56 protein-coding genes, 1 tRNA gene and 1 pseudogene (2 of these 58 only partly in view) are annotated in these 54277 nt (G+C 69.4%); 11 read left to right on the forward strand and 47 right to left on the reverse strand.

Annotated features, from left to right (window positions below; translation table 11 throughout):
- On the forward strand, positions 1-387 hold the 3' portion of the coding sequence (gene aat, locus BLW17_RS14730; protein ID WP_036736189.1) for a leucyl/phenylalanyl-tRNA--protein transferase. 270 nt of this gene lie to the left of the window's left edge; 387 of the gene's 657 nt are visible here — the last part of the coding sequence; its start codon lies beyond the left edge, outside the window; its stop codon occupies positions 385-387.
- A gap of 521 nt (positions 388-908) precedes the next feature.
- Here the strand turns inward: aat and BLW17_RS14735 are convergent.
- From BLW17_RS14735 to BLW17_RS14745, 3 genes are read right to left on the reverse strand one after another with little or no spacing between them, the layout of a single operon-like run.
- Complete coding sequence (locus BLW17_RS14735; protein ID WP_074826974.1) at positions 909-1514, reverse strand: DUF2155 domain-containing protein; 606 nt, start codon at positions 1512-1514, stop codon at positions 909-911.
- The gene (gene mlaD / locus BLW17_RS14740) at positions 1511-2029 is read right to left on the reverse strand and encodes an outer membrane lipid asymmetry maintenance protein MlaD (protein WP_052176614.1); all 519 of its coding nucleotides are present in this window, start codon (positions 2027-2029) and stop codon (positions 1511-1513) included. The genes BLW17_RS14735 and mlaD overlap by 4 nt, the downstream gene beginning before the upstream one ends.
- Positions 2030-2404 (reverse strand): NADH:ubiquinone oxidoreductase subunit NDUFA12, encoded by a 375-nt coding sequence (locus tag BLW17_RS14745; RefSeq protein WP_036705363.1) that lies wholly within the window; start codon positions 2402-2404, stop codon positions 2030-2032.
- A gap of 170 nt (positions 2405-2574) precedes the next feature.
- On the opposite strand from BLW17_RS14745, the gene BLW17_RS14750 reads away from it, so the two are divergent.
- The gene (locus BLW17_RS14750; RefSeq protein ID WP_036735728.1) at positions 2575-3747 is read left to right on the forward strand and encodes an NAD(P)/FAD-dependent oxidoreductase; all 1173 of its coding nucleotides are present in this window, start codon (positions 2575-2577) and stop codon (positions 3745-3747) included.
- 665 nt (positions 3748-4412) lie between these two features.
- On the opposite strand, the gene BLW17_RS14760 is transcribed toward BLW17_RS14750, so the two are convergent.
- Positions 4413-5744: an AAA family ATPase gene (locus tag BLW17_RS14760; protein WP_074826977.1), complete on the reverse strand. Its 1332-nt coding sequence runs from the start codon at positions 5742-5744 to the stop codon at positions 4413-4415.
- A gap of 89 nt (positions 5745-5833) precedes the next feature.
- On the opposite strand from BLW17_RS14760, the gene BLW17_RS14765 reads away from it, so the two are divergent.
- A complete protein-coding gene (locus BLW17_RS14765) occupies positions 5834-6421 on the forward strand; it encodes a (d)CMP kinase (protein ID WP_036735732.1) in 588 nt (195 codons plus the stop codon).
- Between the two features lie 111 nt (positions 6422-6532).
- On the opposite strand, the gene BLW17_RS14770 is transcribed toward BLW17_RS14765, so the two are convergent.
- On the reverse strand, positions 6533-6994 hold the full coding sequence (locus tag BLW17_RS14770) for a GatB/YqeY domain-containing protein (RefSeq protein WP_036735735.1): 462 nt from the start codon (positions 6992-6994) through the stop codon (positions 6533-6535).
- Positions 6995-7112: 118 nt separating this feature from the next.
- Here BLW17_RS14770 and carA point away from each other — a divergent pair, with 118 nt between their 5' ends.
- Together carA and BLW17_RS14780 are read left to right on the forward strand one after the other, a co-directional pair.
- Positions 7113-8261 (forward strand): glutamine-hydrolyzing carbamoyl-phosphate synthase small subunit, encoded by a 1149-nt coding sequence (gene carA, locus BLW17_RS14775; RefSeq protein WP_036735739.1) that lies wholly within the window; start codon positions 7113-7115, stop codon positions 8259-8261.
- Between the two features lie 84 nt (positions 8262-8345).
- The gene (locus BLW17_RS14780; protein WP_074826982.1) at positions 8346-10403 is read left to right on the forward strand and encodes a glycosyltransferase family 2 protein; all 2058 of its coding nucleotides are present in this window, start codon (positions 8346-8348) and stop codon (positions 10401-10403) included.
- Between the two features lie 87 nt (positions 10404-10490).
- Here BLW17_RS14780 and BLW17_RS18985 read toward each other — a convergent pair whose 3' ends face one another.
- Together BLW17_RS18985 and xseA are read right to left on the reverse strand one after the other, a co-directional pair.
- Entirely contained in the window at positions 10491-11018 is a 528-nt protein-coding gene (locus BLW17_RS18985; protein WP_414811507.1) for a hypothetical protein, read from the reverse strand.
- Positions 11019-11102: 84 nt separating this feature from the next.
- Positions 11103-12434: pseudogene (gene xseA, locus BLW17_RS14785) on the reverse strand (exodeoxyribonuclease VII large subunit); the annotation flags it as partial.
- Between the two features lie 434 nt (positions 12435-12868).
- Here xseA and purD point away from each other — a divergent pair.
- On the forward strand, positions 12869-14131 hold the full coding sequence (gene purD, locus BLW17_RS14790) for a phosphoribosylamine--glycine ligase (protein WP_036731654.1): 1263 nt from the start codon (positions 12869-12871) through the stop codon (positions 14129-14131).
- A 59-nt stretch (positions 14132-14190) separates the two neighbouring features.
- On the opposite strand, the gene BLW17_RS14795 is transcribed toward purD, so the two are convergent.
- Positions 14191-15210 (reverse strand): ribose-phosphate pyrophosphokinase, encoded by a 1020-nt coding sequence (locus tag BLW17_RS14795; RefSeq protein WP_036701343.1) that lies wholly within the window; start codon positions 15208-15210, stop codon positions 14191-14193.
- Positions 15211-15315: 105 nt separating this feature from the next.
- Here BLW17_RS14795 and BLW17_RS14800 point away from each other — a divergent pair, with 105 nt between their 5' ends.
- Positions 15316-15906: a 2-hydroxychromene-2-carboxylate isomerase gene (locus BLW17_RS14800; RefSeq protein WP_036711496.1), complete on the forward strand. Its 591-nt coding sequence runs from the start codon at positions 15316-15318 to the stop codon at positions 15904-15906.
- A gap of 40 nt (positions 15907-15946) precedes the next feature.
- A complete protein-coding gene (locus BLW17_RS14805) occupies positions 15947-16744 on the forward strand; it encodes an alpha/beta fold hydrolase (RefSeq protein WP_036731652.1) in 798 nt (265 codons plus the stop codon).
- 5 nt (positions 16745-16749) lie between these two features.
- Here the strand turns inward: BLW17_RS14805 and BLW17_RS14810 are convergent, their stop codons facing one another.
- The 7 genes from BLW17_RS14810 to BLW17_RS14840 all read right to left on the reverse strand — a co-directional run bounded on the left by BLW17_RS14810 (position 16750) and on the right by BLW17_RS14840 (position 23182).
- On the reverse strand, positions 16750-17100 hold the full coding sequence (locus BLW17_RS14810) for an H-type lectin domain-containing protein (protein WP_231572724.1): 351 nt from the start codon (positions 17098-17100) through the stop codon (positions 16750-16752).
- A gap of 117 nt (positions 17101-17217) precedes the next feature.
- Positions 17218-17667, reverse strand: a complete 450-nt coding sequence (locus tag BLW17_RS14815; RefSeq protein ID WP_036701337.1) for a F0F1 ATP synthase subunit epsilon — start codon at positions 17665-17667, stop codon at positions 17218-17220.
- Positions 17668-17676: 9 nt separating this feature from the next.
- Positions 17677-19098 (reverse strand): F0F1 ATP synthase subunit beta, encoded by a 1422-nt coding sequence (atpD, locus tag BLW17_RS14820; protein WP_036701335.1) that lies wholly within the window; start codon positions 19096-19098, stop codon positions 17677-17679.
- 21 nt (positions 19099-19119) lie between these two features.
- Complete coding sequence (locus BLW17_RS14825; protein WP_036701333.1) at positions 19120-19998, reverse strand: F0F1 ATP synthase subunit gamma; 879 nt, start codon at positions 19996-19998, stop codon at positions 19120-19122.
- 10 nt (positions 19999-20008) lie between these two features.
- Complete coding sequence (gene atpA / locus BLW17_RS14830; RefSeq protein WP_036701330.1) at positions 20009-21538, reverse strand: F0F1 ATP synthase subunit alpha; 1530 nt, start codon at positions 21536-21538, stop codon at positions 20009-20011.
- Positions 21538-22098, reverse strand: a complete 561-nt coding sequence (locus BLW17_RS14835) for a F0F1 ATP synthase subunit delta (protein ID WP_036731649.1) — start codon at positions 22096-22098, stop codon at positions 21538-21540. Before BLW17_RS14835 ends, atpA begins: the two co-directional genes overlap by 1 nt.
- Before the next feature lie 304 nt (positions 22099-22402).
- Entirely contained in the window at positions 22403-23182 is a 780-nt protein-coding gene (locus tag BLW17_RS14840) for a class I SAM-dependent methyltransferase (protein WP_036731647.1), read from the reverse strand.
- Between the two features lie 150 nt (positions 23183-23332).
- Between BLW17_RS14840 and gloB the strand changes: the two genes are divergently transcribed.
- The 3 genes from gloB to BLW17_RS14855 all read left to right on the forward strand — a co-directional run bounded on the left by gloB (position 23333) and on the right by BLW17_RS14855 (position 26962).
- Positions 23333-24070 (forward strand): hydroxyacylglutathione hydrolase, encoded by a 738-nt coding sequence (gene gloB, locus BLW17_RS14845; protein WP_036731646.1) that lies wholly within the window; start codon positions 23333-23335, stop codon positions 24068-24070.
- Between the two features lie 184 nt (positions 24071-24254).
- Positions 24255-26573 (forward strand): ATP-dependent Clp protease ATP-binding subunit ClpA, encoded by a 2319-nt coding sequence (gene clpA / locus BLW17_RS14850; protein ID WP_036731644.1) that lies wholly within the window; start codon positions 24255-24257, stop codon positions 26571-26573.
- 314 nt (positions 26574-26887) lie between these two features.
- A tRNA-Gln gene (locus BLW17_RS14855) sits at positions 26888-26962 on the forward strand.
- A 247-nt stretch (positions 26963-27209) separates the two neighbouring features.
- Here the strand turns inward: BLW17_RS14855 and BLW17_RS17905 are convergent.
- The 32 genes from BLW17_RS17905 to BLW17_RS15010 form a co-directional block, all read right to left on the reverse strand.
- Entirely contained in the window at positions 27210-27965 is a 756-nt protein-coding gene (locus BLW17_RS17905) for an alpha/beta hydrolase (protein WP_139306041.1), read from the reverse strand.
- A gap of 13 nt (positions 27966-27978) precedes the next feature.
- Entirely contained in the window at positions 27979-28704 is a 726-nt protein-coding gene (locus BLW17_RS17910; RefSeq protein ID WP_139306042.1) for a hypothetical protein, read from the reverse strand.
- Positions 28705-28714: 10 nt separating this feature from the next.
- Positions 28715-31558 (reverse strand): hypothetical protein, encoded by a 2844-nt coding sequence (locus BLW17_RS14865; protein WP_036731640.1) that lies wholly within the window; start codon positions 31556-31558, stop codon positions 28715-28717.
- Positions 31559-31565: 7 nt separating this feature from the next.
- Entirely contained in the window at positions 31566-34895 is a 3330-nt protein-coding gene (locus BLW17_RS18195; RefSeq protein ID WP_036731638.1) for a host specificity factor TipJ family phage tail protein, read from the reverse strand.
- Positions 34892-35299 carry an NlpC/P60 family protein gene (locus BLW17_RS14875; RefSeq protein WP_036701261.1) on the reverse strand — a complete coding sequence of 136 codons (408 nt, stop codon included), beginning with the start codon at positions 35297-35299 and terminating at the stop codon, positions 34892-34894. Before BLW17_RS14875 ends, BLW17_RS18195 begins: the two co-directional genes overlap by 4 nt.
- The gene (locus tag BLW17_RS14880) at positions 35296-35820 is read right to left on the reverse strand and encodes a hypothetical protein (protein ID WP_036731636.1); all 525 of its coding nucleotides are present in this window, start codon (positions 35818-35820) and stop codon (positions 35296-35298) included. Before BLW17_RS14880 ends, BLW17_RS14875 begins: the two co-directional genes overlap by 4 nt.
- A gap of 58 nt (positions 35821-35878) precedes the next feature.
- Positions 35879-36304 (reverse strand): hypothetical protein, encoded by a 426-nt coding sequence (locus BLW17_RS14885; RefSeq protein ID WP_036731634.1) that lies wholly within the window; start codon positions 36302-36304, stop codon positions 35879-35881.
- The gene (locus BLW17_RS14890) at positions 36301-39534 is read right to left on the reverse strand and encodes a phage tail tape measure C-terminal domain-containing protein (RefSeq protein ID WP_036731632.1); all 3234 of its coding nucleotides are present in this window, start codon (positions 39532-39534) and stop codon (positions 36301-36303) included. The genes BLW17_RS14885 and BLW17_RS14890 overlap by 4 nt, the downstream gene beginning before the upstream one ends.
- 2 nt (positions 39535-39536) lie before the next feature.
- Positions 39537-39833, reverse strand: coding sequence for a hypothetical protein (locus tag BLW17_RS14895; RefSeq protein WP_036731630.1), 297 nt, complete (start codon positions 39831-39833; stop codon positions 39537-39539).
- A 62-nt stretch (positions 39834-39895) separates the two neighbouring features.
- On the reverse strand, positions 39896-40255 hold the full coding sequence (locus BLW17_RS14900; protein ID WP_036731628.1) for a hypothetical protein: 360 nt from the start codon (positions 40253-40255) through the stop codon (positions 39896-39898).
- Positions 40255-40536 (reverse strand): hypothetical protein, encoded by a 282-nt coding sequence (locus BLW17_RS14905; RefSeq protein ID WP_036731626.1) that lies wholly within the window; start codon positions 40534-40536, stop codon positions 40255-40257. The genes BLW17_RS14900 and BLW17_RS14905 overlap by 1 nt, the downstream gene beginning before the upstream one ends.
- Positions 40536-41465: a phage tail tube protein gene (locus tag BLW17_RS14910; RefSeq protein WP_036731623.1), complete on the reverse strand. Its 930-nt coding sequence runs from the start codon at positions 41463-41465 to the stop codon at positions 40536-40538. Before BLW17_RS14910 ends, BLW17_RS14905 begins: the two co-directional genes overlap by 1 nt.
- Positions 41462-41914, reverse strand: coding sequence for a phage tail terminator protein (locus tag BLW17_RS14915; protein ID WP_074826985.1), 453 nt, complete (start codon positions 41912-41914; stop codon positions 41462-41464). Before BLW17_RS14915 ends, BLW17_RS14910 begins: the two co-directional genes overlap by 4 nt.
- On the reverse strand, positions 41904-42395 hold the full coding sequence (locus tag BLW17_RS14920; protein WP_052171715.1) for a phage virion morphogenesis protein: 492 nt from the start codon (positions 42393-42395) through the stop codon (positions 41904-41906). Before BLW17_RS14920 ends, BLW17_RS14915 begins: the two co-directional genes overlap by 11 nt.
- A complete protein-coding gene (locus tag BLW17_RS14925) occupies positions 42395-42823 on the reverse strand; it encodes a gp436 family protein (RefSeq protein WP_052176227.1) in 429 nt (142 codons plus the stop codon). Before BLW17_RS14925 ends, BLW17_RS14920 begins: the two co-directional genes overlap by 1 nt.
- Positions 42823-43281 carry a hypothetical protein gene (locus BLW17_RS14930; RefSeq protein WP_036731620.1) on the reverse strand — a complete coding sequence of 153 codons (459 nt, stop codon included), beginning with the start codon at positions 43279-43281 and terminating at the stop codon, positions 42823-42825. Before BLW17_RS14930 ends, BLW17_RS14925 begins: the two co-directional genes overlap by 1 nt.
- A gap of 11 nt (positions 43282-43292) precedes the next feature.
- Entirely contained in the window at positions 43293-44186 is an 894-nt protein-coding gene (locus BLW17_RS14935; protein ID WP_036731618.1) for a Mu-like prophage major head subunit gpT family protein, read from the reverse strand.
- A gap of 11 nt (positions 44187-44197) precedes the next feature.
- Positions 44198-44587, reverse strand: a complete 390-nt coding sequence (locus BLW17_RS14940) for a hypothetical protein (protein ID WP_036701235.1) — start codon at positions 44585-44587, stop codon at positions 44198-44200.
- Positions 44587-45609, reverse strand: a complete 1023-nt coding sequence (locus tag BLW17_RS14945; protein ID WP_036731616.1) for a phage protease — start codon at positions 45607-45609, stop codon at positions 44587-44589. The genes BLW17_RS14940 and BLW17_RS14945 overlap by 1 nt, the downstream gene beginning before the upstream one ends.
- 205 nt (positions 45610-45814) lie before the next feature.
- The gene (locus BLW17_RS14950) at positions 45815-47137 is read right to left on the reverse strand and encodes a phage head morphogenesis protein (protein ID WP_052176226.1); all 1323 of its coding nucleotides are present in this window, start codon (positions 47135-47137) and stop codon (positions 45815-45817) included.
- Positions 47134-48735: a DUF935 domain-containing protein gene (locus BLW17_RS14955; protein ID WP_036731614.1), complete on the reverse strand. Its 1602-nt coding sequence runs from the start codon at positions 48733-48735 to the stop codon at positions 47134-47136. The genes BLW17_RS14950 and BLW17_RS14955 overlap by 4 nt, the downstream gene beginning before the upstream one ends.
- Positions 48735-50141, reverse strand: a complete 1407-nt coding sequence (locus BLW17_RS14960; RefSeq protein ID WP_081969069.1) for a terminase large subunit domain-containing protein — start codon at positions 50139-50141, stop codon at positions 48735-48737. Before BLW17_RS14960 ends, BLW17_RS14955 begins: the two co-directional genes overlap by 1 nt.
- The gene (locus BLW17_RS14965) at positions 50138-50353 is read right to left on the reverse strand and encodes a hypothetical protein (RefSeq protein WP_036731612.1); all 216 of its coding nucleotides are present in this window, start codon (positions 50351-50353) and stop codon (positions 50138-50140) included. Before BLW17_RS14965 ends, BLW17_RS14960 begins: the two co-directional genes overlap by 4 nt.
- Positions 50353-50892: a phage protein Gp27 family protein gene (locus BLW17_RS14970; protein WP_036731610.1), complete on the reverse strand. Its 540-nt coding sequence runs from the start codon at positions 50890-50892 to the stop codon at positions 50353-50355. The genes BLW17_RS14965 and BLW17_RS14970 overlap by 1 nt, the downstream gene beginning before the upstream one ends.
- Positions 50892-51188, reverse strand: a complete 297-nt coding sequence (locus tag BLW17_RS14975) for a VpaChn25_0724 family phage protein (protein WP_036707342.1) — start codon at positions 51186-51188, stop codon at positions 50892-50894. Before BLW17_RS14975 ends, BLW17_RS14970 begins: the two co-directional genes overlap by 1 nt.
- Complete coding sequence (locus tag BLW17_RS14980; RefSeq protein WP_036701220.1) at positions 51185-51529, reverse strand: DUF2730 family protein; 345 nt, start codon at positions 51527-51529, stop codon at positions 51185-51187. The genes BLW17_RS14975 and BLW17_RS14980 overlap by 4 nt, the downstream gene beginning before the upstream one ends.
- Positions 51526-51873, reverse strand: coding sequence for a hypothetical protein (locus BLW17_RS14985; RefSeq protein ID WP_074826988.1), 348 nt, complete (start codon positions 51871-51873; stop codon positions 51526-51528). Before BLW17_RS14985 ends, BLW17_RS14980 begins: the two co-directional genes overlap by 4 nt.
- A 12-nt stretch (positions 51874-51885) precedes the next feature.
- Positions 51886-52716, reverse strand: coding sequence for an N-acetylmuramoyl-L-alanine amidase (locus BLW17_RS14990; protein ID WP_244507340.1), 831 nt, complete (start codon positions 52714-52716; stop codon positions 51886-51888).
- Between the two features lie 93 nt (positions 52717-52809).
- A complete protein-coding gene (locus tag BLW17_RS14995) occupies positions 52810-53211 on the reverse strand; it encodes a Mor transcription activator family protein (protein WP_036701214.1) in 402 nt (133 codons plus the stop codon).
- A complete protein-coding gene (locus BLW17_RS15000) occupies positions 53211-53648 on the reverse strand; it encodes a regulatory protein GemA (RefSeq protein ID WP_036701212.1) in 438 nt (145 codons plus the stop codon). Before BLW17_RS15000 ends, BLW17_RS14995 begins: the two co-directional genes overlap by 1 nt.
- Positions 53648-53833, reverse strand: a complete 186-nt coding sequence (locus BLW17_RS15005; RefSeq protein ID WP_036731606.1) for a hypothetical protein — start codon at positions 53831-53833, stop codon at positions 53648-53650. Before BLW17_RS15005 ends, BLW17_RS15000 begins: the two co-directional genes overlap by 1 nt.
- Positions 53833-54277 carry the 3' portion of a host-nuclease inhibitor Gam family protein gene (locus BLW17_RS15010; protein ID WP_036701206.1) on the reverse strand. The gene runs 83 nt beyond the window's last position, so the window shows 445 of its 528 coding nt (coding positions 84-528); the start codon falls outside the window, past its right edge — the gene reads right to left on this strand; the stop codon is at positions 53833-53835. Before BLW17_RS15010 ends, BLW17_RS15005 begins: the two co-directional genes overlap by 1 nt.

Here is a 54277-nt window from a genome sequence, read left to right on the forward strand (position 1 = left end):
CGGACCCTCTATGCCCAGCTCCACGCCACCGGCCATGCCCACGCGCTCGCCGTCCATTGCGACGGTGACTTGGCGGGCGGGCTCTTCGGGGTGTCGCTCGGGGCCGCGTTCTTCGGCGAGAGCATGTTCTCGGCCCGCACCGACGGCTCGAAGATGGCGCTGGTCTGGCTGTCGGATCACCTCGACCGCTGCGGCTTCCTGCTCTGCGATACGCAATATCTGACGCCGCATCTGGCCAGCATGGGCGGGGTCGAGATCACCCGCCGCGCCTATCGCGCCCGCCTTGCCGCGGCGCTGGCGCAAGAGGCCGATTTCCGCGCCCTCCGCCCCCGCCCTGCCGACGAGCTGGCCGACGATCTGCGCACGGCCGCTGCTGCGGAGGGGTGAGGGGGCCCGAGCGTATAGGCTGGGCGCGACCGAGCTGCTGACGGTGCTTCAGCCGCAGCCATTCAGCCGCAAACCGCGTGAACGCCCCCGATCTAAGGTGGTGGCGAACGGACCCCGAGGGTCCGTGCCTCCAACCCCCGCGCCGCCCGGATGCCCTCACTTACCGACCCATGCAGCCGGCAGCACCCTGCCCGCAGACGCGTGGACTGTGCGCTACGGGACCAACCGACCACCATCCGTGCATCCCGCGAAGCGCCCGACTTTCCTAAGCGCTCAAACCTGACCGCTCGCCACCTCCTTGAGAAGGCGAGCCGAACAGGTTGTGCGGACCGAGCAATGGGTTGGCGAGATGGACGGGTCGCGCGGACTCAGTGATCTGTGCGGAGATAGAGGCGACGCCGGCCGGTGGATGCAGCCGGCATCGGTTCGCCACCCCGCACGTTGGCGCAAAGCCTCGCGGCCCACCCGTGGCTCCCGTCTTCACCCAAGCCGCGACGGCACGCCCGCCGCAGCCCCGCCCCTCAGCCCCCGGCGCCGTCCGCGGGCGGAGGCGTCTCGCCCTCGCCCTCGCCGTCGCCGCCCTCACCCTCGCCACCGGTCCCCTCGATGGGCGGCGCGCCTTCGCCGTCCGGCCCGGCGCCCTCGCCGCCCTCGGGCACGGCGGTGTCGGGCACATAGGTCAGCTCGGGCCGCGCCAGGCCCGTGCCGTCGTTGCAGCTCACCACCCAGACGTCATAGCGCGCATCGTCCAGCGCCGAGAGCGCCGGGGACGAGGCGATCATCCACCCCGTGAACAGCGCCTTGCGGTTGGTCGTGTCGGTGACCGTCAGCTGGGCGAAGGCGTCCGATTCGGGGTCCGCCTCGGGATAGCGGCACTCGCCCAGCCGCACCTCGAGCCGGCCGAACTTCACCGCCTCGCCCACGTTCAGCGGCAGGTCGGTGCTCTGCCCCGACACCTTGTCGAGCCCCCGGAGCAGTGCCCCCTGCCCGCGCGCGACCTTGCCCTCGATGACCGGGGCCACGCTCTCGGCGCGGGTGCCGGGGGCGATGTCGGTGCTGGCGCGCGACTGCGCCAGCGCCGGGCCGGCGGCGAGGACCGCCGCGCCGAGGATCAGCGCCGTCCTCATGGCTGGGCCCCGGTCGGCGTCGCACCCGGCCGGGCACCGCCCGCCGCGTCGCCCTCACCCGAGCCCGAACCCGACTGCGAATCCACGAACTTCATCATCAGCGCGAGCAGGCTGACCGCCCCCTGCACGTCCTCGATCTCGTCGCCGGGCTTCAGCATCTCCTCGGCCCCGCCGGGGCGCAGCTCGATGTACGAGCCCCCGAGCAGCCCATCCGACTGGATCAGCGCCGCGCTGTCGGTGGGCAGCGCGATCGTCTCGGGCACCCGCAGCTCGGCCTCGGCATAGTAGGTCTGGGGGTTCAGCGTCACCGCCGCAACGCGCCCCACGCGCACGCCCGCCAGCCGCACTTCGGTGCCCCGCTCGACCCCGTCCACGTTCGGAAACGCCGCCCGCAGCGGATAGCTGCCGCCGCCGGTCCCGCCCAGGCCCCCGGTCGACCAGATCACGAACCCCGCCGCCACCGCGAGCACCGCGGCGCCGACGAGCGTCTCGGCGCGTTCGGCTGCCGCGCTCATCTATTCCGGCTGCCAGGCGTCATAGTCGCGCCGCTGCGCGGGCTCGGCGCGCACCAGCGACCCGGCCGGGCGATACGCCCCGGGCAACCCGGTCTGGTTGGCGCGGTGCGGCTGCTCCCACGCCTTGCGGGGCAGCGGCGCCTCGGTCGGCGGCTGGTCGAAGGTGAAATGCAGCCAGCCATGCCACTCGGGCGGCACCCGGCTCGCCTCGGCCTCGCCGTTGTAGATCACCCAGCGCCGCTTGCCGCCCTGGGTCTGGTAATAGACGTTGCCCTGCGCGTCCTCGCCGACGCGCAGCCCGTGCCGCGCGGTCCAGAGCTGCGTGCCCAGCGTCTGGCCGTTCCACCAGGTCAGCAGCCGATCGACGATCCACATTGCGGCGCCCTCTCTCGAAAATCCGCCCCCCGTATCGCCGATCCCCGCGCCGGGGTCCAGCATCCTGTCGCGTCCTGACGGCAGAGTGACGGCCGGGCCCCGCCCCCCCCTTGCACCCCGCCCGCGCGCCGGGTCTGTTGGCCCCGCACAGGCTGGGGGGAGAGGCTGCCATGACCGAGGTTCTGATCGCCGGCGGCGCCGTCATGGGCGCCTCCGTGGCCTTCTGGCTCACCCGGCTCGACCCCGGCCTCCGCGTCACCGTCATCGAGCCCGACCCGGGCTACGCCACCGCCTCGACCGCGCTCTCGGCGGCCGGCATCCGCTCGCAGTTCACCAACCCCGTCAACGTCGAGATCTCGCGCTTCGGGATCGAGTTCATCCGCGACTTCGCCCGCTGGACGGGCCCCGCCGGCGGCGTCCCCGACCTCGGGCTGCGCGAGAACGGCTATCTCTTCCTCGCCGAGACCGAGACCGGCGCGCTGCAGCTCGAGAACCTCGCCGCCATGCAGCGGGGGTTGGGCGCCGGAACCGAGGTGCTCTCGCCCGCCGAACTCAAGGTCCGCTTCCCGTGGCTCTCGACCGAGGGCGTCTCGGCCGGCAGCTTCGGGCCGCGCGACGAGGGGTTCTTCGACAACATGGGCCTGCTTTCGGGGATGAAGGCCGCCGCCCGCGCCGCCGGCGCCGTCTGGGTCCGCGACCGCGTCACGGCGCTCGAGCGTGACGGGGACCGCATCACCGCGGCGATCCTCGAGAGCGGCGGGCGCCGCCCGGCCGACGTGTTCGTGAACTGCGCCGGCCCCCGCTGCGCCGAGATGCTGCGCACCGTGGACCTGAACCTGCCGGTCGAGCCGCGCAAGCGCACCATCTTCGTCGTCGACGCCCCCGCCGCCCGCCACCCCGAGGCGCCGCTGGTCGTCGACCCCTCGGGCATCTGGATGCGCCCCGAGCACGGCCAGTGGCTCGCCGCGACCGTCCCCGCCACCGACGGCCCCTGCGCGCCGGACGACTTCACCCCCCAGTCCGAGCTGTGGGAGGACCACGTCTGGCCCGCCCTCTACACCCGCTGCGAGGGCTTCGAGGCGGCCCGCGTGATCCGCGAATGGGCCGGGCATTACGCCTATAACACCCTGGACCAGAACGCGATTCTGGGCCGGAACCCGCAGGCCCCGAACCTCTACCACGCCAACGGCTTCTCGGGTCACGGGCTGCAACAGGCCCCCGCGGTCGGCCGCGGCGTGGCCGAGCAGATCGTCCACGGCGACTGGGTCACGCTGGACCTGTCCGAGCTGGGGGTGCAGCGGGTGCTGGATGGCCAGCCGTTTGCCGAGGCGGCGATTGTGTGAAGTGACGGTCTATAAATATCGGAAGCCGAGAGCCGTTAGCGCAGCCCGCAAATCCTCTCTTAACCGAGAGAAACTAGGCACCTCACACAGGGTGTCAATATTTTGCGCCGCCCCAATGTCACCAAACGGCCACCGCGCCCGACCCACTCTCCGGGGCGAGACAACGTCGGCCAATACTGCCTGTATAGCGTCTTTAGGGTCAGCAATGTTTTCAACTGCACGCGGTAAAGAGGGAACCCCAGTCAAATTAGCCGCGTGCCCCAAGCCAAATACAGCACGTAAAGCCGCAGCATCTGCCAGTGTCCAGGATTCCGTTTCCCTATTCGGTGTTACAGTCACGCAACGCTCTGTTGGAAAACCACACTCAGCGAATAATTTTTGACAGAGCCCGCCAGTTCTTCTTTCTATGGTCCGAGACACTGCGCGCCCTCCGCAGTCCCCATGAACAAACACTATCTGAATGGCGTCTCGAGCTTGGCAGATGAGCCTAGCAGTTTCGTCAAAATTCCTTAAGCCTATCCCAAAGATTTCAACAGGAGTATCCGGGACAATCCCTTCACCTCGATCACTGGAAATGATTAAGTGCTGCAACAATCGCGGCAGCAGAGCAGCTAAGTAATCGGCATCGCTTTGACCCTCAGCAAATAAAGCCCAAGAAACATATATCAAGCCGAATCTCCACGCGCCCGCAGAAGTCGTTCTATTTCGAAACGTGTCAGGTGTTTTTGCGGCTCAATTAACTCTACTTGCGCTTGCGCACCCGCGCGCATTCGCGTGAACTTCTCCTTATTACCTTGGGAAACCATTGTTACCACATCCGCTGCAATAATCTCGGCATCGTCAAGTGCTGACATGAGCGCTGGCGAATGTGTGTTCAATAACACCTGAAAGTACCCAGAAGACACGTCCTTTGTAGCCTCGCGCAAACTCTCAACTAATGCCGGTATGCGGCCTTCATGGACGCCATTCTCAGGCTCCTCAAAACACAGCAATCCTGCCCGGTTAGGGTCTTCTAAGAAGGTGACCAACGCAAGAAGCCGGAGGGTCCCGTCGGAAATAACACGGGAACTAAATGTCGCACCGTCGGCCATCTCGATTTCGAAGGAGTATTCTTTCTTGTCAACCGATGTAACGCTCAACACCCGTCTGGTCGAAGGGATCAGACGAGCAAGCCCCCGAGAAATATCGACCAAGACTCCATCCGGACGGTCTGTGGTTGACGTATCATCTTTAATTCGCGCCAGAACAGCAGATATATTCGATGCATCGGGCAGCATCGACTTCGTTTGAAACCGATCACTTTCTCGGCGAGCGTTTCTCGCATTGATCACAAGGAAACTAATTCTCGAAAAAAAATCTTTGACGGCGAAGAGATGGGGGAACTCGGCGCTAGCTACGGTAGAGAGAGCTGTTTGAGATGCCTCTTTCGCCGGCAACACCCGCGGTTTTCCGCTCTTATTTGGTCCGTCCTGCCTGATTTTGAAAACTCTAGCGTCGCCCGTTCCCTCTGTAACCAGGAAATCTCTAATGTTTCCTCCGTACTTTATGAATTTAGCTTGGCCGCGAGCAAATGCTGACTGATCACGCGACTTTTTTATCGGCTTGCACTCTTCGCTGTCAATGAATAGTCCTTCCAATACTCCACTCGGGCCGCGCCGCATTGAAAGCACCAAGCTGTACCGCAGGCGCTGTGCCTTGACTGTATATTTTGTTCCAAATGGGTCGATGCCGCTCGGAGGAAGAAGAAGTTCGACAGCAAGTTCGATCCTCTCGTCCAGTTCAGCGCCACGTTTCCGGAAGAGCTCCTCAGGCTCTCCTCTCATCCCGAATATTGCAGACCTGATATCTTTCGTCGCCAAGCCTGCGATGAGCTGTATTGCATCAAAGAGGTTCGATTTGCCGCTGGCGTTAGGTCCAACGATGGCTGAGAGGGGCTCCAAGTCGATCGCGAACCTGCGAAAGGACTTGAAGCCGTCGATCTCAACCCGAGTGATCATTTGCTGTCCTTGTCACACGAGCGACGTTCTTGACTTTTAAAGCACTATAGGGATTGCGTCGTGGATATAAAGTGGTTCTAAACCACCCCATGCCCTTCACCATCGCCATAGACGGCCCCGCAGCCTCCGGCAAAGGCACCCTCGCGCGGGCCCTGGCCGAGCGCTTCGGCTTTGCCCATCTCGACACGGGCCTGCTCTACCGCGCCGTCGGCGCCCGCGGCGGCGATCCCGTCGCGGCGGCCCAAAGCCTCACCCCCGAGGACCTGGCCCGCCCCGACCTCCGCTCGGCCGAAGCCGGGCTGGCGGCCAGCCGCGTCGCCGCCATCCCCGAGGTGCGCGCCGCGCTCACCGACTTCCAGCGCCGCTTCGCGCGGGTCGAGCCCGGCGCGGTGCTCGACGGGCGCGACATCGGGACGGTGATCTGCCCCGATGCGGCGGTGAAGCTCTATGTCGTGGCCGACGACGCCACCCGCGCCGCGCGCCGCGCCGCCGAGCTGGGCGCCGACCCCGCCGAGATGCTGGCCCAGATCCGCGACCGCGACGCCCGCGACGCCGCCCGCGACACCGCGCCGATGCGCGCCGCGCCGGACGCCGTGGTGCTCGACACCACGCGGATGACGATCGAGGAGGCCGTCGCCGCCGCCGTCGCCCTCGTGACCTCGCGGCTCGGCGCCTGAGCGCTTCCCGATCCGGCCGGATCGTTCATACGGTTGATGCACGGCGTTCGCATGAACTGTGCACGAACATCGCATGAACGATGCACGAACCGTGACCGGGGGGGGCGGCCCTCAGCCCATCAGCCGGGACTTCACCACCGCCCCCGCGGCGGCAAAGTCCATCTGCCCGGCGTGCCGCTCGCGCAAGCTCGCCATGACCCGCCCCATGTCGCGCACCCCGGTCGCGCCGAGGTCGGCGATCACCGCGTCGATGGCCGCCGCGACCTCGGCCGGATCGAGCTGCCGCGGCAGGAATTCCTGAATGACGGCAATCTCTTGCGTCTCGCGCTCGGCGAGTTCCAGCCGGCCGCCCTCCTCATAGGCGCGGGCCGATTCCTGGCGCTGCTTGACCATCTTCGAGAGCAGCGCGACCACGTCCGCCTCGTCCAGCCCGGTCTGCCCCGGCTCGCCCCGGACCGCGATCTCGCGGTCCTTCAGCGCCGCCCCGATCAGCCGCAGCGTGGACAGCCGCAGCTGGTCGCGGCTGCGCATCGCATCCTTCGTCGCCTCTTGAATCCGCGTCCGAATTTCCATGTTTTCCTCGCTTTTCCGGCCTCACCCTCCCTTGTCCCGATCGCCGCCGCGGGGTCAACCCGGCTTGACCCCGGCCCCCGCTTCCCCTAGCAGTCGTCCGATTTTCCAGAGGGTGACGATGGGACAGAAACCGACCGCGTGTCTGGCGCTCGCCGACGGGACGATCTTCTACGGCCAGGGCTTCGGCGCCACCGGCGAGGTCGTGGCCGAGCTCGTCTTCAACACCGCGATGACGGGGTATCAGGAGATCATGACCGATCCCTCCTACGCCGCCCAGGTCGTCACCTTCACCTTCCCCCACATCGGCAACACCGGCATCACCCCCGAGGATGATGAGGCCCCCGATCCCGTCGCGGCCGGCATCGTCGTGAAGTGGGACCCGACCGAGCCCTCGAACTGGCGCGCGACGAGCGACCTCGCCGACTGGATGGCGCGGCGCGGCCGGATCGGCATCGGCGGCGTCGACACCCGCCGGCTGACCCGCGCGATCCGCCAGCAGGGCGCGCCGCACGTGGTGCTGGCGCATGACCCGGCCGGGAACTTCGACATCGCCGCGCTGGTCGCCCGCGCCCGAGCCTGGCCGGGGCTCGTCGGCATGGACCTCGCGCGCGAAGTCTCGTGCGCGCAGTCCTACCGCTGGGACGAGGGGCTGTGGCAGTGGGGGCAGGGTTTCGCCCCGATCGAGGACCAGCGGCCGTTCCGGGTCGTCGCCGTCGACTACGGCGCCAAGCGCAACATCCTGCGCTCGCTCGCCGGCAGCGGCGCCGAGGTCACGGTCCTGCCTGCGACCGCCACCGCGGACGAGATCCTCGCCCATGACCCCGAGGGCGTGTTCCTCTCGAACGGCCCCGGCGATCCAGCGGCCACCGGCGAATATGCCGTGCCGATGATCCAGGACCTGCTGGAGCGTGACCTGCCGATCTTCGGCATCTGCCTTGGCCACCAGATGCTGGCGCTCGCGCTCGGCGCGAAGACGGTCAAGATGGGCCACGGCCACCATGGCGCGAACCACCCGGTGCGCGATGTCGAGACCGGCAAGGTCGAGATCACCTCGATGAACCACGGGTTCGCCGTGGACGCCCAGACCCTGCCCGAGGGCGTGATCGAGACGCATGTGAGCCTCTTCGACGGCTCGAACTGCGGGTTGCGGGTCGCGGATCGGCCGGTGTTCTCGGTCCAGTATCACCCCGAGGCGAGCCCCGGCCCGCAGGACAGCGCCTATCTGTTCGAGCGGTTTGCCGAGGCGATGGCCGCGCGCCGCCGCTGATCAGCCGCGGCGCGCCGCGGGCGTTAACCACGGCTTAAGTCTTTCGCGCCATGTAGATCGGGCAACCGCCGCGCGAGGTGCCCGATGAACGTCACACCGATTCGCCGCCCCGTCCCCGCCCCGGACGAGGCCCCGGCGCCGGGGGTCGTCCCGTTCCGCCCGCGCGCCGCCCGCGCCGGCGACCGCCCTGCCCCCGTGCCGGACGGCCGCGATCCGCGGGCGCTCGGGCAGATCCTCATCGACGACGGCGCGGTCGAGCCCGGCAACCTGCTCAAGGCGCTGGTCATGCAACGCCGCGAATCGGCGCGGCTGGGCGAGGTGCTGCTGGCGCATGGCTGGGTCACCGATGTGGCGCTCGCCCGGGCGCTCTCGCGCCAGTGGCGGACGACGGTGATCGACCTCGTGGCGCTGCCGCCCGATGCACGGCTGATCGACCAGGCGGGGCCCGAGTGGTGCCTGTCGCAGGCGGTTGTGCCGTGGCGCCGCACCGGCGGGGTGACTTTCGTCGCGACCGCCCGCCCCGAGGCGTTCGCGGCGCTCCGGCCGCGGCTCGAGGCGCGGTTCGGCCCCGTCCGCATGCTGCTTTGCGCCGAGTCCGAGGCCACCCAGGCACTGGTCTCGCTGCGCCGCACAGCCCTGATCCGCGAGGCCGAATGCTGCGTCGCGCCCGAGCTGAGCTGCCGGACCCGCAACGAGGCCCGGCTAGGGGCGCTGCTGCTCACCCTGATGGCCGGCCTCGCGGCCGGGCTGTGGCTGGCGCCGACGGCGGTGCTGGTGGTGGTCAGCGGCCTCGCCATCCTGACGCTGGGCGCGACCACGATCCTCAAAGCGCTCGCGTTCCGCGCCACGCTGCGCGGGGAGGCCGCGGCACCACCCCGCCCGGATGCCGAGATGGAGGCGCGGCTGCCCGTCATCTCGGTCATGGTGCCGATGTTCCGCGAGGCCGACATCGCCGACCGGCTCGTGGCGCGGCTGTCGCGGCTCAGCTATCCGCGCGAGCTGACCGACATCCTGCTGGTCGTCGAAGAGACCGACCACGTGACCCGCGCCGCGCTGTCCGGGGTGCGGCTTCCGGCCTGGATGCGGGTCGTCACCGTCCCCGACGGCCCGATCCGCACCAAGCCGCGGGCGCTGAACTATGCGCTGCATTTCTGCCGCGGCAGCATCATCGGGGTCTGGGACGCCGAGGACCGGCCCGAGCCCGACCAGCTGCACCGCGTGGCACGGCACCTGCATTTCGCCGCCCCCGAGGTCGCCTGCGTGCAGGGCGCGCTCGATTTCTACAATCCGCGCACCAACTGGCTCGCGCGGTGCTTCACGCTGGAATATTCGGCCTGGTTCCGCGGCGTCCTGCCGGGGATGGCGCGGATGGGGCTGGTGGTGCCCTTGGGCGGGACCACCTTCTTCATCCGCCGCGCGGCGCTCGAGCACGCCGGGGGTTGGGACGGCTGGAACGTCACCGAGGACGCCGATCTGGGCGTGCGCCTCGCCCGGCTCGGCTACCGGACCGAGATCGTCGCGACCACCACCCACGAAGAGGCGAACTGCCGCGCCGTGCCGTGGGTCAAGCAGCGCTCGCGCTGGCTCAAGGGATTCGCGATGACCTGGGGGGTGCACATGCGCGCGCCCCGGCGGCTGTGGCGCGAGATCGGGCCGATGCGGATGCTGGGCTTTCACCTGCAGATGTTCGCCACCGTCCAGCAATTCCTGCTCGCCCCGGTGCTGTGGAGCTTCTGGCTGCTCACCCTGGGGTTCGGCCATCCGTTGTCGCCCATGGCCGGCGGCTGGCTCGGCTCGGCTGTGATCGGGCTCTTCCTGGTCTCGGAGGCGCTGAACGCGGTCGTCGCCGCCTGGTCGGTACGCCGCACCCACCCCGGGCTGATGATCTGGGCGCCGAGCCTCTACGCCTATTTCCCGCTCGCCTGCCTCGCGGCGTGGAAGGCGGCCTACGAAATCGTGGTGAAGCCCTTCTACTGGGACAAGACCACCCACGGGGTGTTCGATCATAGCGCTGACGTGATGGCCTCGGCAGAAGCGGCGATGCCCGAGAGCGCGCTGATCCCGGTGGCGGCCGACGGCGGAGGATGCGCCGCTGCGGCCGGGGCACCCGTGCCCGCTCCAGTGCACGGGAGCATCGGCTAGGGGCTTGCGACGGGTTGGCGGCGGCAGGCTATCCGTTTGGACCGGTTGCTTGAGCTCCGAAGATAGAAGTTTCCCTGAGCCTCTGCGTTAGAAGAACGAGCCCTGCGGGTCGCTGTCCGGGTCCTCGCCCTTCGGCCGTCGCCGCGCCCGAGGGCGGGGCGGTTTTTTCGTAGCTGTCTCGCCTGGAGGCTCAGACGGGGGCTGCGGGGCAGGATCGGTGACCAGCGGTTCAGCTTGAGCGCCTGCCCCAGTGTCGGCCGAGGTTCGATCGGTCCGCGCGACGTCACCCTCACCCCACGCCGGACCGCCGCCCGATGCCGGCCGCACGGGACCGCTCGGCGTGACGGGCAAGGCGCCATCGTGGAACTCGAGCGCCAGCGCGGCAGCGCGGGCCGCCGCGTCGGCCGACACGACGAGTCCATGAGGCCCGTGCACGATGACGAAACCCCGGCGCAGGGTTTCGGTGTGCCCCAGCGTCTGGCGCAGCCGGTCGAGACGCGCGAGCGCGGCGCGCCGCTCGGTGATGAGCGCGTCCCCAAGGACCGCCAGCCGCCGCTCGAGCGCCGTGTAGCCCGTGCGGTCCGCGGCGACCTTGCGGCGGGCGTCGGCCTGCATTCGCGTCCGGGCGGCGGTCAGGCGCTGAGCCAGCGCAGCCAGCCGCCGCTGCGGATCGTCCTGCCGACGGGCCAGGGCGCGGGGCAGGCGTGCGCTCAGCTCGTCGAGGCGCCGCGCCGGCGCCTCGGTCCGTCGCGCCAGCGCGGGGGCGAGGCGACCGTCCGCGGCGGCGAGGCGCCGGGCGGCGGCCACGCGGGCAAGCTGCACGGCGGCGGGGCGCGGCATGGGCAGTTCGGCCCGCAGCCGCGCGTGATGCTGCCGCGCCGCCCGGTCGAGATCGCTGCCGGCGCGGCCCAGGACCGTCCGCCGGTCGGCCATGAAGCTGCGCAGCGCGAAAAGCGGCAGGTCGAGCGCCTCGGCCTCGCGCCGCCGCGCCCGGACAAAGCCGCGCAGCACCGGCTCGAGCCGCGGCCCGGTCAGGTCGAGCCGCTGCCGCGCCGGATCGGTCATCGCCTGCGGGCGCCCGAGCAGCCGGCCCAGATCGGCGAGGCGCTGCGCCGGCCGCTCGATCCGCGCCCGGGCCGAGCGCCAGAGCCGGCTCTGGCTGTCGGCGATGCGCGCGCCCAGTTCGGCCAGCACCGGCACCGCCATTTCGGCGGCCGCGGTGGGCGTGGGGGCGCGCAGGTCGGCGGCATGGTCGATCAGCGTGGTGTCGGTTTCATGCCCGACCGCCGAGATCAGGGGAATGGTGCCCGCCGCCACGGCGCGCACCACGGCCTCTTCGTTGAAGCCCCACAGGTCCTCGACCGAGCCGCCGCCCCGCGCCACGATGATCAGGTCGGGCCGCGCGATCGCGCCCTCCACAGGCAGGGCGTTCAGCGCCGCGATGGCCTGCGCGACCTGCGGCGCGGACTGCGCGCCCTGCACCGCCACCGGCCAGATCAGCACGCGGCTGGGAAAGCGGTCGCGCAGCCGGTGCAGGATGTCGCGGATCACCGCTCCCGAGGGCGAGGTGACCACCGCGATCACCCCGGGCAGGAACGGGATCGGCCGCTTGCGGGCGGCTTCGAAGAGCCCCTCGGCGGCCAGCGCCCGCCGGCGCTGCTCGAGCATGGCCATGAGCGCGCCGAGGCCCGCGGGCTCGATCTGCTCGACCAGCAGCTGATAGCGCGACTGGCCCGGAAACGTCGTGAGGCGGCCCGTGGCGATGACCTCGAGCCCCTCTTCCGGGCGATGCGGCAGGCGGCAGGCGTTGTCGCGCCAGCACACCGCGGCCAGCACCGCGCGGTCGTCCTTGAGGTCGAAGTAGAGATGCCCCGAGGACGGGCGCGAGACCCGCCCGACCTCGCCCCGCACGCGCACGCGGCCGAACTCACCCTCTACCACCCGGCGGATCGCGCCGGAGAGTTCCGAGACGGAGAGGGTCGGGGCGTTGCCGGACGGGGCGTCGGCCGAGGGGTCGTCGAAAAGCTCCATGGGTTCGGGTGTCGCCCAGCCGGGGGCGGGGTTCAAGCGCGGATCGTGTGGGGCGCCGGGGGGTTTTGAGTGGTTTGGCTGACGACGGGGTTGGAAGGACATGCGGTGGCGGCTCGGCGGCGACAGGCGTGTGCCGCAGCCATAAGCGGCGTGTTCAGTGTCCTCATCAGCCTTGAGACCTGCTCCCCTTTCAGCAGGCGCGTGGGCAACGTCATTCACGATCAACGTGGCACACACGCGGCTTGGTGCCGATAGCGCGCGACCCACGCCATTGCCCGTCCCGCAACACGAGGAAGCCCCGACCGCCCACGCCAGCCCGCGCCCCTTGCCCGCCCCCCCGTCGCGGCCTAAAGCCCCAACCCAACAGCGGCGCGCGGGCGGTCGGGCGCTGAGGCCCGCCCCCGCCGGGGCGGAGAGAGGGCGAAGGGGCGGCGATGAACATCCTCATTCTCGGCGGCGGGGGCCGCGAACACGCGCTCGCCTGGGCGTTCCGGCAGAACCCGAAATGCGACCGGCTGATCGTCGCGCCGGGCAACGCCGGGATCGCCGCCATCGCCCGCTGCGCGGCGCTCGAGATCACCGACGGCGCCGCCGTGGTCGGGTTCTGCGAAGAGCAGGCCATCGACCTCGTGGTGATCGGCCCCGAGGCGCCGCTGGCCAGTGGCGTCGCCGACAGCCTCCGCGCCGCCGGGATCGCGGTGTTCGGCCCCTCGCGCGAGGCTGCGCGGCTCGAGGCGTCGAAGGCCTTCACCAAGGAAATCTGCGACGCCTGCGGCGCCCCGACCGCGGGCTGGGCGCGCTTCACCGACGCGGCCGCCGCCCGCGCCCATGTGGCCGCGCGCGGCGCGCCGATCGTCGTCAAGGCCGACGGGCTCGCGGGCGGCAAGGGCGTGACCGTGGCGATGACCGAGGCCGAGGCCCTGACCGCCATCGACGCCGCCTTCGGCGGGGCCTTCGGTGACGCCGGGACCGAGCTCGTCATCGAGGAGTTCATGGCGGGCGAGGAGGCGAGCTTCTTTGTCCTCTGCGACGGCGCGACCTGCCTGCCGATCGGCTCCGCGCAGGACCACAAGCGCGTGGGCGAGGGCGACACCGGGCCGAACACCGGCGGCATGGGGGCCTATTCCCCTGCCCCGGTCCTGACCGAGGCGCTGCAGGCGCGGGTGATGGCCGAGATCGTGAAGCCCACCATCGCCGAGATGGCGCGGCGCGGCACGCCCTTCCAGGGGGTGCTCTATGCGGGGCTGATGATCGAGGACGGCCGGGCGCGGCTCGTCGAATACAACGTCCGCTTCGGCGACCCCGAGTGCCAGGTGCTGATGATGCGGCTCGGGGCGCAGGCGCTCGACCTCGTGCACGCCTGCGCCGAGGGGCGGCTGGCCGAGATGACCGTGAACTGGGCCGACGACCACGCGCTGACCGTGGTGCTGGCGGCCGAGGGCTATCCCGGCGACACCCGCAAGGGCGGCGTCATCGGCGGGCTGGACGGTCTGCCCGAGACCGCGACGCAGATGCTGTTTCACGCCGGCACCGCCACGCAGGAGGGCCGGGTCGTGGCCAACGGCGGCCGGGTGCTGAACGCGACGGGCCGCGGCGCCACGCTGGCCGAGGCGCAGGCGCGCGCCTATGCGCTCGCCGATGCGGTGGACTGGCCCGAGGGGTTCTATCGCCGCGACATCGGCTGGCGGGCGCTCTGAGGGGCGGCCGCCGCACTTGATGACCGCGCCCGGCTTGCCCGGGACGCGGCGCGGACGGCTCAGACCGAGGTGTACATCCCCTCATAGACCGGCTGCAGCGTGTCGAGCTCAAACAGCGAGGACACCGAGGTGCCGTTCCAGATCGACATGATCGCCTGCGCAAACAGCGGCGCGGTCGGAACGATGCGAATGTTGCGGGCGGTCTTGACCGGCTCGGGCTGGCCGATCGAGTCGGTGATGACCAGCGACTTCATCACCGAGGTCTCGATCCGCTCGACCGCCGGACCCGACAGGACGCCGTGGGTGATGTAGGCGTGAACCTCGCGCGCGCCGTGGTCCACGAGCAGCTGCGCGGCCTTCACCAGCGTGCCGGCGGTGTCGCAGATGTCGTCGACGATGATGCAGGTCTTGCCCGTCACCTCACCGATCACGGTCATGTCGGCGATCTCCCCCGCCTTCTCGCGCCGCTTGTCCACGATCGCCATCGGCGCGTTGATCCGGGTGGCGATCTCGCGCGCCCGCGCCACCCCGCCCACGTCCGGCGAGACGACCATCAGGTCGTCCGACCGGCCCTTGAACTGGTGGAGGATATCGAGCGCAAACACCGGCGCCGCATAGAGATTGTCCACTGGGATGTCGAAGAACCCCTGGATCTGGGCGGCGTGCAGGTCGAGCGTCAGGATGCGGTCCACCCCCGCCTCGGTCAACAGGTTCGCCACCAGCTTGGCCGAGATCGGGGTGCGCGCCTTGGCCCGCCGGTCCTGCCGCGCATAGCCGAAATAGGGGATCACCGCGGTGATCCGGTTGGCCGACGACCGGCGCAGCGCGTCGGCCATGATCAGCAGCTCCATCAGGTTGTCGTTGGCCGGGTTCGAGGTCGGCTGGATGATGTACATGTCCTCGCCGCGGACGTTCTCGTAGACCTCGACGAAGATTTCCTGGTCGTTGAACCGCTCGACCCGCGCATCGACCAGCGCCACGTTCATCCCCCGGTGCATCGACATCCGCCTTGCGATGGCGGTGGCGAGCGGGCGGTTGGCGTTGCCGGCGATCAGCTTGGGTTCGGTCATGGCGGGCATGGGGTTTCCTCGGGCGCAGGACGTGAGGGGGCGGGAATCGCCCGATTGCGCCCCGATTAGCACCGCGCTAGCGTCTCGGCAAACCGGCGAGAGGGGGCCCGGCGCATGGCCGCGATCGACTATTACTTCAGCACCATCAGCCCCTGGGCCTATCTGGCCGGCGACCGGCTGGAACAGATCGCCGCGCGGCACGGGGCCAGCATCACCTATCGGCCGCTCGACATGATGCAGCTCTTCGACCGCACCGGGGGGCAGCGGCCGCAGGACCGCCACCCGGCGCGGCTCGCCTATCGCAACCAGGACCTGCCGCGGGTGGCGGCGCATCTGGGGATGCCGATCCGGCTGGACGTGCCGATGACCAACATGGCGCCCTCGTCCTACGCGGTGATTGCCGCGCAGGAGGGCGGCGCGGACGTGGGCACGCTGGTGCAGGGCCTCCTCGCCGCCCGCTTCGTCGAGGGGCGGGACGTGGCCGACGACGCGGTGATCCGCGACGTGCTGGCGGCGACCGGGCATGATCCGGCCATCGCCGACCGCGGGCTGTTCACCGGGGCCGAGATCTACGGCCGGAACCTCGAGCGGGCGGTGGCCGCGGGGGTGTTCGGCTCGCCCTTCTACATCGTCGCCGAGAGCGGCGAGATGTTCTGGGGGCAGGACCGGCTCGACTACCTCGACCGGCATCTGGCGACGCTGTGAGCTTCGGCTATCGCGTGACGGGCGCGCGCCGGGGGCGGGCATGACGGCGGGCCTGCGGCATTTCCCGGGCGACCCCGCGCGCCCGGCGCTGGCGTTGCACTGCATGATGGGCAGCGCGGCGTCCTGGGGCGCGGTGGTCGAGCGGCTGGGGGGCCGGATCGACGTGACCGCGCCGGACCTGCCCCTGCACGGTCGCGGCCCGGCGTGGCAGGCGGGCGGTGAGAGCTTTGCCGATGCGACGCTCAGACTGGCGCGACCGCTGGCCGAGACGCTTGCGGCGCGAGCGGGGGACGGGCGGATCGACCTGATCGGGCACAGCTTCGGCGCCGTGGCCGCGCTGCGGCTGGCGCTTCACGCGCCCGCGCGGGTGCGCAGCCTGACGCTGATCGAGCCGGTGCTGTTCGCCGCCCTGCCCGCCCCGGAGCGCGATCCTGGCGGGCTGCTGCCCCGGCTTGAGCAGATGGAGACCGCTGGGGACCGGGCGGGATCGACCGCGGCCTTCCTGCGCTACTGGAACGGGCCCGACCTGACCGGCCTGCCCGCCCCGGCGCAGGCCCAGATGGTGGCGCAGATGGCAGGGGTGCTCGACACCATGGGCGATCTTTACAACGACCGCGGCGGCATCCTCGCGCCCGGCGGGCTCGAGGCGCTGGCTGTGCCGGTGATGCTGATCCGCGGCGCGGCGTCGGCGCCGGTGATGGCGCCCATCCTCGAGGCGCTGGCGGCGCGGCTGCCGGACGTGGGCGTGGCGGTGGTGCCGGGCGCGGGGCACATGGTGCCGCTGACGCACCCGGCCGAGGTGGCGGGGCTGGTGGCGGTCAACCTCGACCGGGCCTGAGGCGGTCAGTCCGGCTCGAACTCGTCCACGTGCTCGGCCGGGCCGATTGCGAGCCAGCGGGCGCGGACCCGCGCCACGCGCGTCTCGCCCCAGGTGCGGAACACGATCTCGAACCCCTCGGGCGTGACGGCCTCGGCCGCGACGTCGGCGCGCTGGGTGGTGTTCACCGCGATGTCCCACATCGACAGGCCCACATGGATCACCGGCGGGCCGAGGAAGGGGTCGGCGAAGGTCACCCGCAGCCGCTCGACCCGCGGCCCGTTGTCCGTCCACATCGAGCCGCCGTCCTCGAAGGCCGAGAACAGCACCTCGTCGCCCTGCTGGACGCCCACGGCGGTATGGCTGAAGCGCAGCACGGGGTCGGCATCCGTCGTTGGGGCGGGTACGACGATCGTATGACAAAGGCCCCCACCCTGGCTACAGGGAGAGGGCCTTGATTTTCATTAAAGATGTCGGGCGGACCCGACGCGGGATCAGTCAGGGACGGTGGACTGGTTCGGGTCCAGCCCGATGTGCGTCCCCATCGCCTCCATGTCGCCCAGAAGCTTGGCGGCAGCGGCCACGACCTCGTCGCCAACCGTCTCGCGCCGGCTTTCCGCCGACTTGTGCGCGCGGCGGGCGTCGCGGACCATCTCGTTGTAGATGGCCTGGGTCATCTCGGCCCGCGGGTGGCCACGCTCGGCCAGCAGGCTGACGGACTCGCCGTTGATCTCGACGAAGCCGCCGGTGACGGCGAACTCGGTCGCCTGTCCCTGCGCGTCGATCACCGTGACCATGCCGGGGCGCAGCGTGACGATGGCGGGCGCATGGCCCGGCATCGCCGTCAGGTCGCCGTCGGTGCCCGGCAGGCGAACCTCGCGCACCGGAACGGAGACGAGGCTCCGCTCGGGCGAGACGAGGTCGAACTGCATCGTGTCGGCCATGGTGCCCCCTTACGCCGCGTCCGCGGCGAGACGCTGGGCCTTGGCCTTCACCTCTTCGATGCCGCCGACCATGTAGAAGGCCGCTTCCGGCAGGTGGTCGTACTCACCCGCCACGACCGCCTTGAAGGACGAGATGGTGTCCTCGAGCGGGACCTGCACCCCGTCCGAGCCGGTGAAGACCTTGGCCACGTCGAAGGGCTGCGACAGGAAGCGCTGGATCTTGCGCGCCCGGGCCACCGTCAGCTTGTCCTCTTCGGACAGTTCGTCCATCCCGAGGATGGCGATGATGTCCTGCAGCGACTTGTATTTCTGCAGGATGCCCTGCACGTCGCGGGCCACCGCATAGTGCTCTTCGCCGACCACGGCCGGGTCGAGGATCCGGCTGTTCGAGTCGAGCGGGTCCACGGCCGGGTAGATGCCGAGTTCCGAGATCGCCCGCGACAGCACCGTGGTGGCGTCGAGGTGGGCGAAGGTGGTGGCCGGCGCCGGGTCGGTGAGGTCGTCGGCCGGCACGTAGACGGCCTGGATCGAGGTGATCGAGCCGTTCTTGGTCGAGGTGATGCGTTCCTGCATCGCGCCCATGTCGGTCGCCAGCGTCGGCTGGTAGCCCACGGCCGACGGGATGCGGCCGAGAAGCGCCGACACTTCCGAACCCGCCTGGGTGAAGCGGAAGATGTTGTCGACGAAGAAAAGCACGTCGGTCCCGGTCGCGTCGCGGAACTGCTCGGCCAGCGTCAGGCCGGTCAGCGCCACGCGCATCCGCGCCCCCGGAGGCTCGTTCATCTGGCCGTAGACCAGCGCCACCTGCGATTCCGCGAGATTGTCTTCCTTGATGACGCCCGATTCCACCATCTCGTGGTAGAGGTCGTTGCCCTCGCGCGTCCGCTCACCCACGCCGGCGAACACGGAGTAGCCCGAGTGCACCTTGGCGATGTTGTTGATGAGCTCCATGATCAGCACGGTCTTGCCCACGCCGGCGCCGCCGAAGAGGCCGATCTTGCCGCCCTTCGAGTAGGGCGCGAGCAGGTCGATGACCTTGATGCCGGTGACGAGGATTTCCGAGCTGGTTGCCTGGGCGGCGAACTCGGGCGCCGGCTGGTGGATGGCGCGGGTCTCGGTCGCGGTGACCGGCCCGCGGTCGTCCACCGGCTCGCCCACGACGTTGAGGATGCGCCCCAGCGTCGCGTCGCCGACCGGGACCGAGATCGGCCCGCCGGTGTCGCGCACGTCGGCGCCGCGCACGAGACCTTCGGTCGCGTCCATGGCGATGGCGCGGACGGTGTTCTCGCCCAGGTGCTGGGCCACTTCCAGCACCAGCTTCTTGCCGTTGTTCTCGGTTTCCAGCGCGTTCAGAATCGCCGGCAGCGCGCCGTCGAACTGCACGTCCACGACGGCGCCGATGACCTGCGTGATCTTGCCCGTAGCTGCCATGTATCTACCCCTGCGTTACGGTCAGAGCGCCTCGGCGCCCGAAATGATTTCAATGAGTTCCTTGGTGATCGCGGCCTGACGCGAGCGGTTGTACTCGGTCGTGAGGCGGTCGATCATGTCGCCGGCGTTGCGCGTCGCGTTGTCCATCGCGGTCATCCGCGCGCCCTGCTCGGACGCGGCGTTTTCCAGCAGCGCGGCGAACACCTGGGTGGCGACGGACCGCGGCAGCAGGTCGGTCAGGATCGCCTCTTCGCCCGGCTCGTAGTCGTAAAGCGCGCTGGCGCCGCCGACGTCCGCACCCTCCTCGACCACCGCGGGGATGATCTGGCGGGCGGTCGGAACCTGGCTGATCACCGACTCGAAGCGGTTGTAGAACAGCGTCGCCACGTCGAAGTCGCCGGCGTCGAAGCGGTCGAGGATCTCGGCCGCGATCTCACGCGCGTTGGCGTAGCCGACCGACTTGACCTCGGACAGGTCGACATGGTGGACGAAGCGCCCGCCATGCTCGCGCTTGAGCTGCTCGCGGGCCTTCTTGCCCACGGTCATGATGGCGACCTGCTTGCCCTGGCCCAGCAGCTCTTCGGCGCGCTGGCGGGCCAGCTTGACGATCGAGCTGTTGAAGCCCCCGGCCAGACCCCGCTCGGAGGTCAGGACCACCAGAAGGTGGCGCTGGTCCGAGCCGGTCCCGGCGAGCAGCCGCGGCGCGCCCTCGGCGCCCGAGGCCGCCGAGGTCAGCCCCGCCATCACCGCGCTCATGCGGTCGGCATAGGGGCGCGCGGCCTCGGCCGCCTCTTGCGCGCGGCGCAGCTTGGCGGCGGCGACCATCTGCATCGCCTTGGTGATCTTGCGCGTGTTCTTGACGCTGCCGATCCGGTTCTTGAGAGCCTTGAGGCTGGGCATCCTCCCCTCCTCAGGCCGCGGTCTTGGCGTAGGCGTCCAGCACCGCTTTCAGCCGCGCCTCGGCCTCGCCCTTGAGCTTCGGGTCCTCGCGCGTCAGCCAGTCGAGCACGTCGGCGTGCTGGTTGCGCATGAACTGCAGAAGCCCGGCTTCCCACTTGCCGACCTCGCGCACCGGGACGTTGTCCAGGTAGCCCTTGGTACCGGCGTAGATGACCGCCACGATCTCGGCGTTGGTCAGCGGCGAGTACTGCGGCTGCTTCATCAGCTCGGTCAGGCGCGCGCCGCGGTTCAAGAGCTTCTGCGTCGCCGCGTCGAGGTCCGAGCCGAACTGCGCGAAGGCCGCCATCTCGCGATACTGCGCCAGCTCGAGCTTGACCGGGCCCGCGACGGATTTCATCGCGTTGGTCTGCGCGGCCGAGCCCACGCGGCTGACCGAGAGGCCGGTGTTCACCGCCGGGCGGATGCCCTGGAAGAACAGGTCGGTCTCGAGGAAGATCTGGCCGTCGGTGATCGAGATCACGTTGGTCGGGATGTAGGCCGACACGTCGCCCGCCTGCGTCTCGATGATCGGCAGCGCGGTCAGCGAGCCGCCGCCATGCTCTTCGTTCAGCTTGGCCGAACGCTCGAGCAGGCGCGAGTGCAGGTAGAACACGTCGCCCGGATAGGCCTCGCGCCCCGGCGGACGGCGCAGCAGCAGCGACATCTGGCGGTAGGCCACGGCCTGCTTGGACAGGTCGTCATAGATGATCAGCGCATCCATGCCGTTGTCGCGGAAGTATTCGCCCATCGCGGTGGCCGAATAGGGCGCGAGGTACTGCATCGGCGCGGGGTCCGAGGCGGTCGCGGCGACGACGGTGGTATAGGCCATCGCGCCGGTCTCTTCGAGCTTCTTGACCAGCTGCGCCACGGTCGAGCGCTTCTGCCCCACGGCGACGTAGATGCAGTAGAGGGTGCGGTGGCCCTCTTTGAAGTTGTAGTTCTGCTGGTTCAGGATCGTGTCGAGCGCGATCGCGGTCTTGCCGGTCTGGCGGTCGCCGATGATCAGCTCGCGCTGGCCGCGGCCGACGGGGATCATCGCGTCCACCGACTTGAGGCCGGTCGCCATCGGCTGGTGCACCGATTTGCGCGGCATGATGCCCGGCGCCTTGACGTCGGCGCGGCGCATCTCGGCGCCCTCGAGCGGGCCCTTGCCGTCGATCGGGTTGCCGAGCGCGTCCACGACGCGGCCGAGCAGCGGCTTGCCGGTCGGCACCTCCACGATCGAGCGGGTGCGCTTGACGGTGTCGCCTTCCTTGATCGAGCGGTCGTCGCCGAAGATCACGATCCCGACGTTGTCGGTTTCAAGGTTGAGAACCATGCCGCGGATGCCGCCGGGGAACTCGACCATCTCGCCGGCCTGAACCTTGTCCAGACCGTGGACGCGCGCGATGCCGTCGCCCACCGACAGCACCTGGCCGACTTCGGCCACCTCGGCATCCTGGCCGAAATTCTTGATCTGATCCTTGAGGATCGCCGAAATCTCGGCTGCCTGGATTCCCATTATCCGACCTCTTTCATGACATTCTGCAGGGAAGCGAGCTTCGAGCGGATCGAGCTGTCGATCATCTGCGAGCCCAGCTTGACAATCATTCCGCCGATCAGCCCCTCGTCGACGCGGGTGTCGAGCTTGACCGTCTTGCCCGACTTCGCGGCGAGCGTCTCGGTCAGGCGGCGCGCCTGTTCGGCGGTGAGCGGCGCGGCCGAGACGACCTCGGCGGTGACCTCGCCCCGCGCCTCGGCGATCAGCGCCGAGAGCCGCGAGACGAGCTGCGGCAGGGCGAAGAGGCGGCGGTTCTGGGCCATCAGGCGCAGCGTGTTGGCCAGCAACGGCGAGAGGCCCATGCGCGACGCCACGGCGCCGATCGCGGCCTCCTGCTCGCCGCGCGAGATCAGCGGCGAGTTGATCAGCGTGCGCAGGTCGGCACTGTCCTTGAGCGCGGCGCCGAGGCTCTCGACCTGCCCGGCGAGCGCATCGACGGCGCCCTCCTCGCGGACCAGGTCGAACACGGCTTGCGCGTAACGCCCGGCGATATTGGCGGAAATCGAAGCGTTGTTGGCCACGGACACCCCTTTGGCTTGCGCGAAGCCCCGCAGGCCGGGCCGGCGTGGGCCGGTCAGTCGCGGGGCGCGGACGGCGAAGGCTTTCGGCGCAAGGGCGACGGGCCTTCCTGAAATCTGCGGCGTCTCTAGCAGCAGTTCACCGGACTGTGCAACTGCCCCGCGGGCCGAAAACGGCGGCTTTGGTCGCTAACAGGCGGCTTGCCGCACGGCGCCCGGCACGGGGCGGCCGGGCGGTGGGGGCGGGCCGCCTGACGGAACGTCAACTTCGCCGCGATTCGGGCCGGGCGGGTCGTCCGAGGCGGGGTCAGGCCCCGCCCGGTGGCGCCGTCCGCCGCGCCCCGGCCGGGCGCGGGGCGCGGATGCCGTCGAGCACCTCGCGCGGGCTCGGCACCAACGCCGCCCGCCCCGGCCCGACCGGGGCCGCGACGTGCTTGCCGAACTCGGCCACCACCACCCCCGCGATCAGCAGGCGCGCGATCCGCGCCCCGGTCCGTTCCCACATCTGCGCGCCCCTGAGCCAGAAGCGCCGGTCCGAGGGCGGGATGTAGAGCGCCGCGCCGCAATCCTCGAGCACGAAGCCCGCCGCCCCCGCCTGCCGCTCGATCTGGCCGCGGGTGTAGCTGCGGCCGATCCCGAAGGGCGTGGCCTCGCTCTGCGCCCAGAGCCCGGCGCGGTTCGGCACCATCACCACCAGCCGCCCGCCGGGGCCGAGCGCGCGCCACGCCTCGGCCAGCAGCACGGCGGGGTCCTGCGCCGTCTCGAGCCCGTGCAGCATCACCAGCCGGTCCACGCTGCCGGTGTCGAGCGGCCAGGCCTCTTCGTCGCAGACCACGCTGCGGTTCGGCAGCCCCGGCGGCCACGCCATCACCCCCTGCCGGGCGGGCATCAGCGCGGTGACCCGGCGCGCCGACGCAAGGTAAGGGCGCAGCATCGGCGCAGCGAAGCCGTAGCCCGCTACGGTCATCCCCGCCGTGCCGCCCGGCGGCCAGCGCTCGGTCAGCCGGTCGCGCAGCACGCGCTGGACCACGCGGCCGAGGGCGCGCTGGTAGTAGAAACGGCGCAGGTCGGCGACATCGTTCTGCATGGCGCCAGTGGGCCGGCTGGCGGCGCCAAGGTCAAGCGCCTGCGGCGGCGCGGCGCGGCTGTGCCCCCCTGCCCTCACCCCTGCCCTCAACCGGTCGGGTTTGCAGACCACGCCCCGCGCGCCTAGCTTGAGGGAAAAGAGGAGCCTCCCATGGTCGAGCTGGTCACCGTTCGCTGCCTGTCGGACAACTACGCCTATCTGATCCACGGCGGCGGCCAGACTGCGCTGATCGACGCCCCCGAGGCGGCCCCGATCCTCGCCGAGTTGTCCCGGCGCGGCTGGGGGCTCGACGTGATCCTGCTCACCCACCACCACGACGACCACATCCAGGCGGTCCCCGACATCGTCGCCGCGACCGGGGCCGAGGTCTGGGGCAACGGCGCCGACCGGCACCGGCTGCCGCCGCTCGACCGGGCGCTGGCCCCGGGCGAGGCGGCCGAGGTCTGCGGCGAGGCGCTCGAGGTGATCGACGTGCCCGGCCACACCGTCGGCCACGTGGCCTTCCATCTGCCCGGTGCGGGGATGGCCTTCACCGCCGACAGCCTGATGGCGATGGGCTGCGGACGGATCTTCGAGGGCACGCCCGCGCAGATGTGGGACTCGCTCACCCGCCTCGCGGCGCTGCCGGACGAGACGCTGATCTGCTCGGGCCACGATTACGCCCGCGGCAACGGCGCCTTCGCGCTGGCGGTGGACCCGGAGAACACGGCCCTGCGGGCGCGGCTGGATGCCACGCTGGCGGGGCAGCGCGCGGCCTCGCCCGCGACGCTGGCCAAGGAAAAGGCCACCAACCCGTTCCTGCGCGCCGGCGCGCTTGCGCGACCGGGCGAGGATGCCGGGGCGGCCTTCGCCCGGCTCAGGGCCGAAAAGGACGGGTTCCGTGGCTGACCCGGGCCGGGTTGAAAACGGCGGGGTGTGATCACATCTGCACCATCAGCCGCATCTTCGGACCGCGGGGTCCAGAAACCCCTTGCGCCGCGCCGGAATGCACCAATTCTTAATCGTATCGTGACAGTCTGGTCAGGTGGGTGCCCAAGCGCCCAGACCGCCAGCCGACTGACAGGAGCAGGAAGTGCCGTCATTCTCGACCACGCTGGAACAGGCGATCCATGCCGCGCTGTCGCTGGCCAACCAACATCGGCATGAGCTGGCGACCCTCGAACATCTGCTGCTCGCGCTCACCGAAGAGCCCGATGCCGTCCGCGTCATGCGGGCCTGCAACGTGGACCTGGCCGAGCTGCGCCGGCTGCTGACCGACTTCATCGAGGACGATCTCTCGACGCTGATCACCGACGTGGAGGGCTCGGAAGCGGTGCCGACCGCGGCCTTCCAGAGGGTGATCCAGCGCGCCGCGATCCATGTGCAGAGCTCGGGCCGCAACGAGGTCACGGGCGCGAACGTGCTGGTGGCGATCTTCGCCGAGCGCGAATCGAATGCCGCGTTCTTCCTGCAGGAACTCGACATGAGCCGCTATGACGCGGTGAACTTCATCGCCCACGGGGTGGCCAAGAACCCCTCGTTCAGCGAGCCGCGCACCTTGCAGGGCGCGCAGTCCGAGTCGGCGAAGACCGAGGAAAAACCCTCGGGCAAGGACGATTCGGCGCTGGCGAAATACTGCGTGGACCTGAACGCCAAGGCGTCCGAGGGCGACGTAGACCCGCTGATCGGCCGCGCCGACGAGGTCGAGCGCTGCATCCAGGTGCTTTGCCGGCGGCGCAAGAACAACCCGCTGTTGGTGGGCGATCCCGGCGTCGGTAAGACCGCCATCGCCGAGGGGCTGGCGCTCAAGATCACGCGTGGCGAGACGCCGGACGTGCTGTCGGGGGCCACGATCTTCTCGCTCGACATGGGGGCGCTGCTGGCCGGCACCCGCTATCGCGGCGACTTCGAGGAGCGGCTGAAGGCCGTGGTGAAGGAGCTGGAAGAGCATCCCGACGCGATCCTATTCATCGACGAGATCCACACGGTGATCGGCGCGGGCGCGACCTCGGGCGGGGCGATGGACGCCTCGAACCTGCTCAAGCCGGCGCTCGCGGGCGGCAAGCTGCGCTGCATGGGCTCGACCACCTACAAGGAATATCGCCAGCACTTCGAGAAGGACCGGGCGCTGAGCCGGCGGTTCCAGAAGATCGACGTGAACGAGCCCTCGGTGCCGGACGCGATCAAGATCCTCATGGGGCTGAAGCCGAGCTTCGAGAAGCACCACGACCTGCGCTATACCTCCGAGGCGATCAAGTCGGCGGTGGAGTTGGCGAGCCGCTACATCAACGACCGCAAACTGCCCGACAGCGCCATCGACGTGATCGACGAGGCGGGGGCGGCCCAGCACGTCGTGGCCGAAAGCCGGCGCCGCAAGGTGATCTCGCCCAAGGAGATCGAGGCGGTCGTGGCCAAGATCGCGCGTATCCCGCCGAAGAACGTCTCGAAGGACGATGCCGAGGTTCTGCGCGATCTCGAGAAGACCCTCAAGCGGCTGGTGTTCGGGCAGGATTCGGCGATCGAGGCGCTGGCGTCCTCGATCAAGCTGGCGCGGGCGGGCCTGCGCGAGCCGGAGAAGCCGATCGGCAACTACCTGTTCGCGGGCCCGACCGGGGTCGGCAAGACCGAGGTCGCCAAGCAGCTCGCCGCGACGCTGGGGGTGGAACTGCTGCGCTTCGACATGAGCGAATACATGGAGAAGCACGCCGTCAGCCGCCTGATCGGCGCGCCGCCCGGCTATGTCGGCTTCGACCAGGGCGGGCTGCTGACCGACGGGGTGGACCAGCATCCGCACTCGGTGCTGCTGCTCGACGAGATCGAGAAGGCGCACCCGGATGTCTACAACATCCTGTTGCAGGTGATGGACCACGGCAAACTGACGGACCACAACGGCCGGCAGGTCGATTTCCGCAACGCGATCCTGATCATGACCTCGAACGCCGGGGCCGCCGACCAGGCCAAGGCCGCCATCGGCTTCGGCCGCGACCGCCGCGAGGGCGAGGACAAGGAGGCGATCGAGCGCACCTTCACGCCCGAGTTCCGCAACCGTCTGGATGCGGTGATCTCGTTCGCGCCGCTCTCGCGCGACGTGATCGTGCAGGTGGTCGAGAAGTTCATCCTGCAGCTCGAGGCGCAGCTGATGGATCGCAACGTCCACATCGAGCTGACCGACGAGGCGGCGAACTGGCTGGCCGAAAAGGGCTACGACGACCGCATGGGCGCCCGCCCGCTCGGCCGGGTGATCCAGGAGACGATCAAGAAGCCGCTCGCCGAAGAACTGCTGTTCGGCCGTCTGACCAAGGGCGGGGTCGTCAAGGTGCGGATCGAGGACGACAAGCCGGTGTTCGACATCGAGGGCCCCGGCTCGCCCCGCCTCGGCCGCGACCGGACGCCGTTGCTGACGGCGGAGTGAGGGGCGGATCGGGCTGATTAACGTGCTGCCGTGGTCTCTGTTGGCCACGGCGGTTTATTCCACCTTGCGATTCAGGTTAGGAAGCTGGTCAACGCCTCCAGCACAGGGCAGAAGTGGTCGCGGTGAACAACATACCATGCCTCCCGCGAAGATTTCTGGTTTTGTAGCCCGATTTTTCAAGTTCTGCGTGGTTGTACACCATTATGTCGGCGTACGAAGATAATTTGATCCTGACCAATGCGGCCTCTGGACCGAAGTTTTTCCAACCCGCCCCTTGCACCCCCCAGTCGCTGTCGCTAAACACCCCGCACTGCTGGGGCGTGGCCAAGTGGTAAGGCATCGGTTTTTGGTACCGTGTACCGTAGGTTCGAATCCTACCGCCCCAGCCAGTTTTATCCAAGTCGTTGATCGCGTTGTATAATGTGCCTGTTTAGGCCTGAGAATCAGGCTGTGGCACAGGGGTGTGAGACATCCGCCGGGGAGCCCTCTGCAGGAGAGCACCTTGGGACTGATCAATCACGTCTGTAGCGTGACAGCCGTTTTTGCAGAGTTTGACAGCCATTTTTGCAGCAGACGATTTTCCGTCCGGCCCTGCTGACCCCGGTCTTGAACGGGTGGGTGTCAGCGTCGGGGATCTCAGACCTCGGCGCAGATCGTCGACACCACGAAGTTCGCCCAGTCCATACCAGACTCATCGCTTAGCAGAGCTCGCAAGGGGCCGTTGTGGCGCCCGCCGGGCAACTCTCCAAAATGCATCGGCGAGTCCGCCGCCGAAATATGTGCACCGGCTCTTTTCAGCGCGCTGCGCGGGAATACTTCGTCGTCTCTGGAGGCGAGAAGCATGGACGGCGGGGCGCCGGGCAGGACCCTCCAAGGCTGAGGGGGGACTGCGGCCAGCGCGAAGGTCACGATCGGTTCAGGGGAGGGCAGGTCAAGCCCGTCCAAGCCATAGCAACTCCCCAGCGCGATCAAGCCTCCTGCCGACATGCCAATCAAGGCCAACGGGAGACCGGAAAGGCTTGGGCCGCGTCCATCGTGCCGCAAGAAGTCCAGCGCCGCGGTGAGGTCAAGGACCCCTCGATATAGAAGCGGCCCAAGCAGCTGTGGTCGAACTTCGGGATAGAAGGCTTGGGACCGCCCCGCTGCGTCGAGGATTGGTTTCCGCTGCTCGACCGGAAAAGCCTTCAGTGGCCTGCCGCGCAGGTGATAGTCGATAGACGCGAAGGCAATATCGCGTTCAGCGAACAGAGGTCCAAGCTTGGCTGCAAGCCGGTCCTTCCGCGACCCGTGGACGAAACCGCCTCCGTGCAGATAAGCGACGAGCGCGCGTTGCGCGTTGGGGCCTGCCAAGTAGTCGAGCGACACCCCGCGCTTATACTCAAGAGACAGCATTTTATTTTACTACCTACACACCCAGCGGGATGCCGTATTTGGACGACATCGCGGCAAGTACCGCCATGGTCGGTCGAGGATCGATATGCGCCGCCTTGGCGAGTACGACAATGTCGCCGAAAATCGCCGCTGCGCCGTCAGCCGCGCTGTTGTAGGCGAGCAGACCGGCAACGGGGTACGCCGCGTTGGTGTCAGTGGCTTGAACCGCGGAAACCCCCGCAGACGCCCCGTTGATCATCATGGCCATGGTGCGGGCGGCGGACGACCAGGACCACGCGAGAAGGCGCGTCGTGCCCACTGAAGGGCTCCCGAGCTGTGCTGTAAGAGCCGGCCCATAGTTATGGGCCAGCTTACATTCGAGCGCCGTTCCGACCGAGCGAACGCGGTGAGCGCCTACACCGAGGAGCTGACCATCGGCGGTGACCCTGACGGGGCAGATCAGGGTGTACTCAGCCGCCGCGAAGGGGGACGTGACGCCGAGCGAGGATACGGCAGCTGGCAGCACTACGCCCGGTTTGTTGTTCAGCTCCGCTCTGGCCGCGATTGTTCCTCCATGTCGCCAGGTGGCGCTTCCTACGCGCGCCCTGAACCAGGTGTTCGCCGGCGGATTAGTGGCAGGGTCGATGACTGTCATGACGGCGCCAGACGCCATCACGGCCTTCTCATATGCCGGGATGTTCAGTTTTGGGGCAGCCGGCACCGAAAGGCCGGACGAATTGGGGACTTGGATAATGAGCATGTGTGTCTCCTTAGGTGAGCCTAATTACCTGCTGGCACGCCCAGTCGTTCAGGGGGTGCCCGAGGGCGTTGGTATCGCCGCTTTCGGTGCGGATGTTAGTTCCACCCCCCGTCCCCGTGGTGGGGTCGCGGTTTAGGAACCCCTCGTTGGTGCCCTCGTAGGGTCCGACCCCGATCGCGATCCAGCCCGGCACGCCGGCCCCCGGGTCGCCTGTCAAGGTCACGGTAATCTGCCGATTACCAGTGATCTGCACCGACTGAATGGTCACCGGCTGCCCACCATCCTGATACCAGAGGAGGCCGCGGGTCGGCAGTGGTCGGAACCCTTGGACCACAGGTCCTTGGGCCGGGTCATAGGCATCAAACACCATCGGCCCGGCACCGCCGGCAAAGGTCAGGACGACCTGCGCCCCCGAACGGACGCCCCCAGTGCAATGGAGTGGTCGCCACGCCCCGTTGCTGTCGGTCCATCGCTTGGTCGCCCGCGCCATGTGGCCACCGATCACAGCGTAGCCGTCCGCGATCATATGCGTGCCGTCCTGCCGCGCGATGTAATAGTCGGGACCCGCGAGCGCGAACCGCTGCGGCTGCTCGAAGCCCAATCGGGTTTGAGCGCCGTTGATACCGAGGTTGCCTGGGTTTTTCGGGTGCCAGCTTTCCCCTGTGGTGCGGTGCGTGATCGGCGCGATCACGATCAGAGTCGGGACAGTCGCGCCCGCTCTGACCGAAACGTCTGCTGAGATATCGGACCAGAGCTGCATCATCAAATCATAATACTGCCGTTCGCCGTCGATCCCGCCGCTTACGCCCCCCGACTGGCCCTGTTGCCAATACATGACGACGCGGCTGATTGCGACTTCGTTGGTTGCCGCCCAAACGGCAAAGGACTCAAGACGAGCCAGCCACCAGGCATAAACGGGGGATCTGCCGTTCTTCACGAGCTGCAAAATGTTGTAGCCACCGCGAGCATGGTTCGTGAGAAACAACCCCTCGTCCGGACCAAGACCGTTGGCCGCCATCATAACCCCGACCTGGTGCATGGGTTGCTCACGCGTATAGGCGCCGGCCGGGGTCAGCAGGCGAGACGCGTCGTCCGCGTTCTCCGCTTCCCCCGGCAGCGGGGCAAACTTGCCGCCTGCGAACATCACAGTCCGCGCCGGTGCGATCTCGGTAACGTTGCTCACGCTGCCCTCGGCATTGGAGCCGGCCATGAGGGATTGCCCCATCCCGGCGAGGATAGCGATGCGCGGGTAGCGCCGTGGCTCGTAACTGTTAAGCCCGAGGTCCGGACCGACAGAACGCACGACGTCCACACCGCCCACCGTTTCGATGAACCGAAGGCGCGGGCCAAACCAGTGGGGGGCGCGCTCACCCGCGCCGTCGGTGATCTGACGGATCGTGCCGGCATAGCTGATCATGGCGATGTGCGAAACGCCGGCAACCATCTGCGTGGTGGGGAAACAACCGAGCGGGGCGGCACCGAACGTCCCTACCCCTGCTATGTCGATCGCCGCAAGCTGCGCGCCGCTGCCGGTTGTAATCGCCGCCACAAGTGGGTGATCAATCGGCTCGAACCCCTCTTGCAACAGCCTCGGCTCAAGGTTGGCAACGGCTGCCTCCAGTTCGGGCACCGTAGCCAGGTCATACCCTCCTGCCTGCGCCCGCCCGGTGTCGGTCAGACCGAACAACAGATCGTTGTCAGCGCTGGTGATACCGAAGGTGTAGCCGCTGTCGTCATAGGTCCGCTGAATGCCCGAAGTGCGGATGTCGAGCCGCTCGTCTTCCGCTGCGCGGAGACGCGCTTCGGCTGAAACTACCTCGGTGATCTCGCTACGCCCCACACCGACAACCCGCCAGTCGCCCGCAGCCGACAGCCGCAAGAGGACAGCGATCCCCGCCTTCAGGTCTCCCGCAGAGAGACTGGCGCTGTCGGCAGACAGGATGGACCGGATCGGCCCAGTCCCGAGCCTCAGCGTCACCGGGCCGGTGCTCTCGGCAGCAGGGACCAGGATCACCTTGGTCTCACCCGGCACCTCCGGGAAGCCCAACTCGGCGGTGATCGCGGTGGCGGACCCGCCGACGGCCGACAGCGCATGGACCCCCACGGCGCGGTCGCCAGCCAGCCGCAGTTGCGCTTCGGCCTGGTCACCTTCCATTCGTGCCTGCGCCTCCGCACGCATCTCCACCGAGGAAATTCCGCCCGCGATGATCCGCCATGTCGAACCCCGCCGGCGCAGGAAATAGCTTCGCCCGGCGAGCAGCGCCCCGACCTGCAGCTCTGCCCCGGCGGCGTCCCGCACCGGGACCGGCGTGGCGCCGTCGAGGCTGAGCTGCACCGGACCGTCAGAGGTTTCGGCCGGGATCAGCTCCACGGTCGAGGTGTTGGCCAGGGTGGCGCCGCCCTCGATCATCGACGGCGTCAGGGTCGCTGTGATGCTGTTGCGCCCGGTGACGTTCGCAAGCGGCATGATCCCTGCGTCGCGGATCGCGGCGCGGCGGTAGGCGATCTCGGCGGTGAGGTCCGCCAGCGCGGCCTTCTCAGCCAGCTGGGCGGCGGTGATCGAGCTGACCGGGAGGTCGCCTATCCGCGACCACGACCCTGACCCGGGCGCTCCGCTCTTGCGATAGACGCCGATCTGGGCGGCGGTGCCTCCGTAGACTGACCCGATGGCGCCAGCCGGCCAGGCTGTGTCCGCCTGCAGCTGCGTCACACTGCCATAGGCAGGGCCCTGAAGTGTTCCCAGCAGAGCCGCAAGGCGCGCCATCGACACGCGAATGGTGCTGCCCGCGGCATTCCCGATCACGTCGTCGGCACTATCGGAGAGCGGCAGGTTGGTGGTGGCGGTGCCCGACATGAGAACCTCAGATGATGGTGACGGCGATCGGCCCGGTGACGGGCCCGGGGATGCCGTCCCGGTTGACCGCTTCGAGCCAGAGGTAGTGGGTGCCCTGCTCGAGGCAGGTCGTGGTCTCCTGGTAGGCGATCACGTCGTCGCATTGCCCGGCGAAGTCGTTCGGCGCGTCGAGGCCGATGCTGCTGTTGCCGGTGACCGCCTGAAGGCGTGCGAGCTTCAGACCGGGCTGTGTCTCGGCCGGTCCAAGACGAAGGGTGCCGCCTGCGAGCGAGGCGGCCACCGAACCGGCGCTGATCGTGACCACGCGGTAGCCGATGCGATACCAGCGCCCGGCGGTGAGCGCGGCAGGCTGGCTGACCCGGCCGCCGCTGCCGGCCGTGTGGACGGCCGCCCCGCCAGTCACCTCCCACCCCCCCGTCACGGACCAGGCCGAGGCATCGCCCATCGCCGGCGCAGCGATCATGTTGCGCCGCGTCGCGTCGCCAAGCGTGAGGCTGCCTTGCCTCGACGGCCCGATCTCCACCGTCCCGGCCCGATCGGCCGCACGGTCAAGCGCAGGGCTCCGCGAGCGGTACACGCGCACCGCGGTGATATTCGGGTCCGCAGGCGTCTCGAAGTCCAGCCGCACCCCGCCGAGCAGCGGCACTGCCGTCACATCCGCCTCTGCAAGCGCCTCGGGCAGGCCCGCGTCCGCGCCGCCCACGGTGAGCTGAAGGACCGGGGTCCACGGGCCGATCACCCCGTCCAGCGACAGCGCGGCTGCCTGCATCTCGACGGCAGTCCCGGTGGTGTAGGTCGAAAGCTGGAACCCGCCATCAGCGACCGGGGCATAGGTCGTGTTCCAGCTCGCCGCCCCGGCGACCCGGTGACGCAGCGCGTAGCGCGCTGTCGGCACAGGGCCGCGCCCAGGCACAAGGGCGATATCGACCAGCTGTCGGGTGCCGGTCCCCGCGGCGCCGCTCGCCACGCCATCAAACCGCGGTTCAGGCGGCTGGATCGCGGTCGTCGCCAACTCAGCGCCAACTCGCGACGACCAGGCCGGGATCGCGGTCGCGTCGAGCGTTGCGTCGATCTCGGGTGCCGCAGGCACCGCTCGCACGAGGCAGGTCATGTCCTCGCCCATCTCGATGCCGGTGACGACGGCGGCGTGGCTCTCGTACCCGGCCCGTCCGAACAGCACGAGGTCGCCCACCGAGGGCAGGCTGCCGTCTCCCTCGACCGTCAGCAGCCGGGTCTCGCCCGGCGCCGCGGTGACCGGCCGGACCATGGAGGCCCCGACGGTGTCCTCGGCGCTCAGCCCCCGGAACCGGATCGCGTGGTCAGTGCCCGCGACGACGGTCACCAGCTCGTCCAGCTGGATCTCTCGACCGCGCACGCCGGTGACCCGCGCGGCGCGCTGCACCCCGTTCAGGACATCGTGGTTGATTGCGATCTGGTCGCCGCGTGTGGCCACCCGGACCGGGCCCTCCTGGCTCGCCTCGAACATCTCGGGGCGGTGGATTGCCTCGAGCTGGCGGCGGCGTGCCTCGCGCCACACCTCGGCAGCGTCGGTCTTGCCGGGCAGGTCGAGCGCCTCGGTCAGAACGATCTCGCCCGTCTGCCCCGGCCAGCGCACCAGACGCTCGCGCGGGGCGTAGTCGGCTCCGGCGTCGTTGAAGCGCACGCGGAAGGCGTCGGGTGGGCGGACGTAGCTTCGGGTCGCCTTGAACCCCCAACTGTTGCGCGGCGTCAAATGGTCGACCACCAACGCCTGCGGGCGGTCGATGGTGACCCCCCACCGCATCCCGTCATGGCGCGGGGTGGCGCGTCCGGCGGCGGCGATCTCGGCCAGCGCGTCGCGCAGCTGCATTGCCGGATCGTCGAGCACCCGGTCATAGCGCAGACCCTTGGTCCGGCAAAAATCGTGCCAGTCCTCGAGCTGGGCCAGATCGATCTGGGCATTGCCGACCCGGCGGGGGTTGGCCGGGCTCTGAAGGACATATCGATAGAGCGAGGCCGGGTTCGAGGTCGCCCGCGTCACCCACGATCTCGTCGGGGCGTCATAGTCGAGGCAGACCCGCCGCGCGACCGCGGAGAAGCTGTCAAGCTGGCCGGACAGCTGGTGGGTCGCCTTGACCCGCAGCACCGCGAGCGCCTGGCCGGCCATGTTGAACGGGTACTCGGGCCGCAGCGACTGCAGGGCGATCCAGACGGTCCGCCGCGATCGCCCCATATTGGCCGGCTCTTCGGTGAGCATGGTCAGGCGGACCTGCCACCTGCCGCGCGCGGGCAGCGCCCAGCTGTGCTGGCGGTAGAAGGCCTCGGCCTTGCGGGCCCGCACCGTGAGCGTCTCCACCAGCGTCCACGCCGTCTGGTCCACCCGGCGCTGCTCGATCCGGATGCGCACCTCCTCGGTCCGCTTGTCGCCGTCGTCGTCGACGTAGATCAGCCCGGCTGGCCAGGCGAGGATGATGCTGACCCGCTCGGCGTCGTCGGCCGTCGTGCGCACGACCGGGGTCTCGATCGAGGCGTTGTCGTCGATGATGTTGCCGGCGTCGTCCCGCGGCATCGGCCGGGTCAGCTCGGCGCCGATCGTCTCCTCGATCACCTGCCGTGGGTAGAGCGTGACCGGCGCATCGCCCGCGACCCCGCCCCGAACCTCGATCTGCACCTCGTCATACTCGGCGAGCGACGTCTCGCCGAGGCGGAAGTCGCTGAGCTCGAGCCCGCCATAGCCGAAGGTGAAGGCCGCGCGGACGTACTGCCAGTCGCCCACGATCTCGGTGTAGCTCGTGGCGGCGAACGGCGGCGCATAACGGTGGGTCCCAAGCACGACGGGCACTGCGCCGTCCGGGTCGTAGCGGTTACGCCACCCGCTGATCGTGAAGCGGTCGCGGCGCTTCTCGTCGTCGGGCTGGGGCGGGGGCACGAGCGCGTTGGCCAGCAGCGAGCCGACGATGTTGGCGCCGGCGGTGACCAGGGCGACGCCCACCTGCGTGCTCACGCCGAGTGTGCCGGCGAGCGCCGGCCCCCAGATCCCGCCCATGGCGATGGCCGCCACGGTCACCGCGATCATCAGCACCGACCGCATGGCGCCCTTCCCCGGCGTGACGCGGATCACGATCTGGACGCCGGGCCGGGGCCGCACCCGCTTCCAGAGCTCGCGCGGGATGATCTGCGCGCCGCCGGGCGTGACCAGCGCCACCCGCAGCCGCGCCCGCTCGGTCTCTTCCAGCGCCGGGAGCGACAGGTCGATCATCTCGGCCAGGCTCAGGCCGGCAGGCAGCGTCAGCTCGATCCGGCCTGCGCCTGGATCGAACAGCGGGGCGGCGAGCAGATGGACGCGCTCGTCCGTCATGACGCCGCCAGTTCGCGGTGGCGCCAGCTTCCAACGCAGCGCGAGGCCCAGGGACCCGCGATCCGCTCGACCTTGGCGCAATCCTCTTCGACCATGTGCAGCATGACGCCCGGCGCGACGACGACGCCGACATGGGTGGCGAGCCGGCCACGCCGAAAGACCATCAGATCGAAAGGCCGATCACCGGGGCACGGCATCCAGTCCGGACCCGCCGCAGCGCCCGAGATCAGCGCCGCGATCTCGGCGTGCTCCTCGGCCGACCCGTAGCCCTGGTAATCGGGCAGCAGGATGCCGCACTCGTGACGATAGACAAGGCGGGCAAGACCATAGCAGTCGCACCCCAACTGGTCGCGACCGTGGTCTGCGAACGGAATGCCGACATAGCGGGCGGACCAGTGGCTCACGGGTGCAGACCCGGAAAACGCTCGCGCGACAGCCGCGCCATGGGGAACGGTTCGACCTCGATCTCTTCCCGCGAAAACTGCAGCGTGATCTCGTCGGCAGTGATCTCGCTGCTCACGAGGGACAGCCCGCTCCACTCCGCCTCGACGAGGTCAGGGGAGCTGGCCAGCACCACGGCCATGCTGAGCGATGCCGGGTCCGTCATGCTGCGCAGCAGCGTCGTCATGCCGACGTCGAGGTTCTCGAGCACGATGGTCGCCGCCGCCGGCGCATCTTCGAGGTCGGAAGGGATCAGGGCCGAGGCGATGATCCACAGGAAGGGATCACGGGTCGGGTCGGCCCCGCGCCAGCTCGAGCGGGTGCCGTAGACGAGCGGCTCATCCGAGATCCGGACCGTGTTGTCGGTGGACAGCCGGATCGGTGCCGAAAGAGAGGGATGCTCGATGTGCAGCAGCAGGACGTGGATGTCCTGCGACGCCGGGGCGTCAAGCGACAGTCGGGCGTTGAGAGACAGGCGGCGCATGCCGACCCTGTCCCACGCGCGCGCGACCCCCGGAGACCGGGAACCCCTTCGCCCGGCGTCAGGGCATGACCACCACGCTGAACGCGAACCTGAACCCCACGTCGCCGATCATGGTCTCGACCGGGGGCTCGTCGCCGAACGAACACAGGCGCAATGCGGCCATGACCAGGGGCGCGCCCGCGCCGGTCAGCAGCGGAGCGCCCGTCGAGGCGTTGAGCGCCCAACCGTCCGTGACCGGGTCGGGCATCCAGAACAGCACCGAACCATAGGCCGTGCCCTGCTCGTAGAACCGGTCGAACAGGGCCTTGCCGTTGCGGTCGGTCACCAGCGAAACGCCAATGACCGTGCTTACCGAGCTGAACCGGCGTCGCCATGCAGGCGGACCGGCCTCCCCCTGGCGACGGCGCCGGGCATCCTGCCGCTGCGACTGCCACCCCGACCGCTCGAACTGGGTGAGGCCCGCGGGCCAGACGGGATAGCTCATCGGCGCGGTCCCCTCGTAGTGACGCTGTAGCGTTGGCGCAGCACCTGCGCGGCCCTCCCGCCGGGCACTGTCAGTGCTCCGGCGACGGCGTCCGAGAGGACGAGCTGATACTGGCGGCCGCCTCGCTCGTCCCGCGTCTCCTTGACCTCGCCCGTAACCGGCGCCGAGGACTGGTTGATGACCTGCACCACCGGGCGCGCGTCGACGATCGGCTGGTCACCGCCCCGGCCCGCGAGCCCGGCCAGCGAACTGACCAGCGCCCCGGCGTTCTCGAGCATCCGGGGCGTCATGACCCGCTCGCCGTTCCGCAGCATGGCAAGGCGCTCGTCCGATCGCTTCCGGTTGCCGGCGCTGTAAGTTCGCATCACCCCCGTCCCACCCGTGTGCGCGGTCGGCAGCGTGACACCGGTCGAGGCGGCGCCGGCTCCGAGCGCGCCCCCGAGAGCGTTGGCAGCCGACTGCAACAGCCCGTTCAAGCCCGGTTGAATGGCCTGTTGCCAAGCGAAGCGCGCGAGCTGCTCGAGCGAAAAGTCCACGAGGTCCTCGAGCGACGCTTTGCCGGTGGTGACGAAGCTGGCGAAGGCATCCTCCCCGCCCTTGGCCCAGCCGGTGATCAGGTTTTCCGACAGGTCCGCCCAGCTCATCGCGTTGTCGCTGAGCTCGGCAAAGCCGCGCTCGATGCCGGCCGCCCAGGCCCCCTGGCGCGCCAGATCGTCCTCACGCGCCTTGGCGATCTGCTTTTGGTACACGGCTTCGATGTCGGCGGCGAACGCCTCGTACCCCGCCTTGGTCTTGTCGAGCCCGGCCAGAGCCTGCGCCTTCCAGCGATCGGCCGCGGCCACCGCGCGCTCGTAGCTGGGCGTCAGCTTGTCGAGCTCGGCCGTGACCCCGTCGCGCACCCTCTGGTCCTGGTCGGCGCGGGTCTTCATCTCGCGCGCGCGCCGGTCAGCGTCCTGCTTGCGCTGGCGCGCCCCCTCTTCCTGTGCGGCAAGGGCCGCATCGTTGGCCTCACGGACGCCGATGGGATCACCGAACGCCGCAGCCTCACCCATCCGGCGGTTGTAGTTCATCGGCCGACCGGTCTTGCCCTGCTCGCGCTCGGACTTGGTGTAATCCATGGCGAGCCCGGCGATCGCCTGGGCGATGATCTGGGCGTCGCCGGTCTGCAGCGCCGGCTGGATGCGCTGGGGGATCGAGCCGTAGTTGTGCTGGATCGAGGCCACCGCCGCGACCTGATCGGCCGTGAAGCCCGCCCAGGCGGCGCCGATGATCCGCTGCTGCTCGTCCAGGTAGCCGCGGATGCGCCGGTCGAGATCGCGGTCGGCGTCGGCCTTGTTCACAGCCTCGCCGGCGGCGAGGGAGCGGCGGCTGCCGTCCGGCAGGGTAATGGTGCTCGACCCCCAGCCGCCGCGGTTCGCATTCTCGTCCCACTTCGCGACCGGCGCGTAACCCTCGTACCGCTCGATCATCGCACGGGTCGCAGAGACGGCGTCGGTGCTGGCGATCATGGCGCCCGCGCGCCGGCTGGCCGCATAGCCTTGGTAGCCCGACACCTGGGCGCGGGTGAGACTGCCGGCTGCGGCCGCGGTTTCGTCGGCGAGGATGCCGGCCCACTCGGCCACCGATCTCATCGCCTCCTCAAGGCCCGACAGGTCCTCGTCGTCGAGGTCGGCGACGTTGCGGCGGGCTTCGGCGACGAGGTCGCGCACCAGCGTGACATTCCCGCGCAAGGCGGCATCGCGGTCGAAGGTGACGCGGCCGGCGGTGGTCTCCAGTTCGCCGAAAGCCTTCTCGAGCGCCGACACGCGGCCCTCCGCGTCCGTGGTGGCCGTGATCTGTCGGTCGGTCTCTGCGATGACGGCGCGGGCGGTGGCCGCGGCGGCGGCGTCACGGGCCGTGATCGCCGCGCCGAGCCGCTGCTCGGCCTCGGCGCGGATGGTGGCAAGGCGGGCAAGGTCGTCGTGCCGGGCGGTGGCCTGATCGAGCACGTCGCGATAGGCCGCCGCGGCCTCGGCCGAGCCGTTGAAGCTGGCTTCGACCTCGGCGACACGGATGGCCGTGTCGCCCATCGTCGCAAGCATCGTGGCCAACTCGGCATTGAGCGCGGTTACCGGCCCGCCATCGGCCATGTCCCTGATGAGCTGCTGGACCCGCTTCGCCACCTCTTCGACCTGCCCGGTCCGCGCGAGCAGGTCGATCTCCTGCCGTCGGGTCTGGAATTCGTCGAAGGCCAGACCGCGGCCGCCGGTGAGCTGCGCGTAGTTTGCGCGCTCGAGCATGGCCGTCTGCTCCTGGTTGTTCCAGATCGGCCGCGACCAGAAGCCCAACGACCCCCGGCCGATGGTCTTTTCGACGGTGGCGTCCAGGCTGTCGCCCAGGGCCTTGAACTGCGCGCCGCGGTCGAGGTCGAGCAGAGCCGCCGACAGCTCGCGCACGGACCCGGCCATGCTCCCGAACGTGTCCTCGAGCCGCTTGTCGGAGACGATCGCCATCCGGTCCGAGACCGCGCCCAGTGCGGTGTCGAGGTTGGAGAGCGCGGCTTCCGCTTCCTTGGCCGCGTTTCCAGCGCCCAGGAATGCAGAGCTGAGAGGGACGCCGATCGCCACGACCGCACCCGCCACGGCGCCGAGCGCCCCGAACCCGCCGAGCAGCTGCGGCAGCTGCTGACCGAGGGCGACGGACGCGGCTGTGCCGGCGCCGATCTGGGTGGCGAGGTCGCCGATCTGGAACGACACGTTCTGGATCTGGCCCCGGACCGCCCCCGACCCGCGGCCGACGGCGCCCTGGGCGTTGTCGAACTTCAGCGCTGCTGCGCGTGCGGCCTCGTATTGCCGTTCGAGCCGCCCGACCATCTCACCGTGGGTGCGAGCGTCCGTCAGCCCTGCGCGGAGCGCCCGGTTCAGCTCCTTCTGTGCGGCCGAAAACTGCTGCTCGGCCCTCCACGCCGGATCGATGGCGCCACGCAGCGCCTTGAACTGGGCCTCTTGCTCGGCCAGCGCGCGGCTGAAGACGTCGGCGGACCGCTCGGCCGAGGACATAGCCCGACCCACGCCCGTCGTCGCCTCGACCAGGTCGCGGACGGCGGTGCGGCTGGCGGCGCCTGCCCGCTGCATGTCGGCGCCGAGACGGGCGGCGCCCTTCGACACCCCGTCGAGCGCCCCTTCCGCCTGACGCATCGCACCGACCACCTGGGTGGCGTCGGCCGAGACGACCAGGCTTGCGCGCATCATGCTCACGGTTCGCTCCTCATCAGCATCAGCGCCTCATGCTCGATCACCCGAAGATCACTCAGCAGTGCCGCATCGGGCGTGATCCCCAGCCAGCGCGCCGCGACGTCCACCGCGCCGAGGTCCAGCGCCACCGGGCGCAGCGGCCCCATCCCGCCCCCCGCCATCCGCCACTGGCCGAGCGTGGCGAGCACGAGATCGATCAGCGGCCGCATCGTCTCGGGAAGGGTCAGGGCGCCTGGTTCGTCCACCAGCCCTGAGGCGGTGGCTCTGGCAGAGGCCTCGTCCAGACCCTGCGCCATCAGATCCTCGATCAGCTGGTTCGTCGCCGCCCGCCGCCCGTAGAGCAGGCGGGCGGCGGCGATCAGTTTTTTTCCGCGACGCCGCCCCGCAGAACGGCATCGAAGTAGGCTTTCGCCACGGCTTCGCGGATCGGCCGCTGGCGCAGCAAGCGCTCGCGGTTCTCGGGGCTGAACGGCAGCGGCGTCCCGTCCGGGGTCTCGATGCCGTCCCAGCCGAGCAGCCGCTCCGCGAGAGCCGCGCGCTCGCCCGCCAGCAGGTCGGTCATCGCCGGCGTGGCGTCGCCGCCGCGCCGCGCGAACAGTTCGTCCTCCTCGACGAGCCGGAAGAGCGCCGTGAACTCGGCCGGGCGGCTCGCGCCGGCTTCCGGCATCTGGACGGTGACCGGCCAGTGGAAGGTGTAGTCGGGGTCGAACGTGAACATCAGGGGGTCTCCTCTTCGACAAGCGCCCAGGTCGGCAGCTGGCAGCGGGCGATCGCCGAGCCACGAAATGCAATGGGCCGGCGAGCAATGATGCGGCGCTCGCGCACCTCTGCGTTAGCGCGGGTGATCAGGCGAGCGCCCCCGATCAGCCGGTCTGCATCCACCAGTTCGCAGAAGGTCGCGAAGTCGGGCATCTCGGTCTCGATCAGCTCGAACGCGCCCTGCCCGCCCCGAATGTCGGCTTCCGGCTTGAACCAGACCTGGACAACGCAGCCGCCCATCACAGGAACTCGATCAGGATGTCGTCGTCGCCCTGGTCGGGCAGGAACACGAGGTCGATCGAGGCGCCGAGGTCGCCGTCGATGTTCTCCTCGCCCGCGAACTTCATCTGCACTCGGGGCGCGGCGATCCGCAGCCGCGAACCCGCCGTCGTCCCCAGCTCGAACACCAGCGCCTGGGTCGTGCCGGTCCGGGTCAGCCCGAGGATGTCCTTGGCTGCCAGCGTCGGCCACTTGACCTGCATCCGGCCCGAGAACCGGCGATCACCAAGGTCGGTGCCCCCGCAGTTCATGTACTTGTCGACCTGCGGCTGGCGACCGTCGGTGAGGCTGAAGCTGCGCACGCAGAGGCGGGTCCCGCCGAGGGTGAAGGCCTGCATGTTCTCGGGCGTGCACTCCAGCGAGCGGCCCCAGCTCGTGAAGTCGTGAGCGGCCGCGACATGGTTGGCCGGCGCGCCATAGCGTCCGCGCCGGTTGAAGCTGAAGAAGGCGCGGCGGCGCACCTCGGCCGTGAAGCCGAACGAGCCGCGGCACCCGACGACGTTCTGCTGGATCAGGCCGTTGCGCATCTGCAGCGTCGTGGAGGGGATCGCCTCGCCGGCGGGGGTGGGCGAATAGCCCACGCTCGCGCCGGTGACGACGGTCTCGGAAAGGCCCGAGCTGATGAGCTGCCGCCGCACCCGCGGCGGCGTTCCGGCCGCGCCGCTCGGCGTCGCCTCGACCTCGTACTCGACGGCCGCGTGCAGGTTGTAGAGGTCCTCGGGCTGCGCGCCCTCCCGCCCGGTGGCGAAGTCCTGCTCCTGCCAGTCGCCCTCGAGCGGCCGCATGGTCAGATTGCGGCAGAGCACCGCGTCCTCGGGCCCCGGGGCCGCGTCGGTCCCGGAGACAGTCTCCAGTTTTTCGCGGATCATCCGCAGTTGGTAGCCGCTCATGGGGCGATCTCCAGTTGGGTGCGGCGATCGAACGCCACGGTGAACTCGTCCTGCCAGAACAGGGTGCCGTCCGCGCCGATGGCGCCCGAGAGAGCGCCGCGGGCAAACCGGCAGCCGTGATTGGCATCCTGCGGTTTCCAGGCGGTCAGGGCCCGGTGAACCTCTTTCCGGATCGGCAGCAGATCGCTCGTGGCAAGGCTTCCGGTCCGGTCGCCGATGTCGCGCACGCCGAGCACGACCGCGAAGCGCACAGTCACGACCTGCTCGAAGAGCTCGCACACCTCGTATCGGACCTCGCCGGCGGTCTCGCCCAGGACCACCACCCAGGCGGACGGGGGCAGGATCGTCTCGATGCGCGCGGCGCCAAGATCGCGGGCCGTGCCGACCTCGACGAGATCGGGAACGCCTGCCCTGAGCCGCGCGACGACATCTGCGGGGTCAAGCCACATCGTCGCCGGCCAGGTATGCGAGGGCCACATCCGTGAGCTGTGCCTGGTCCTCGTCCGAGATGCCGAGATACGGGCGGGCGGGGATCGTGACCTTGCCGCAGGTGACGAACTGGCCGTTGGCGAGGCGGAAGCTCAGCGCCCCGGCCACCTTCGGGACGATCTCGCCGCCGAACTGGTGGATGCCCGCGTAAGGCAGGTTCGATCCGACCTCGACCTCGCGCGCGGACGCGGCCGACACGATGCTCTCGCGCAACCGCCCCGTGTCGTAGAGGGTCCGGCCGCCGTCCTCGCGCGCCCGCAGGCTTGGGGGCCATGGCACACCGTCCGGCCCGATGTTCGAGCCGCCGATCCGGCTTTGGGCCGAACTCACGAGCTGGCTGCCGATCATATCCATCAGAGGGGTCAGGTCGGCCGCGCGCTGACCGATCTCATGCAGGGCGTCTTTCAGTGCCCCGTCCCGGAACTCGATCCGCCCTTCCATCACCAGCCACGCATGCTGTCGCGGGTCAACAGGCGCTCGGGACCATCCGTCATCGCCACCCCGCCCGACGTGTCGAGTGGCGGCGTGTCATCGTCCCCCAGCCCGATCTTGCCCGCAGCCACGTCGCGCAGCCACGAGAGGGCGCCGTCCCGCAGCGCCTTCAGCCGATCGGTGTCGTGACCGAGGTTGCGGTAGAGCCGCCACATGGCGAGGTCGCGGCAGTAGACGTTGAGCGTGTGCGGCGGGTCGGCCAGCGGCAGGCTGACCTGCCGGCGCAGATAGCCGTCGATCTCGGCCGAGGCATCGGTCAGCGCCTGGGCCAGCCGTGCGTCGGACGCCGCCGCATCGCCTTGATCGAACCCCGCCAGCAACGCGAGGTCGCGGGCGGGGATGACGGCCTTCAGGTCGGCAACCGACGCATAGCTCATCAGGCAGCCTCGAGCTCGACCCGCAGCATCACGTCGCCGCGCAGGGCCTCGAGATCCTCGGCGCTGAACGCCGAGGCGGCGACCCGGGTGGTCCCGGCGGGCCAGCGCCGCCCCGCCCGCCGACGGCCGGCGGCGACGGAACAGGTGACCAGCAGGACGGTCCCCGTGATCGGGGCATCGTCGGTCGCGTCGCCGGGCAGCGGCGGCGCGGTCGAGGGTGCGTCCGCCGTGCCCACTTCGGGCATCGCATCGGCGGCTTCGCCCCCGACCACCACGGTCTCCTCGGTGACGCCCTCGGGCAGGCGCGAGGTCGTGCCCTGCTCGGGTGCCGCCTCCGGCGCGGCGGTCGCAGGCTCGCCCTTGACCACGAGGGTGTCTTCGGTGACGCCCTCGGGCAGCGGGGCGGTGTCGGCACTGGCGCCGGCGGCGCCGGCGGTGTCAGCGGGTTTTCGGGCCATCAGCTCGCTCCTCAGTTCAGCCGGGTTTCGACGTGCAGCGTCGCGGTGTTGCGCCAGATGTTGGTGCCCCCGCCCGCGTCGCTCTCGGACATCAGGATCCTGCGCGCCGCACCCTCGTTCGCCGGGCTCACGACCAGCAGGCCGGGGCGCAGGTTGATCTTCCGGTCGTAGGCCCCGCGCATCGACAGCATCGCCTGGCGGGCCGCGGCGTAGTTGTCGGCGGTGAGCGGCGCGCGGCTCGCGTGGATCAGCTGCCAGGCGCCGAACCCTGCGGCGCAGCGACGCTTCACGCCCCACAGGAATTCATCGTGGTGGAAGACGTTGTCGTCGTTCAGGTTCGTCTTGGCCGTGATCTTCGGCGCCTCGCGATCCTGGAAGATCATCGGCTTGATCGCCCGGGTGTCGTCGATCAGGAACCAGACCGGCGACGAGCCCGCGGTCATGTTCGAGACGCTGCGCTCGACGCCGAACTCGTCGAGGACGGGATGGTCGGTGTCGAAGAAGAACTGGCCGTCGTAGTGGGTGGTGTCGAACCCTTTCAGCAGGTGATCGAACACCAGCTCGTCGGGCAGTTCGGCCGCAGTCTGGGCGAAGTCGGCCACCATCGGCGTGTAGAGCCCGATCTGATCGTCGGCGATGTCGTCGGCCGAGACCGCAATCGTGTTCTCGAAGCGCCGGTTGGTGATCGTGAACCCCTCACGGTCCAGGCGCTGGATGTGACGCTCGCCCACCCACTCGCGCATGCCCTTGATGTCGGACAGCCGGGGATAGGCCTGATGGCCGGTGGTCGAGGCCACCTTCATGGCGATCTTCTGCCAGGTGGTCGGCGTGTCGTTCAGGGTGGTGTTGAAGGTGGTGGTGAAGGCCGTGTCGAGGGCGCGCAACGCGGCGCTGTTCATCTTCATGGCGGGTCCTTTCAGACGATTTCGACGGCAACGCCGCCGGGGGTGACATCCAGGCACCGCCCGGCGACGAGCGTGCCGGTCGCGCCGACGGTCTCGTCGTCCACGACGAACACGTTCTTGCCGATGTGGGTGCGGTTCACGGTGCCGTTGTTGCGGATCAGCCAGCAGCCGCGCGCGGTCTCGACCGAGATCGCGCCAGCCACGCCGCCGGTGTTGTCGGCTTCCTCACGCGCCACGCCGCGCATGACCGGCGAGGCCGGCAGGGCCGGGACGGCGTTGCCGGCGGCATCCAGCGCGACCAGTGCGCCGCGGAAGATGTGCGCCCCGGCCGCGACCGGGTTGCCGAAGAATGCCGCCGGGTGGTTGACCTCGAGCGGCATGCGGTTTTCGTCCTTGGCCATCAGGCTTCACCTTTCCGGGTCGCGAGGAAGCGGGCGGGGTCGACGCCGGTCACGGCGCAGATCTGGCGCTCGGTCGGGGTCAGCTCGTCGGCATCCCCCGCGGGCGCCGCGCCCTCGAGCTGCCGCTCGCCGCCGACGATCACCGGCGCGCTGGCGGCGAAGGCCTCGAACGCCTCGAGATCACGCGACGCGAGCTGCCGGCCCCAGCCTTCCATGGCGGGCGTCAGCTTCCCGGCCTTCTTGGCCGCATCGATCGCGGCTTCGACCGACTTGGCGCTGACCTCGCCCTGAAGCGCGGCCAGCTGCCGGGTCACCTCGTCGAGCGCGACCTTCGGCACATAGCGGGTGGGGTCGGGCTCGTCGCCCGCCCGGGCGCAAAGCTGCCGGACCCCCTCATCGGAGAGGTCGGACACGCCGGCGGCGTCCATGACCGAGGCGAGCACGGTGGCGTTGCGCTCACCCTGTTCCTTCGACGCGGCGATCGACGCGAGGATCGCGTCCACGCCGGCGTCCTCGCCGAGGCCCAGAGCCGCGGCGATCTTCTTGATGTCATCCATCTGGATGTCCTCTTGCTGGGATGCGAGTTGCCGCAGCTGCGGCAGGGCGGGGTTGTTGACGAGGCCGGCCCCTTCGATCAGCACGACCTTGCGGCCGCGCGTCTTGAACACCGGGGAAACGAAGCGATAGGCGCGGTCCCGCAAGGCGCGGGCGCCCTCGGGCGTCCACTCGACGGCGGCCATGATCCGGTCGCCTTCCTGCTCGAGGCCGGTGATCCAGCCCGCGGCCGACGAGCGGCGCTCACCGCCACCGTGGATGCCGTGGCCGAAATCGACGCACATCTGCCCGCCGGGCGCCGCGGCCAGCGAGGCCGAGATCACCTCGGCGGCGTCGTCGATGGAGAATTCGCCCCGCCGGTCGGCCGTCCGGAATGCGCCGGTCGGGATCAGCTCGATGCGCGACGGCGCATCGGCCGAGACCTCGGCGGTCAGGGCAGCGGTGTGGCGTTCGAGGGTGTCGGTCATGGGTCGGTCCGCAGATGCTGATCTGCGATCCGTGTAAGGGTGACCGGGGGGCCTCAGGCGGGGGAAGAGGTTCCCCGGCCGCGTCTCTGCGCCTGCCAACCGGGGGTGTGGCGCGGGATGGTGTTCAAAACCGCCGGAGCGCCTTCAAAAACGGGTTCGTGGCATTTCCGGGTCCACGGACAGCCTCGGGGGCGACGAGGGCCCTCTACGGCGATTTTTGAGGGGGGTCCACCAGCAGCGTGTCGAACAGCCCGGCAAGGCTCGAGAACAGGTCGTTCTGCCGACCGGTCACGTCCCAGAAGTAGTCGAGGCGCTCGTGCCGCTCAAGCCAGAGCAGACGCACATGCTCGACAACCTTCCGCCGCTCGTCCGCCGGCAGCTTCGCCAAGGCAAGCTGCACCGGATCAGAAGCCAATCGAACCTCGAACTGATCGAGCAGGCCGCCCAGGCTGTCGGCCGGGCTGCCGCGCAGATGCACGGCAAACACGCTGCCCCCCGGGGTGATGGTGATCGCGCCCGCGAGCCCCTCGTCGGTCAGCGTCAGAAGCTCCTCACGGCTGAAGCTTCGTTCACTGGGGACCGCGCGGATGAAATCCAGCCCCGCCGTGTCGAGAGTGGGAGGGGGCAACTGCTCAGGCGATGCGGCGGGCGCTTCGGTGGCGCCGCGCACCTCGCCGTCGGGCGCGACATAGGCGCCCCGCGCCCGCCCGTCGCGGAGAGCGTCCAGACGCAGCTGGGTGCCGAGGCCGACGAGCTCGGGATGGTTCGGCGGCCCGGACAGACCCTCCATGCGCCTGGTCATGTCGAGCCAGATCATCCCGGGGTTCACGTCAAAGCCGGGGTGGACGCCGCGGGGAATGTCCTCGGTGCGGCCCGTTCGCGCGTTCTCCCACTCGACCTCATCCAGGTCGAAGGGCGGCGAGACCGCGACCTCGCCGCGATCGACCTGCCCCTGGGTGATCTGCTCGACCCAGCAGCCGCAGAACCAACCATTTGGCGGATAGATGCGCGCCCAGACCGGATCGTCCACGGGGCGCACGAGGTTGTCGAAGCGCTTGTGCTGGAGCCGCCGGGTGGGTCGATCGATCTGGCGGTAGCGCAGATAGGGGAATGCCTTCCTGGTGCGCTCGATCTGTGCCCAGCGGCCCGCCGCGGCCGCCGTGCGCATGTTGGTGTCGAAGATCGTCCGGAGCCGGTGCATCGAGCCCAGCTGCACATCGCGCACCTCGCCGGTCAGCGGGTCGGTCATCGTGCTGCGCCCCCACCAGCCGGCGGCGCGCAGCTGCGGCTCGAGTTCGTCGGCAAAGTCGCGAAAGCTGCGGCCCTCACCCTGGGCCTTCAGGATGGCGTCCCGGAACAGGGTCGCCACGTCGTCCTGCATGGCCTTGGCGACGACGAAGCTTGCCGCATGCTGGCCGCGCCAGACGTCGCGATAGTCGAACCGCGCGTCCGCCGGCGCCAGTCCCTTCGACCGGAAGTACGCCATCGCCTCCGCGGGCGGCAGCGGGGCAAGGCGAACGTCGGTCATTTGAGATCGGCCCCCATGTCGGCCGCCATCCGTGCGCCGAAGATCGCGCGCGCGAGCAGCTCGCGCAGATCGGCGTCAGGGGCGCGTGCCTCGAACCGGGCAACGAGTTCCAGCGCGGCCTCGGGGCTCTCGGCAGACCGGATGCCCTCGAGCAGCTCGTCGAGGAGGCCGTCCATGCGTTGCTGCATCCCGCCGCCGTCGATCATCTCGTCGATGGCGGCGGTGATCGCATCTTCATGCGCGTCGTCCGCCGACCGCGCGGCCAGCTCGCGGCGCCCCGGCGACGGCAGGGCCAGCGGCCGCTCGGGCGCCGGGATGGCCGGGCCCCCGGGTCTGATCATCACCGGCGGGGCGGGGCTGAAGGCCAGCACCTCCTCACCCTCGGAGGGCTCGCGCAGCGCGAAAGCCCTGTAGATGTCGGCATGTGCGATCCGCAGTCCGGCCGGACCGGCGATCTCCATCAGCTTGAGCAGCTGCTCGGGATCGACCCGCTCGGGCGGCTCGAAGCGGATCACGGGGACGGGTGTGCCGGGCGGGAAGTTGAGCTGGGTCAGCGGCGTCGCCACGTCGCGCATCAGCGTCGCGGCGAGGTCATCGGCGTCGGCGTCGCGGATGTCGCCGCGCACCTCCTCGTGGATCTTGCCCACTGCATGCCCGCCGGCGATGGCGTCGGTGGTCGCGACCTGGCCGAGCACGCCCTTGGAGATCTGCTCGTCCCAGTACCGCGCCGTCCGCTCATAGAGCTCCTGCGTCCCTGAGACGGCGGTGGTGATGATGTCGACCAGCATGTTGTTGGGGATGATCGCGGCCATGTCGGTGCCCATCGACCGCACCGCCCGAAGCAGCGTGGCCTTGTCCTGCGCGCTGGCGAGCGCCGGGTCGTATTTGCCGATCCGCAGCGGGTGCCCGTAGGCTTCCGTGAAGATCGCCCAGTCGCGGATGGTGAAGTGCTTGAACATGAAGCCCCAGGCCGCAAGCCGGGCGAGCCCGCCCCGGATCGGCAGTCCCGATTTGGCCTCCGCGAAGTGCACCACGAACTTCCACGGACGGAGCTCCTCGCCGCCCGCAAGGCCGCGCAGCCTCAGCTGGCGCCCGGTGAGCTGGTCGAACTCGAACCAGCGCGGGTCCACACGCTCGATCCCGGCGATGGTCCAGCGCGGGCCGGATCGATCCCAGATCAATTCGCTGACCGAGTAGCCCTTGCCGATCGCGTCGAGGATGCCGATCAGACTGGTCCGGACGGCGGGCCCGTGCAACGCATCGCGCACCAGGTCGGCCGCCTCCTGGGCGCCCGTGTCGTCCTCGGCACCCGGCTCGACCTTGAGCTCGAGGCTGCGGATCGCGCGCTTCCGGACGCCCAGCACCGCCGCGTAGTGCAGGTCCTTCTCTTCCATCTGCTCGGCCAGTTCGAGATAGGCGGTGGCATCGCCCGTCTCCGCTGAGTGCAGGATCGCTGCGAGGCGCAGCGGTTCCAGGCCCTCGGCAGGATGCCCGGTGGCGATCTGGCGGACCGATCCGAGCGTCGGCACCGCCTGCTCGGTCTCCAGCTCGTCCTTCGTCGGCGCCCGAAGCGGCCGTCCATAGCGATCCACCAGCATCACCAGATCCCCCGTCGCCGAATTCCCGGCTCATCGTCGTCATCGTCCAGACCTGCCGCGAAACGCGAGCGCGCCGAAGGCACGGCGGTGTAATCGTAGGTCGCGGGCACCTCGCGCGCGGCCGATGCGGCCAGTGCGCCGGCCCAGAACCGGTCGGCATGGCCGTCGCTGTCGCCGTCGGCCACGAGGCGGCGGGTGCCGGTGACACCGACCACGCTCTTGACCGAATGCAGATCGGCCCGCAGCACGGGATCGCCGGCGGGCAACCGCAGCTTGCGGTCCTGCAGCGCCTCCTTCAGCGCCGTCGCCATGTCGAGTTTGGCGGCCGCGCTGAAGAGCACGCCTTCGACCCGCAGCTCGCCATGGCGCCGCTTGGCGTCCTCGACGGGCTTTTCGCCCATGCCGGTCTGGTCCATGCGCAGCCGCACGACCCGGTAGCGGCGCATCACGTCATCGAGCAGCGCGTCCTGCTCGGCGAAGCTGATCCGGCGGCGGGCGATGATCTCGCGCGTCCAGAGCACGTCGCCCACCAGCTCGTCCACCCAGATCACGAACAGGTCGTTGCGCGCGGCGATGTCGACGCCGACATAGCAGAGCCCGCCCTGGTAGCCGGCCGGGTCGCCCGCCGCCTCCGCCTCCGCGGCCGAGATCAGGTCGTAGTCGAGCCAGGCCGAGGCCTCGTCGAGCCACTTGAGCTCGTACTCCTGCGCCCATGCGTCCTCGTCGGACATGCCCCGGCGGAGCATGTCGATGTCGCGGTCGAGCCCCTGGCTCACCGCCTGGTAGATATCGACGACGTGCCGGGACCAGACACTGTCCTCGGCCGTCATCAGCTCGTAGAACTTGTTGCCCTTGCCGTTCGGCGTACTGATCACCCGCAGCTTCTGGCCGCCGCGCGAGATCACAGGAAAGAGCGCGGCCCAGATCTCGCGGGACTTCGCGTGGAAGGCGAACTCGTCGAGGATCACGTTGGCCGAGAAGCCGCGGGCGGTGTCAGGGTTCGCCGGCAGCGCGGTGATCCGGCTGCCGTTCGGGAAGGTGACCTCGAGCGCCTTGTAGGTCGCGTCCGGGCCGCTCTCCTGCGGGGCCCGGAATTCGCCCTCGGAAAACCGCGGTTCGCCCCCCTTCAACAGGGTGTTGTAGGCGGCATAGAAGGCCTGCGTGAACGGCTTGATGACCTCGGTCATCATCTCGGCCGCCTGCCGCTCCCCCCGAGACAGGATCACCCAACGCGCGCGCCGTCCGTCCACCCAGGCGCGGAAGCAGTCGTCGACGCACTCGCCGCCCGTCGAGAAGGTCTTGCCGGTCTGGCGGCTGAACATCCCGATCTTGAACCGGCTCTGGTCGGCGATCCAGCGCCGCTGATAGGGCAGGAAATTGACGACCGGCGCGAAGGGGACGCTCATGCTGCGTCCTCCAGTTCGGCGGCTTCCGCCGCGAGCACCTGGTCGGCGAACCCGCGCAACCACGTCAGTTCGGCCTCCAGCCGCTCGATCTCGTCCGCGCCGCGCCGCAGGGACCGGCAAAGGCCGGTCAACATCGTCCCCTGCAGGTGGCGCCCCTCCAGCGCGTTCGCCTGCATCCGCAAGTCGTGTGCGATCTGCGCGCTGCTCGCCATCACGCGAACCCCATGATCGCGCGGGCCTTGGCCGCGGCCTCGGCGTCGATGTCGCCGGCGGCGACCGCGGCGTCGAGGCGCTCGGATTGGAGCTTGCGCTCGGCCGCGAGCATGGTCTGGCGGATGCCGGCCGATGCCATGATGTCCTTCAGCATCTTGCCGATGAAGTGCAGGTCCTTCGGATCGATGTCCGCGCCGTCGTCCATCATGCGCGCCTCCATCGCCCGGAACGCGAGCGCGGTGACCATCTGGAACAGCACGTTGTGGCGCTTGGCCTCCTCCTCCAGACCGTTCTCCAGCATCCAGCCCTGCGCCCAGGCGCTGGCCGTCTCCTGAGTGCGGACGAACTGGTGATACTCCTGGCCGAACCGGTGGACCGTGGCGTGGTGGAACGACACGACCTTGCCGGCGTCGGCAAGCTTGTCGTTCAGCTCCTCGGTGATCGCCACGTAATCGGCAAACCCCCGTGCGCGCAGGGTGTCCTGAAGCCACTCCCGGATCTCGGCCGGGAGGCTGTCGATCTTCTTCGGGGGCGGCATCAGACCCTCGGGCGCGGACGCTGGACGCCCGGGTGCTGCGCGAGCCCGCGCGCAACCTCGGTGCCGCGCGCGGTGGCGGTCACGACGATGAACTCGGCCGCGGGGTCGAAGCGCGCCAGCCCCTGCTCGCGCAGCCACGCGAGGTCCGCACTCAGCTGGTCGGACGTGCAGGGCAGGCCCAGACCGATCAGCACGCCCTGGAGGATCGAGGCGTTGCTGACATATTCGGGGCTGCCCTCCAGGTGGCGCAGGATGGCGAGCCGGCGGTGGCCGGCGACATGTTCAGCATAGCTCATTTTGCGGCCCTGCTCATCAGATGGTCTTCCTGGCGGGTCACGACGGTTTCCAGCCGTGACATGATCTGCTGCTGCCCGCCCATCAGCGCGCGCACCTCGCGCATGTCGCCTGCCATGCGCTCGAGGGTCATGTTGACCTGGTGCAGCTCGTCCTTCTTGGGCAGGGTCTGCAGCGTCTGCTCGGCCATCGACAGCCGCGCTTCGTGCCGGTCCAGGCGGTCGTTGGCGACATCGATGCGCGTGTCGATCCGCTTCAGCTGCAGACGAACCCAGCCGATGATCGCACTGACTACCGCGAAGATGAGGCCCAGCGAGATGGTCAGGTCGAACTGGAAATTCATTTGACGGCCGCCCTGATAGCCTCTTCGAGCTTCGCCTCGGCAATGTTGCCCAGGACCTTGTCGGAGGGGTTCAGGCGCGCCAGCGCGTCGGGCACGCTTCGCTGCGCATGTGCCAGCGCGGCGATGACCGCATCGCCCGGGCCCAATCCGCGCTGCAGGGCAGCCCGAATACCGCTCATCAGCGCCGAGTGCAGCGCCTCGCGGTCCTTGGCCTCGATCTCGATGCCCCAACGCGCCTGGGCAACAGCGGCGACCTTGATCAGGAACGTCGCCAGCACGGTGCCCACGATCGTCAGGATCGCAGGCAGGACAGTGTTCAGAATGGTCAGCAGTGCGGCCGACATGGCTGTGTCTCCTCAGACGATCTCGGTGTAGGCGTCGACGATCCAGCCCTCGCGGCCGGCGTACTGGACGAGGCTCCAGGCCCGATCCCCGAAGGTCCCACCCCGGATGGCAGGGAGGACAGTCCCGTGCGGGATGGCGCCGACGACATTGTTCTCGAAGCTGGGCCAGCGACGCATGTTCAGCGTGTCGCCGGGGGCCTTGATCCGCAGCATGGTGGCGGTCGGCAGCAGCTCGGACCCCGCCTCGGCTAGCGCATCAGCGGGATCGTCTCGGCCCAGTACCCGGGCACGCAGGCCCTCGATCGGGAACAGCGGGTTCGTGTCGACCTTGCGCCCGGGCGAGATGTACCAGTGGGTGGTGATGTCGCGCAGCGACGGCACGCCGGCGAACAGCGCGGTCAGCAGGTCGAGTACCGCCTCGATCTGCTCCGGCGTGTACGCCATCCACAGTCCGGACCCGTGGGGTTTCGTCTCGACCCAGGCGAGGTTGTCCTTGTCGATGTCGAAGGTCTCGCCCCACCAGCTGATACCCTGGTACTTGCCCTTCTCGGCCAGCCTACCCGGGTTGACGATCTCGATGCCGATCGAGAAGTCGTTGCAGTCGCTGCGGCCGTGGAAGCTGCTCTTGCCGGCGTGAGCCGCGCGACGGTTCAGCGGCACCTGCTGCTCGATCGAGCCGTCACGCTCGACCACGAAGTGGACGCTGACCCCCGCCTTGTTGTCGCGCAGGTAGGCGGCGCTGTTGCCCTTCTCGAGCCGCCCGGCGGTGTCGTGCAGCACGACGATCTCGGGGGTGATCACTCCCCCGATGTTGCGGGCGGCCTTGTACGGCACACCCTCCATCCTCTGGTTCTTGACGCGCATGAGTCGCTCCGGTTGTCCGGGCGACCCTACGGGCGAAGGATCAGGGGATCGGCGGGGAAGCAGTTCCCGCGGTCAGAACAACGGCAACTGGTCGTCCGCGGCGGTGCGTTCGGCGCGAAGAGCGGCGCGCAGCATGACGACCCAGCGCCGGGTGACGCCATGAGCTCGCGCCAGATCATTCGCGCTGCGGGTCGGTTCGGTCAATCCCGCCTCGAGGATGTCGGCGACGAGCCGCGCGGATTTTGCCGACCGGGCGGTCGAGGTGTCGTTCGGGATGTCGATGTCCTCGCCAGCGAAGCGGGAGGCGAGCCACCTGGCCACGTCCGCCCCGACCTCACCCGCGAGCTTGGAGTTGCCGGCCGACGCCATGTGAGGGATCGGCCGGCGCTGACCCCCGGCGTTGGCGACGAGCCGAAGCCGGGCCGGCAAACCCAGATCAGCCTCGAGCTCGTCGATCCAGCCAGCGGTCGTCATCAGTCTCGCCCGTGATCATGAGGGATGCCCGCGCGCCGGCACCAATCCTTGAGCGCACGGGTCACCGCGTTGATCTGCGCGGGCTCGCGCAAGCCGTCGACGTCGATCGGCTCAGCGCCCCAGGACGCGCCAAAGCGCGCGCGGATGAAGGCGTTGAGGCCGGACCGCCCAGGCTGGCGTGTCTCACCGGCATCCGAGAGCAGCCGCCACAGGACGTGGAGGTAGCGGACGTCAGCCCGCTCTGCCCGGGGACGCTGTCCAGCGGTCGGCCGGAAGCCCAGCCGCCGCAGCTCCTGGACCACGCCCTCCTGTTCGTTGCTGGTCATGAGCCGCAGAGAGCGCTTACCCGTCACGCGCTCATAGAGGTCGCGTCGATCGCCCTCGTCGGCGATCCCGACGGCCCGAAGCCCGGCATAGATGGCTCGGACGGTGCTCATCACAGCCGCTCGAACTTGCGGTAGCTGGCCGCTTCGAGCCCGACGTCGCGTTGCGCCTCGAGCTGGTCGGCCTTGTCGCGCAGGGCGGAGATCGCCTCGTCCCAGCTGCATCCGCCCTGCAGCGCCGGCCGCAGGATGCGATCCAGCTCATGCCAGAACCACTTCGCGGACGACGACCGCTCCATCAGGCTGCGCCCCTGAGGTCGGTCTCGTAGGGCTCGACCACGAAGTCTTCGCCGTCCGAGCCGATGCTCACGCCCTTGATCGCCGTGGCTGTCGCCCGGTCCTCGAGCATCGCGTCCTTGTTGACCTCGGTCTTGGTGCGCAGGAAGCGATCGCCGAGGCCGGCCTTGCGGATGGCCTCGATCACGTCCTCGATCTTCTTGAGCGTCACCTTGGCCGGCCGCAGCCGCCAGGAGACCTTGCCGGTCGAGAACTCGGCGTACTTGACCTTGCCCCCGGTGAGGCGCGCGCGGTTGACCTCGCAGAACATCTGCAATCCCTCGGTCAGCGCGGCGATCCTGGTGTTGATGGGGGCGACGAGGGCGCCGTAACGCTCCTGAAGGGCCGCGATCTGGTCATTCATCTCGGCCTGCAACCGCAGCGCCTCTCGCTGACGATCGCCGATC

This window comes from Paracoccus sanguinis (assembly GCF_900106665.1).
Lineage (GTDB): Bacteria > Pseudomonadota > Alphaproteobacteria > Rhodobacterales > Rhodobacteraceae > Paracoccus > Paracoccus panacisoli.

Coding starts and splice junctions, on each gene's coding strand:
- BLW17_RS14735 (WP_074826974.1), bottom strand. CDS start 1,514: ATGAGGACGGCGCTGATCCTCGGCGCGGCGGTCCTCGCCGCCGGCCCG.
- mlaD (WP_052176614.1), bottom strand. CDS start 2,029: ATGAGCGCGGCAGCCGAACGCGCCGAGACGCTCGTCGGCGCCGCGGTG.
- BLW17_RS14745 (WP_036705363.1), bottom strand. CDS start 2,404: ATGTGGATCGTCGATCGGCTGCTGACCTGGTGGAACGGCCAGACGCTG.
- BLW17_RS14750 (WP_036735728.1), top strand. CDS start 2,575: ATGACCGAGGTTCTGATCGCCGGCGGCGCCGTCATGGGCGCCTCCGTG.
- BLW17_RS14760 (WP_074826977.1), bottom strand. CDS start 5,744: ATGATCACTCGGGTTGAGATCGACGGCTTCAAGTCCTTTCGCAGGTTC.
- BLW17_RS14765 (WP_036735732.1), top strand. CDS start 5,834: ATGCCCTTCACCATCGCCATAGACGGCCCCGCAGCCTCCGGCAAAGGC.
- BLW17_RS14770 (WP_036735735.1), bottom strand. CDS start 6,994: ATGGAAATTCGGACGCGGATTCAAGAGGCGACGAAGGATGCGATGCGC.
- carA (WP_036735739.1), top strand. CDS start 7,113: ATGGGACAGAAACCGACCGCGTGTCTGGCGCTCGCCGACGGGACGATC.
- BLW17_RS14780 (WP_074826982.1), top strand. CDS start 8,346: ATGAACGTCACACCGATTCGCCGCCCCGTCCCCGCCCCGGACGAGGCC.
- BLW17_RS18985 (WP_414811507.1), bottom strand. CDS start 11,018: ATGCAGGCCGACGCCCGCCGCAAGGTCGCCGCGGACCGCACGGGCTAC.
- purD (WP_036731654.1), top strand. CDS start 12,869: ATGAACATCCTCATTCTCGGCGGCGGGGGCCGCGAACACGCGCTCGCC.
- BLW17_RS14795 (WP_036701343.1), bottom strand. CDS start 15,210: ATGCCCGCCATGACCGAACCCAAGCTGATCGCCGGCAACGCCAACCGC.
- BLW17_RS14800 (WP_036711496.1), top strand. CDS start 15,316: ATGGCCGCGATCGACTATTACTTCAGCACCATCAGCCCCTGGGCCTAT.
- BLW17_RS14805 (WP_036731652.1), top strand. CDS start 15,947: ATGACGGCGGGCCTGCGGCATTTCCCGGGCGACCCCGCGCGCCCGGCG.
- BLW17_RS14815 (WP_036701337.1), bottom strand. CDS start 17,667: ATGGCCGACACGATGCAGTTCGACCTCGTCTCGCCCGAGCGGAGCCTC.
- atpD (WP_036701335.1), bottom strand. CDS start 19,098: ATGGCAGCTACGGGCAAGATCACGCAGGTCATCGGCGCCGTCGTGGAC.
- BLW17_RS14825 (WP_036701333.1), bottom strand. CDS start 19,998: ATGCCCAGCCTCAAGGCTCTCAAGAACCGGATCGGCAGCGTCAAGAAC.
- atpA (WP_036701330.1), bottom strand. CDS start 21,538: ATGGGAATCCAGGCAGCCGAGATTTCGGCGATCCTCAAGGATCAGATC.
- BLW17_RS14840 (WP_036731647.1), bottom strand. CDS start 23,182: ATGCAGAACGATGTCGCCGACCTGCGCCGTTTCTACTACCAGCGCGCC.
- gloB (WP_036731646.1), top strand. CDS start 23,333: ATGGTCGAGCTGGTCACCGTTCGCTGCCTGTCGGACAACTACGCCTAT.
- BLW17_RS17905 (WP_139306041.1), bottom strand. CDS start 27,965: ATGCTGTCTCTTGAGTATAAGCGCGGGGTGTCGCTCGACTACTTGGCA.
- BLW17_RS17910 (WP_139306042.1), bottom strand. CDS start 28,704: ATGCTCATTATCCAAGTCCCCAATTCGTCCGGCCTTTCGGTGCCGGCT.
- BLW17_RS14865 (WP_036731640.1), bottom strand. CDS start 31,558: ATGTCGGGCACCGCCACCACCAACCTGCCGCTCTCCGATAGTGCCGAC.
- BLW17_RS18195 (WP_036731638.1), bottom strand. CDS start 34,895: ATGACGGACGAGCGCGTCCATCTGCTCGCCGCCCCGCTGTTCGATCCA.
- BLW17_RS14880 (WP_036731636.1), bottom strand. CDS start 35,820: ATGCGCCGCCTGTCTCTCAACGCCCGACTGTCGCTTGACGCCCCGGCG.
- BLW17_RS14885 (WP_036731634.1), bottom strand. CDS start 36,304: ATGAGCTATCCCGTCTGGCCCGCGGGCCTCACCCAGTTCGAGCGGTCG.
- BLW17_RS14890 (WP_036731632.1), bottom strand. CDS start 39,534: ATGATGCGCGCAAGCCTGGTCGTCTCGGCCGACGCCACCCAGGTGGTC.
- BLW17_RS14895 (WP_036731630.1), bottom strand. CDS start 39,833: ATGGCGCAGGGTCTGGACGAGGCCTCTGCCAGAGCCACCGCCTCAGGG.
- BLW17_RS14900 (WP_036731628.1), bottom strand. CDS start 40,255: ATGTTCACGTTCGACCCCGACTACACCTTCCACTGGCCGGTCACCGTC.
- BLW17_RS14905 (WP_036731626.1), bottom strand. CDS start 40,536: ATGGGCGGCTGCGTTGTCCAGGTCTGGTTCAAGCCGGAAGCCGACATT.
- BLW17_RS14910 (WP_036731623.1), bottom strand. CDS start 41,465: ATGAGCGGCTACCAACTGCGGATGATCCGCGAAAAACTGGAGACTGTC.
- BLW17_RS14915 (WP_074826985.1), bottom strand. CDS start 41,914: ATGTGGCTTGACCCCGCAGATGTCGTCGCGCGGCTCAGGGCAGGCGTT.
- BLW17_RS14920 (WP_052171715.1), bottom strand. CDS start 42,395: ATGGAAGGGCGGATCGAGTTCCGGGACGGGGCACTGAAAGACGCCCTG.
- BLW17_RS14925 (WP_052176227.1), bottom strand. CDS start 42,823: ATGAGCTATGCGTCGGTTGCCGACCTGAAGGCCGTCATCCCCGCCCGC.
- BLW17_RS14930 (WP_036731620.1), bottom strand. CDS start 43,281: ATGGCCCGAAAACCCGCTGACACCGCCGGCGCCGCCGGCGCCAGTGCC.
- BLW17_RS14935 (WP_036731618.1), bottom strand. CDS start 44,186: ATGAAGATGAACAGCGCCGCGTTGCGCGCCCTCGACACGGCCTTCACC.
- BLW17_RS14940 (WP_036701235.1), bottom strand. CDS start 44,587: ATGGCCAAGGACGAAAACCGCATGCCGCTCGAGGTCAACCACCCGGCG.
- BLW17_RS14945 (WP_036731616.1), bottom strand. CDS start 45,609: ATGACCGACACCCTCGAACGCCACACCGCTGCCCTGACCGCCGAGGTC.
- BLW17_RS14950 (WP_052176226.1), bottom strand. CDS start 47,137: ATGACCGACGTTCGCCTTGCCCCGCTGCCGCCCGCGGAGGCGATGGCG.
- BLW17_RS14955 (WP_036731614.1), bottom strand. CDS start 48,735: ATGCTGGTGGATCGCTATGGACGGCCGCTTCGGGCGCCGACGAAGGAC.
- BLW17_RS14960 (WP_081969069.1), bottom strand. CDS start 50,141: ATGAGCGTCCCCTTCGCGCCGGTCGTCAATTTCCTGCCCTATCAGCGG.
- BLW17_RS14965 (WP_036731612.1), bottom strand. CDS start 50,353: ATGGCGAGCAGCGCGCAGATCGCACACGACTTGCGGATGCAGGCGAAC.
- BLW17_RS14970 (WP_036731610.1), bottom strand. CDS start 50,892: ATGCCGCCCCCGAAGAAGATCGACAGCCTCCCGGCCGAGATCCGGGAG.
- BLW17_RS14975 (WP_036707342.1), bottom strand. CDS start 51,188: ATGAGCTATGCTGAACATGTCGCCGGCCACCGCCGGCTCGCCATCCTG.
- BLW17_RS14980 (WP_036701220.1), bottom strand. CDS start 51,529: ATGAATTTCCAGTTCGACCTGACCATCTCGCTGGGCCTCATCTTCGCG.
- BLW17_RS14985 (WP_074826988.1), bottom strand. CDS start 51,873: ATGTCGGCCGCACTGCTGACCATTCTGAACACTGTCCTGCCTGCGATC.
- BLW17_RS14990 (WP_244507340.1), bottom strand. CDS start 52,716: ATGGAGGGTGTGCCGTACAAGGCCGCCCGCAACATCGGGGGAGTGATC.
- BLW17_RS14995 (WP_036701214.1), bottom strand. CDS start 53,211: ATGACGACCGCTGGCTGGATCGACGAGCTCGAGGCTGATCTGGGTTTG.
- BLW17_RS15000 (WP_036701212.1), bottom strand. CDS start 53,648: ATGAGCACCGTCCGAGCCATCTATGCCGGGCTTCGGGCCGTCGGGATC.
- BLW17_RS15005 (WP_036731606.1), bottom strand. CDS start 53,833: ATGGAGCGGTCGTCGTCCGCGAAGTGGTTCTGGCATGAGCTGGATCGC.